The organism is Alkalihalobacterium alkalinitrilicum, from assembly GCF_002019605.1.
Lineage (GTDB): Bacteria > Bacillota > Bacilli > Bacillales > Bacillaceae_F > Alkalihalobacterium > Alkalihalobacterium alkalinitrilicum.
On record NZ_KV917368.1, the window covers coordinates 5,157,885 to 5,215,555 of the forward strand.

Annotated in this window: 56 protein-coding genes and 1 pseudogene; 43 read left to right on the forward strand and 14 right to left on the reverse strand. The window is 35.3% G+C overall.

Features of this window, described 5'->3' with window-relative positions:
• Nucleotides 1-680, reverse strand: a 680-nt coding sequence (locus tag BK574_RS24980) for an IS1380 family transposase (protein WP_142248106.1), incomplete at its 3' end; no start/stop codon positions are given.
• A gap of 464 nt (nt 681-1,144) precedes the next feature.
• Between BK574_RS24980 and BK574_RS24985 the strand changes: the two genes are divergently transcribed.
• From BK574_RS24985 to BK574_RS24995, 3 genes are all read left to right on the forward strand, one after another.
• Nucleotides 1,145-1,411 (forward strand): hypothetical protein, encoded by a 267-nt coding sequence (locus BK574_RS24985; RefSeq protein ID WP_078430538.1) that lies wholly within the window; start codon nt 1,145-1,147, stop codon nt 1,409-1,411.
• Between the two features lie 51 nt (nt 1,412-1,462).
• Complete coding sequence (locus tag BK574_RS24990) at nt 1,463-2,053, forward strand: GNAT family N-acetyltransferase (RefSeq protein WP_078430539.1); 591 nt, start codon at nt 1,463-1,465, stop codon at nt 2,051-2,053.
• A gap of 693 nt (nt 2,054-2,746) precedes the next feature.
• Nucleotides 2,747-3,718 (forward strand): NAD(P)H-dependent flavin oxidoreductase, encoded by a 972-nt coding sequence (locus BK574_RS24995; protein WP_078430540.1) that lies wholly within the window; start codon nt 2,747-2,749, stop codon nt 3,716-3,718.
• 335 nt (nt 3,719-4,053) lie between these two features.
• Here BK574_RS24995 and BK574_RS25000 read toward each other — a convergent pair whose 3' ends face one another.
• The 4 genes from BK574_RS25000 to BK574_RS25015 all read right to left on the reverse strand — a co-directional run bounded on the left by BK574_RS25000 (nt 4,054) and on the right by BK574_RS25015 (nt 7,016).
• Nucleotides 4,054-4,650, reverse strand: coding sequence for an NTP transferase domain-containing protein (locus BK574_RS25000; RefSeq protein WP_218970626.1), 597 nt, complete (start codon nt 4,648-4,650; stop codon nt 4,054-4,056).
• The gene (locus BK574_RS25005) at nt 4,613-5,680 is read right to left on the reverse strand and encodes an XdhC family protein (RefSeq protein WP_078430542.1); all 1,068 of its coding nucleotides are present in this window, start codon (nt 5,678-5,680) and stop codon (nt 4,613-4,615) included. Before BK574_RS25005 ends, BK574_RS25000 begins: the two co-directional genes overlap by 38 nt.
• A 209-nt stretch (nt 5,681-5,889) precedes the next feature.
• Nucleotides 5,890-6,093 carry a capping complex subunit for YIEGIA gene (locus BK574_RS25010; RefSeq protein WP_078430543.1) on the reverse strand — a complete coding sequence of 68 codons (204 nt, stop codon included), beginning with the start codon at nt 6,091-6,093 and terminating at the stop codon, nt 5,890-5,892.
• Nucleotides 6,093-7,016 carry a YIEGIA domain-containing protein gene (locus BK574_RS25015; RefSeq protein ID WP_078430544.1) on the reverse strand — a complete coding sequence of 308 codons (924 nt, stop codon included), beginning with the start codon at nt 7,014-7,016 and terminating at the stop codon, nt 6,093-6,095. The genes BK574_RS25010 and BK574_RS25015 overlap by 1 nt, the downstream gene beginning before the upstream one ends.
• Before the next feature lie 363 nt (nt 7,017-7,379).
• On the opposite strand from BK574_RS25015, the gene BK574_RS25020 reads away from it, so the two are divergent.
• The 5 genes and pseudogenes from BK574_RS25020 to BK574_RS29340 form a co-directional block, all read left to right on the forward strand.
• Nucleotides 7,380-9,704: a xanthine dehydrogenase family protein molybdopterin-binding subunit gene (locus tag BK574_RS25020; RefSeq protein WP_078430545.1), complete on the forward strand. Its 2,325-nt coding sequence runs from the start codon at nt 7,380-7,382 to the stop codon at nt 9,702-9,704.
• Complete coding sequence (locus BK574_RS25025; protein WP_078430546.1) at nt 9,701-10,543, forward strand: FAD binding domain-containing protein; 843 nt, start codon at nt 9,701-9,703, stop codon at nt 10,541-10,543. The genes BK574_RS25020 and BK574_RS25025 overlap by 4 nt, the downstream gene beginning before the upstream one ends.
• Nucleotides 10,536-11,003 carry a (2Fe-2S)-binding protein gene (locus BK574_RS25030; RefSeq protein WP_078430547.1) on the forward strand — a complete coding sequence of 156 codons (468 nt, stop codon included), beginning with the start codon at nt 10,536-10,538 and terminating at the stop codon, nt 11,001-11,003. Before BK574_RS25025 ends, BK574_RS25030 begins: the two co-directional genes overlap by 8 nt.
• 98 nt (nt 11,004-11,101) lie before the next feature.
• Nucleotides 11,102-11,368 (forward strand): hypothetical protein, encoded by a 267-nt coding sequence (locus tag BK574_RS28635; protein WP_075388273.1) that lies wholly within the window; start codon nt 11,102-11,104, stop codon nt 11,366-11,368.
• A gap of 64 nt (nt 11,369-11,432) precedes the next feature.
• Nucleotides 11,433-12,346 (forward strand): annotated as a pseudogene (locus tag BK574_RS29340) (catalase); the annotation flags it as partial.
• Nucleotides 12,347-12,515: 169 nt separating this feature from the next.
• Here the strand turns inward: BK574_RS29340 and BK574_RS25040 are convergent.
• Nucleotides 12,516-13,439 (reverse strand): ketopantoate reductase family protein, encoded by a 924-nt coding sequence (locus BK574_RS25040; RefSeq protein WP_078430548.1) that lies wholly within the window; start codon nt 13,437-13,439, stop codon nt 12,516-12,518.
• Nucleotides 13,440-13,653: 214 nt separating this feature from the next.
• Between BK574_RS25040 and BK574_RS25045 the strand changes: the two genes are divergently transcribed.
• Nucleotides 13,654-14,973: a uracil/xanthine transporter gene (locus tag BK574_RS25045; protein ID WP_238458088.1), complete on the forward strand. Its 1,320-nt coding sequence runs from the start codon at nt 13,654-13,656 to the stop codon at nt 14,971-14,973.
• A gap of 114 nt (nt 14,974-15,087) precedes the next feature.
• Here BK574_RS25045 and BK574_RS25050 read toward each other — a convergent pair whose 3' ends face one another.
• On the reverse strand, nt 15,088-15,843 hold the full coding sequence (locus BK574_RS25050; RefSeq protein ID WP_078430549.1) for a PadR family transcriptional regulator: 756 nt from the start codon (nt 15,841-15,843) through the stop codon (nt 15,088-15,090).
• A 266-nt stretch (nt 15,844-16,109) separates the two neighbouring features.
• Here BK574_RS25050 and BK574_RS25055 point away from each other — a divergent pair, with 266 nt between their 5' ends.
• From BK574_RS25055 to BK574_RS25080, 7 genes are all read left to right on the forward strand, one after another.
• Nucleotides 16,110-16,595: a CarD family transcriptional regulator gene (locus tag BK574_RS25055; protein ID WP_078430550.1), complete on the forward strand. Its 486-nt coding sequence runs from the start codon at nt 16,110-16,112 to the stop codon at nt 16,593-16,595.
• Between the two features lie 13 nt (nt 16,596-16,608).
• Entirely contained in the window at nt 16,609-16,788 is a 180-nt protein-coding gene (locus BK574_RS25060) for a hypothetical protein (protein WP_075388267.1), read from the forward strand.
• A 52-nt stretch (nt 16,789-16,840) separates the two neighbouring features.
• On the forward strand, nt 16,841-16,987 hold the full coding sequence (locus BK574_RS27800) for a hypothetical protein (protein ID WP_158211766.1): 147 nt from the start codon (nt 16,841-16,843) through the stop codon (nt 16,985-16,987).
• Nucleotides 16,988-17,035: 48 nt separating this feature from the next.
• Nucleotides 17,036-17,488 (forward strand): GreA/GreB family elongation factor, encoded by a 453-nt coding sequence (locus tag BK574_RS25065; protein ID WP_078430551.1) that lies wholly within the window; start codon nt 17,036-17,038, stop codon nt 17,486-17,488.
• Between the two features lie 211 nt (nt 17,489-17,699).
• Complete coding sequence (locus BK574_RS25070; RefSeq protein WP_078430552.1) at nt 17,700-18,143, forward strand: GreA/GreB family elongation factor; 444 nt, start codon at nt 17,700-17,702, stop codon at nt 18,141-18,143.
• Between the two features lie 96 nt (nt 18,144-18,239).
• Nucleotides 18,240-18,962 (forward strand): sporulation protein YunB, encoded by a 723-nt coding sequence (gene yunB, locus BK574_RS25075; protein WP_158211767.1) that lies wholly within the window; start codon nt 18,240-18,242, stop codon nt 18,960-18,962.
• Between the two features lie 180 nt (nt 18,963-19,142).
• Nucleotides 19,143-19,868: a YetF domain-containing protein gene (locus tag BK574_RS25080; RefSeq protein ID WP_078430983.1), complete on the forward strand. Its 726-nt coding sequence runs from the start codon at nt 19,143-19,145 to the stop codon at nt 19,866-19,868.
• A gap of 229 nt (nt 19,869-20,097) precedes the next feature.
• On the opposite strand, the gene BK574_RS27805 is transcribed toward BK574_RS25080, so the two are convergent.
• Nucleotides 20,098-20,262 (reverse strand): hypothetical protein, encoded by a 165-nt coding sequence (locus tag BK574_RS27805; RefSeq protein ID WP_158211768.1) that lies wholly within the window; start codon nt 20,260-20,262, stop codon nt 20,098-20,100.
• A gap of 584 nt (nt 20,263-20,846) precedes the next feature.
• On the opposite strand from BK574_RS27805, the gene BK574_RS25085 reads away from it, so the two are divergent.
• The 4 genes from BK574_RS25085 (at nt 20,847) to BK574_RS25100 (ending at nt 23,701) form a co-directional block, all read left to right on the forward strand.
• Nucleotides 20,847-22,250 (forward strand): SLC13 family permease, encoded by a 1,404-nt coding sequence (locus BK574_RS25085; RefSeq protein WP_078430554.1) that lies wholly within the window; start codon nt 20,847-20,849, stop codon nt 22,248-22,250.
• Between the two features lie 135 nt (nt 22,251-22,385).
• The gene (locus tag BK574_RS25090) at nt 22,386-22,655 is read left to right on the forward strand and encodes a hypothetical protein (RefSeq protein ID WP_078430555.1); all 270 of its coding nucleotides are present in this window, start codon (nt 22,386-22,388) and stop codon (nt 22,653-22,655) included.
• A 99-nt stretch (nt 22,656-22,754) separates the two neighbouring features.
• Nucleotides 22,755-22,940, forward strand: a complete 186-nt coding sequence (locus tag BK574_RS25095; RefSeq protein ID WP_078430556.1) for a hypothetical protein — start codon at nt 22,755-22,757, stop codon at nt 22,938-22,940.
• Nucleotides 22,941-23,089: 149 nt separating this feature from the next.
• On the forward strand, nt 23,090-23,701 hold the full coding sequence (locus BK574_RS25100; protein WP_078430557.1) for a YczE/YyaS/YitT family protein: 612 nt from the start codon (nt 23,090-23,092) through the stop codon (nt 23,699-23,701).
• 611 nt (nt 23,702-24,312) lie between these two features.
• Here BK574_RS25100 and BK574_RS25105 read toward each other — a convergent pair.
• From BK574_RS25105 to BK574_RS25115, 3 genes are all read right to left on the reverse strand, one after another.
• On the reverse strand, nt 24,313-24,612 hold the full coding sequence (locus tag BK574_RS25105; RefSeq protein WP_078430558.1) for a hypothetical protein: 300 nt from the start codon (nt 24,610-24,612) through the stop codon (nt 24,313-24,315).
• Nucleotides 24,613-25,052: 440 nt separating this feature from the next.
• On the reverse strand, nt 25,053-26,873 hold the full coding sequence (locus BK574_RS25110; RefSeq protein WP_238458089.1) for a coiled-coil domain-containing protein: 1,821 nt from the start codon (nt 26,871-26,873) through the stop codon (nt 25,053-25,055).
• 2 nt (nt 26,874-26,875) lie between these two features.
• Nucleotides 26,876-28,936, reverse strand: a complete 2,061-nt coding sequence (locus tag BK574_RS25115; RefSeq protein ID WP_078430560.1) for an efflux RND transporter permease subunit — start codon at nt 28,934-28,936, stop codon at nt 26,876-26,878.
• A gap of 256 nt (nt 28,937-29,192) precedes the next feature.
• Here BK574_RS25115 and BK574_RS25120 point away from each other — a divergent pair, with 256 nt between their 5' ends.
• Nucleotides 29,193-29,744 carry a TetR/AcrR family transcriptional regulator gene (locus BK574_RS25120; RefSeq protein ID WP_338020622.1) on the forward strand — a complete coding sequence of 184 codons (552 nt, stop codon included), beginning with the start codon at nt 29,193-29,195 and terminating at the stop codon, nt 29,742-29,744.
• A gap of 155 nt (nt 29,745-29,899) precedes the next feature.
• Nucleotides 29,900-30,826, forward strand: coding sequence for a cupin domain-containing protein (locus BK574_RS25125; RefSeq protein ID WP_338020623.1), 927 nt, complete (start codon nt 29,900-29,902; stop codon nt 30,824-30,826).
• A gap of 276 nt (nt 30,827-31,102) precedes the next feature.
• Here BK574_RS25125 and BK574_RS25130 read toward each other — a convergent pair whose 3' ends face one another.
• The gene (locus BK574_RS25130; RefSeq protein ID WP_078430563.1) at nt 31,103-32,101 is read right to left on the reverse strand and encodes a LacI family DNA-binding transcriptional regulator; all 999 of its coding nucleotides are present in this window, start codon (nt 32,099-32,101) and stop codon (nt 31,103-31,105) included.
• Between the two features lie 350 nt (nt 32,102-32,451).
• Between BK574_RS25130 and BK574_RS25135 the strand changes: the two genes are divergently transcribed.
• The 16 genes from BK574_RS25135 (at nt 32,452) to BK574_RS25210 (ending at nt 48,972) form a co-directional block, all read left to right on the forward strand.
• Nucleotides 32,452-33,450: a TRAP transporter substrate-binding protein gene (locus BK574_RS25135; RefSeq protein WP_078430564.1), complete on the forward strand. Its 999-nt coding sequence runs from the start codon at nt 32,452-32,454 to the stop codon at nt 33,448-33,450.
• Nucleotides 33,451-33,499: 49 nt separating this feature from the next.
• On the forward strand, nt 33,500-34,003 hold the full coding sequence (locus BK574_RS25140) for a TRAP transporter small permease (protein WP_075388237.1): 504 nt from the start codon (nt 33,500-33,502) through the stop codon (nt 34,001-34,003).
• A gap of 12 nt (nt 34,004-34,015) precedes the next feature.
• Nucleotides 34,016-35,284 (forward strand): TRAP transporter large permease, encoded by a 1,269-nt coding sequence (locus tag BK574_RS25145; protein ID WP_075388236.1) that lies wholly within the window; start codon nt 34,016-34,018, stop codon nt 35,282-35,284.
• A 455-nt stretch (nt 35,285-35,739) separates the two neighbouring features.
• Nucleotides 35,740-36,573, forward strand: a complete 834-nt coding sequence (locus BK574_RS25150) for a transketolase (protein ID WP_078430565.1) — start codon at nt 35,740-35,742, stop codon at nt 36,571-36,573.
• On the forward strand, nt 36,573-37,523 hold the full coding sequence (locus tag BK574_RS25155; protein ID WP_078430566.1) for a transketolase family protein: 951 nt from the start codon (nt 36,573-36,575) through the stop codon (nt 37,521-37,523). The genes BK574_RS25150 and BK574_RS25155 overlap by 1 nt, the downstream gene beginning before the upstream one ends.
• A gap of 36 nt (nt 37,524-37,559) precedes the next feature.
• Nucleotides 37,560-38,318, forward strand: a complete 759-nt coding sequence (locus BK574_RS25160; protein WP_078430567.1) for an SDR family NAD(P)-dependent oxidoreductase — start codon at nt 37,560-37,562, stop codon at nt 38,316-38,318.
• A gap of 375 nt (nt 38,319-38,693) precedes the next feature.
• Nucleotides 38,694-39,404, forward strand: a complete 711-nt coding sequence (locus BK574_RS25165; RefSeq protein WP_078430568.1) for a FadR/GntR family transcriptional regulator — start codon at nt 38,694-38,696, stop codon at nt 39,402-39,404.
• A 267-nt stretch (nt 39,405-39,671) separates the two neighbouring features.
• Complete coding sequence (locus tag BK574_RS25170; protein WP_078430569.1) at nt 39,672-40,382, forward strand: FadR/GntR family transcriptional regulator; 711 nt, start codon at nt 39,672-39,674, stop codon at nt 40,380-40,382.
• Between the two features lie 495 nt (nt 40,383-40,877).
• Nucleotides 40,878-41,894: a zinc-dependent alcohol dehydrogenase gene (locus BK574_RS25175; RefSeq protein ID WP_078430570.1), complete on the forward strand. Its 1,017-nt coding sequence runs from the start codon at nt 40,878-40,880 to the stop codon at nt 41,892-41,894.
• Between the two features lie 110 nt (nt 41,895-42,004).
• Entirely contained in the window at nt 42,005-43,033 is a 1,029-nt protein-coding gene (locus tag BK574_RS25180) for a TRAP transporter substrate-binding protein (RefSeq protein ID WP_142248040.1), read from the forward strand.
• A 76-nt stretch (nt 43,034-43,109) separates the two neighbouring features.
• Entirely contained in the window at nt 43,110-43,583 is a 474-nt protein-coding gene (locus BK574_RS25185) for a TRAP transporter small permease (protein WP_075388229.1), read from the forward strand.
• A gap of 8 nt (nt 43,584-43,591) precedes the next feature.
• Nucleotides 43,592-44,872, forward strand: a complete 1,281-nt coding sequence (locus BK574_RS25190) for a TRAP transporter large permease (RefSeq protein ID WP_078430571.1) — start codon at nt 43,592-43,594, stop codon at nt 44,870-44,872.
• A 292-nt stretch (nt 44,873-45,164) separates the two neighbouring features.
• Nucleotides 45,165-46,124: a 6-phosphofructokinase gene (gene pfkA, locus BK574_RS25195; RefSeq protein ID WP_078430572.1), complete on the forward strand. Its 960-nt coding sequence runs from the start codon at nt 45,165-45,167 to the stop codon at nt 46,122-46,124.
• Between the two features lie 55 nt (nt 46,125-46,179).
• On the forward strand, nt 46,180-47,037 hold the full coding sequence (locus tag BK574_RS25200) for a class II fructose-bisphosphate aldolase (protein WP_078430573.1): 858 nt from the start codon (nt 46,180-46,182) through the stop codon (nt 47,035-47,037).
• 5 nt (nt 47,038-47,042) lie between these two features.
• Nucleotides 47,043-47,837 carry a histidinol-phosphatase HisJ family protein gene (locus BK574_RS25205; RefSeq protein WP_078430574.1) on the forward strand — a complete coding sequence of 265 codons (795 nt, stop codon included), beginning with the start codon at nt 47,043-47,045 and terminating at the stop codon, nt 47,835-47,837.
• 298 nt (nt 47,838-48,135) lie between these two features.
• A complete protein-coding gene (locus BK574_RS25210; protein ID WP_238458090.1) occupies nt 48,136-48,972 on the forward strand; it encodes an ion transporter in 837 nt (278 codons plus the stop codon).
• Between the two features lie 124 nt (nt 48,973-49,096).
• Here BK574_RS25210 and BK574_RS27195 read toward each other — a convergent pair whose 3' ends face one another.
• Nucleotides 49,097-49,225, reverse strand: a complete 129-nt coding sequence (locus BK574_RS27195; protein WP_142248041.1) for an FbpB family small basic protein — start codon at nt 49,223-49,225, stop codon at nt 49,097-49,099.
• A gap of 323 nt (nt 49,226-49,548) precedes the next feature.
• Here BK574_RS27195 and BK574_RS25215 point away from each other — a divergent pair, with 323 nt between their 5' ends.
• From BK574_RS25215 to BK574_RS25235, 5 genes are all read left to right on the forward strand, one after another.
• Nucleotides 49,549-51,024: a protein adenylyltransferase SelO gene (locus BK574_RS25215; protein WP_078430576.1), complete on the forward strand. Its 1,476-nt coding sequence runs from the start codon at nt 49,549-49,551 to the stop codon at nt 51,022-51,024.
• Between the two features lie 217 nt (nt 51,025-51,241).
• Nucleotides 51,242-51,904, forward strand: a complete 663-nt coding sequence (locus BK574_RS25220; RefSeq protein ID WP_078430577.1) for a TVP38/TMEM64 family protein — start codon at nt 51,242-51,244, stop codon at nt 51,902-51,904.
• Between the two features lie 224 nt (nt 51,905-52,128).
• Nucleotides 52,129-52,335: a hypothetical protein gene (locus BK574_RS25225; protein WP_238458091.1), complete on the forward strand. Its 207-nt coding sequence runs from the start codon at nt 52,129-52,131 to the stop codon at nt 52,333-52,335.
• 462 nt (nt 52,336-52,797) lie between these two features.
• On the forward strand, nt 52,798-53,988 hold the full coding sequence (locus BK574_RS25230; protein ID WP_078430578.1) for an HD-GYP domain-containing protein: 1,191 nt from the start codon (nt 52,798-52,800) through the stop codon (nt 53,986-53,988).
• 129 nt (nt 53,989-54,117) lie between these two features.
• Entirely contained in the window at nt 54,118-55,299 is a 1,182-nt protein-coding gene (locus BK574_RS25235; protein WP_078430579.1) for a zinc metalloprotease, read from the forward strand.
• Between the two features lie 193 nt (nt 55,300-55,492).
• Here the strand turns inward: BK574_RS25235 and BK574_RS25240 are convergent, their stop codons facing one another.
• On the reverse strand, nt 55,493-57,328 hold the full coding sequence (locus tag BK574_RS25240; RefSeq protein WP_078430580.1) for a UbiD family decarboxylase: 1,836 nt from the start codon (nt 57,326-57,328) through the stop codon (nt 55,493-55,495).
• Nucleotides 57,329-57,671 lie beyond the last annotated feature (343 nt).

Here is a 57,671-nt window from a genome sequence, read left to right on the forward strand (position 1 = left end):
CTATCACCACGAAGAAAAGGTGTTGTCTCTGGGAACTTTTCGTTGTAATGATCAATGAGTGGTTGAATAAAATCGACGACACCATTTGAAGTATACACGTTTCCAGGTCGTAGCTTTGCTTTAAGGAAATCACCTGTTACTCCGTCAAAGGCAACTAATGGATGAAAACCAACGGTACCATAATGAGTATTGAAAGCCGCAGCTTCTTGGTCTCCGTAGGTATCGGAATGCGTAGAATCTAAATCAATAATAAGTACCTTTGACTCTCTAAATTGATGCACTTTGTCAATAAGCTCTTGGTTGGCTCGATTCAATTCTTCAATAGATTGGCTATCAAACCGTCTAAAGAAACGAGATAAGCTCGGCTGAGAAGCTAACGCATCTGTACCAATAATTTGAGTAAATACAGGGTCTTTCGTCAATTGATCAGCTGCATCATCGTCGGTATAACCAGCAATGATTTGATAAATCTTTTGACGAATTAAGTTTTCATTCGAATGAATATAGTAACGTCTATTGTCTTTCAGGTTTAAATGTTCAGCCAATGTTTTAGAGAAACCAATCTTTTCATCAAATTCCCTAAAGAGGAACTCACCAGTATCAGACGAGAGTTCTCCTCCGTCATTAGATAATTTAATTTTACGATTGAAATCAAGTGTTAATTGCGGTAAAGTAGCCATTATAAGAATCCTTTCTGATGGTTATTGGTTCGCACTTTTAACTTATCAGAAATGGGTTCTTTTTTCATTTATTTGATGCGTTAACGAGTAACAAAAAAGCTTATTAAATGGACATTAGTAGGCAAATATTATTTTTTTATGAATAAATCAGGTTATTAATTATCATAGGTGCTTCAGTTGTAAGCTACTAGATATTATTTAGGTGACTCAAAAGGTTTTGGTAGCTTAGTGAGTTACCTTTTTCTGTTTGGGGAAAATTTGCTGATTAACAAACATCTTCTCTGGTTGGTACCCATTTATTATCAACTACACTTGTTACACGGACTAGATAAAAGTCTACTAAAACTTTTTTATAAAATTAAATAAAAATAGGAACTTCACTATACCAATAGCTTTTCCAATACATACAGTAATTAATGAACGGGGAAATACCTTTAAATTAAAAGTAAGGGAGGTAATATAGCATGTCATATGAGTATTATTACGATTTATGTAGTAGAAACATCGGTGCAGATGTTGAGATAAGAGATCATCATGGTAAACTGTATGTTGGACAAATTGAACGAGTAGATCGTGAATGTGTTTATCTTCGACCGATAGGTCCTTCACATGGCCCAGGGCATGGAATGTACTTTTTTGCAGCGGCAGCATTAACTGCAATTGCAATAGCATCTATCGCAGCTTTCAGGTTCCGTCGCAGACGATTTCACCATGGCCCATTTTTCTATTAATAATAGACTACAGAATGAAGCTATTTAAAGGACAAGGGATGTGCTCTTGTTATGGAAAAGAAACAGTCGGTTTTAGAACCCATTGAGACAAGAAACTTAATCTTTAGAGATTTTTCCATCGATGATAAAAGCGACATTTATTATCTTTATTCTGATCCTGAAGTCATGAGGTTAGACCAAAGTGAACCTATTAAAGACCTAGTAGAAGCAAAAACATTAATCAAAAACTTTCAGCAATCTAATCAGAGTCATAATTCTATAAGCTGGGGAGTCGAATTAAAAGAAACTAAAAAGGTCATTGGAACGTGCGGCTTTAAGAATTGGAATAGATTATCACACCATGCAGAGATTGGCGGAAATATTTTAAGTAAAGAGTGGGGGAAAGGATACGGAAAAGAAACGTTAATGTTTTTAATAGAATATGGTTTCACAAAAATGTATTTAAACAAAATCTATGCTTATACAAATGTTAAAAATCGTATTGTTTTGACATTAATGAATAAATATGGTTTTCAACAAGAAGGAGTACTCCGTGAACATCAACTACTTGGGAGAGAATTCTACGATGTGCTAGTCTTTTCATTACTCAAAAAGGAATCCAAGTTTGATTCGGAAAATAACTTTTCAAACTTTATAGGATAATTTGTTTTTCTGGGGGTTTACGTCCAAGTTTATACAACCAAGAGTAAATTCTTTCTGTCACTAGTTGTGCTGTATCTATGTATTAGCACAACTTTTTTTATTTGAAAAGGACTATCAAGTTACATACTTAATAAGAAGACTTAACAGAAAAAGAAGCTCGAGCCAAATTTTAAAAGGAAATTGTCATATATAAAGTTGGCTTAGATGATGTTGACCAATTTATCGTTGAACGTAATAAACAATTATTCTATTAATCTCATCTTTTATTCATATTTCAAAGTTTAAATCCCCATACCGATAAAATCCTCTTTAAATAATGGATCTTTCTCTACTATGAATATAGATCCAGTTATGGTTTATATAGCTACATTCCTTCACTGAAATAATTCAGCATAACTGGCTAATTAAAAGTGGTAGAACTGCAAAATCCTCCACTTGAGATCACATATTTTGGTTATTATTTCTTCAACGGTTTATCTTTCTGAAACAACCTATTATCTTAAAAGAAGTTGTTATATATTTCCAACACTAGGTATTATGGCTTGACTATAACGCTATAAATATAGTATTACTAATAAATAAGGATTATTGTAAACGTTTTCCGATATTCATATAAAGACTACTTGGTCCTTATCGTATTCGGAATGGTTTATATTTTTCAGTAAATATGTTTTGAAATTGGGGGAAGTAAAAATGTCAAACATTCCATCTATCATGAAATCCTTAAGGATACCTGTAATCGGATCGCCTATGTTCATCATTGGTAATCCAAAGCTTGTAATTGAACAATGTAAGGCAGGAATTGTCGGCTCTATGCCTGCACTTAATGCTAGACCAGCCTCACAACTAGATGAATGGTTAGCTGAGATTACGGAAACGCTAGCAGATTACAATGCGAAAAATCCTGATCGACCAGCAGCACCATTTGCTATTAACCAAATCGTACACAAGTCAAATGATCGGCTTGAACATGATATGGAGCTATGTGCGAAGTACAAGGTACCTATTATTATCACTTCTCTAGGAGCTCGTGAAGAGGTTAATGTAGCTGCTCATAGCTATGGAGGAATCGTGTTACACGACGTCATTAATAATAAGTTTGCTCATAAGGCAATTGATAAGGGAGCAGATGGTTTAATTGCCGTTGCTTCAGGTGCAGGAGGACATGCTGGAAATAAAAGTCCATTTGCATTAGTTCAAGAAATACGTCAATGGTTTGATGGTCCATTAGCGTTAGCAGGTTCTATTGCAAACGGAAAGTCAATTTTAGCTGCTCAAGCTATGGGTGCTGATTTTGCTTATATCGGATCGCCATTTATCGCTACACATGAAGCACGAGCAGCAGAGGAATACAAGCAAGCGATCGTTGAATCAACGTCCGATGATATTGTGAATAGCAATTTATTTACGGGTGTTCACGGAAACTATCTTGCTCCATCCATTCGTGCTGCAGGCTTAGATCCTGAAAACCTTCCTGAAAGTGACCCGTCAAAAATGAATTTTGGGGATGGGGAAGCAAAGGCTTGGAAGGATATTTGGGGAAGCGGTCAAGGAATCGGTGTGATTAACGAGGTTACAAGTGCAGGAGAGTATGTTGATAAGCTTCATCAGGAATATATAGAAGCAAGAGACGGCTTAATGAAGGCAAGCCAAGTATTTGCTTAATGAGTTAAATTAATAGCGGTGCTTACTCCAAGTTTGATTTTATATAGGAGTAAGCACGTGTCCAAGAACAAGGAGGACTTGCAACGTATTTATTATTCGGCGGAGAATTAGCAAAGCATCATCATCATCCACTATTCGATTATGATGAACAAGTTTTAGCTATTGCAGTAAACACTTTAGCATCCATTGTTGTAAATGAACAAAAAACAGCAGTATAGGATCTAATTAGAAATAACATAGTGTGTAGAATAGGAATGTTTCCGAGGTACTCAGAATGTGAGTACCTCGTTTTCTGTTGTATGGAAATTACATTAACTTTACATAAGATATAGAACCTACACCTTTTTGCTTAAAAATTTTATCAGAGTTTGGTATTGAATAGGGGTATCAACATCAAGAAAGTGAATTTGTTCATTATCCTTAACTATTATCCCTTGATTACTATTTCTAATAATAGATCGAGCACCTATATCTCCTTGTAATTTCAACATATTTGGGAATAAGCTTGAATTAATAATTATTGGTGGTCTTTGTATTCCATTGAAAGAAGAAGCAACAAAGTCAGGCTTTGTTTTTATATAAATACTAATTAATTGGTTAAGAAGTTTTCCTGAAATAAAGGGTTGATCGGCAAGTAGGATCATCACAGCATTGGCTTGAAGTTTTTGAGCAGTTTTAATACCACATTTGATGGATTCGGCTTGACTGTTGGTTGAATTCATAGATCTTTTAAGAATACATGTACTGCTGAAGTGTGAATTAAAGAACTGTGAAGGTAACCATGAGAGGGGATCTTCTTTATTTACAACTACAATGACTTTATCTAATTTAGAGTTAAGAGCTGTTTTCAAACTAATACTTCCTAGTGGTTTTCCATTTATAGGTAGATTTAACTTAGGGCAGCCCATTCGTTTGCTTTGACCAGCCGCCAAATAAATACCACAAATCATGTTTATGAGCCTTCTTTCGATGAGTTTTAATGACATCAGCAAGTATACTTATTGCTATTTCATTCGGACCTTCTGCACCAATTGGTAAGCCAACTGGTGAACGGATCCATTTGGGGATTTGATCTTCTAATAGTTGTTGCGTTCTTTTCCTCGGTCCTAAGATTCCAAGATATTTTAATTTCTTTTGTATAAGCTCCTGTAAAATTTCTTGATCCTTATGAAAATGGTGCGTCATAATGATAATTGAATCTTCGGGATTAAACGTAAAGTTATTTACAAATGTACTAGGAAACTCAACATGGACCTCATTTGCATTAGGAAAATAAGAAGGAGAACAAAAATGTGAGCGCCAGTCTGTTACAATTGTATAAAACCCTGTACTAACTGCTAGTTCAACAAGTGGTCTTACATCAGGACCAGCACCAAAAATAATCATGCGTGGTTTCGGGAAAAAAGCTTGAACAAAATAACGGTTTAAGTTTCTTTCAAACAACCCCTGTTTTGGTTTAACGTTGACGATTGCTCTATAAATATCTAATAGGTTGTGATCATGCCATTCACCAAAGCGGTTTTGAGAGGGTGTAATAAATATATAATCTAAAACAGAGTTTAAATCGGATAATCTTTTAATATGAAATACGGGTATACCTTTTTTTAAATATTGTTCTACTTGTTTTAAGTGATTCTGGAGTTTTGCATCTACGTACTCTAATAAAATGGATATCTTTCCATTACATCCATTATTTAGACCCCAGGTAATATCGTCATCTGCCTTCATATCATAAACAACTGCACGAGATTGTTGTTCTTTAATGATTTCTTCAGCTCTTAAAGCTACATCATTTTCTAAACATCCACCACTTAGTAGGCCAATTTGTGTACTGTCTTCTAAATGGAGCATCATCGCTCCTTCTTTACGATAAGAAGAACCATCAACATCAATAATGGTAGCTAATACTTTTTTTTGATCAGTAGTTTGAATCAACTTCAAAATGTCAAATAAATCGTTCATTTATACCTCCTTTTTATGGGCCCACAATTAATTGAATATAAGCTATGTACTATGATTGAACTTTAATTATGTAAAGATTTGTATGAAAGAATTTTAACAATAGAACTTTTTAAAGGGAAAAAGTGAAGAGGTCCTGAAGTTAGACAAAGCATACAACAAAAGGCCACAACATTCATAGTGGCCTGGTTGGTCATTTTTATATATGGAGACTATTTTTTAATGATTAAGTGATCACCGCTTTTAAGTTCTAGAATATCTGCCAAAAATACTTCAGCGAGATTGTTGGAGATATCAATCAATTCCTCTTGATCCTTCGCTAATAACGAAAGAGGCGCCCCTCCTAAATAACGATTTTTGTCTGTTGTGACCATGGCTAGAATTCCTTTAATCTGTCCACCGTTATTTCCGCCCATTAGCTTTGCCCCCCTTTTTGGATATTTAATAGTTCAGGGTTCTTTTTAACTGTCTCTAATAAAGGAGTAAGTAAAATCGTTTCTTTCAAAAGTTCAAAGTTTTTTATGATAGGAACTAAAACAATGATAATGACTCCTGCACCAGGGTTTTCTACGCTGTATAATTTTTTCTGACCTATTCTTCTCGTGGCTTCAAATAAAATAGCTTGGCGTTGTCCGCCGTTAAAAAGGGGAATTTGAAAGTGGTCTTTGTTCGGTCGAATAACGGCAGCAATTCCGTCATCTAAAAACCATTCTTTGGCTTCCTCTCTACCCGCTAAATTATAAACAAACATATCATTTACGTATAAATCAGACCCTTTAATTTCAATTTTCCCCTCTTCAACAGTGGCAATATCTCTTACTTTTTGTCGCTCTGTAAATCTCTTTAGTAAGTAATATACAATAAGTCCGACGATGGAGCCACATACCACTTCGATCCAAGCAGCTACTTCCAGAAGCTCTTGGAATAGTTGTATCGTTAATGCAGTAGAAAAGGAAACAAGTAATGTGATATAGTTGCGCGCTTCAAAGATTTTGGCAATTCCATCAATATAAGCATCACCACGTCGTGAAAATTCATCCCCCTCAAGGTCTAAAAGACTTTCCCTTTCGATTTTGCGAACGTCACGAAAATGTTGTGCTGCTAAAGCAAGAAATGTTACCGCTGTAAAATTCTTTGTCATTAATGTAGGGATAATAAAGGCACCTATTGCGGCAGCAAGTGCACCTGTTACAAGGTGTATTAAGTAGCCGTTTGGATAATTAGGGTATTGTCTGTAATCCAATTTTATTGAAAGAAAGCGGACCAATGTTCCAATAAGGGTTGCGGTAATTATTAATACAAGCATTTCAGGTGAAATAATGTCGTCGTTATTGGGCATGTTAATGACTCCTCATAAAAAATTTACCATTTATAGATTTTGTTATATGAGAAATTTTATACAAAGAGTAAATATACAGGATTTTTCATTTGCGTTATGTGTAAAAATGGATAGCGAGTATTTATAAGAGAAAAAGCTCAAAAACTCTCTACCTTAACGTAAAAATTGATTTTCTCAATATGACGAATGAATGAGTATATGAAGACCAATAATAGGAAAATATACGTTTTTATTTAGTACCTTACATATTACTGTGATTTGGCAAATCTAATAAGAATTACGGCTTTTTTATATACTAGAATATCAATCAACATGAAGAGTAATTTGTATTCTGATCAATATAGTTAGAGGTGGCTTGGTTTCATGAGTTGGAGTATCGGGAAAAGTACCTATCGGAAGGAAGCTATTGAAAAGGTTACAGGGGCAGCTAAATATGTGGATGACTATTCAGCGAAAGAAATGTTACATATAAAATTAGTCGTTAGTACTCAAGCTCATGCGAAAATTAAAGCAATTGATACAACAAAAGCAAGGGAGATTGCTGGGGTTCGAGCTATTTTACTTGGACAACCTTTTCCACTCACAGGAGAAGAAATTAGTGATCGTCCGCCTATTGCTTATGATAAAGTACGGTATCACGGTGAACCCGTTGCAGCAGTAATAGCAGATGATCCTGTTCAAGCAAAAAAAGCAGCTGAATTGGTTGAAGTGACGTATGATGTTCTTCCCGTTGTGAATTCTGTAAAGGAAGCGCTCCTTCCTAATGCTCCGCTCGTACATGAAAACTTAGGAAGTTATGAACGAATTGAACATGTATATCCTGAACCGAATACAAACATAGCAGATCGGACCAAAATTCGTAAAGGAAGCATGGAACAAGGTTGGAACGAGAGTGATATTACAATTGAAGGAAACTTTTCATTTGGTCCATCCGACCATATTGCGATGGAAACGCGATGTGTTACTGCAGAAATCAGACCAGATAGTTCTGTTGTATTTTCTTCTGCGACGCAGTCTCCTTATATGATCAAAAAATTATTAAGCGATTACTTCGATTTGGAAGAAGGAAAGATTATCGTCAATACGCCGTTGGTCGGAGGAGGTTACGGTGGTAAAGTAGCGGTGCAATTAGAATTGATTGCTTATATGGCGACTCTTGCTGTTGGCGGGAGACCTGTGAAACTGCTAAATTCAAGAGAAGAAGATATGATCACTTCACCCGTCCATATCGGACTTGATGCAACAGTAAAGCTAGGAGCGACAAAAGATGGTCGTTTAACTGCAGCAGAAATATTGTACAAGTTTGATAGTGGGGCCTATTCAGACAAAGGGGCGACGATTAGTCGAGCCGCTGCAGTTACGTGTACAGGACCGTATCATATAGAAAATGTATGGTGTGATTCAATCTGTGTTTATACAAATCATCCGTATGCAACAGCTTATCGTGGTTTTAGTCATTCGGAGCTATTATTTGCTTTTGAACGTTCGATGGACATGCTTGCAAAAAAACTAAATATGGATCCATTCGATTTAAGAAACAAAAATGTATTTTTACCAGGACATACAACACCAACTCAAATCCGTCTTAATGAAAGTACGGTTGGTAATTTACCTCAATGCATAAATCAATTAAAACAATTGATGAATTGGAAAGAAGGACAAGTCATCCGAGTAAATGAGCGGAAAGTCAGAGCAAAAGGGATCAGCTGTATATGGAAGACATCAACCATTGATTCGGAAGCAAGCTCTGGAGTTCTATTAATTTTTAATGCTGACGGGAGCGTTAATATTCTTTCAGGTGTTGTTGAAATCGGGACTGGCACAAAAACTATTCTCGCTCAATTACTAGCTGAAAGACTTAAGATGGATATTAATAAAATTCACGTCAAAATGGAAATCGATACACAAACAACACCTGAACACTGGAAAACTGTGGCGAGTCGAGGAACATTAATGGCTGGAAGAGCTTTGCTAAAGGCAGCCGAAGATGCAATTTCTCAAATAAAAGATATAGCTTCTCGAGTTCTAATGTGTTCACCCGATGACTTAGAGGTCGGAAATGAAATGGTTTATGTACGTGATGAACCAGACACTTTTACCCATGTAAAAGATGTTTGTCTTGGCTACAAGTATCCAAATGGTTATTCAATAGGTGGACAGATTATAGGAAGAGGAAATTATACGTTACGACATTTAACGCATCTAGATCACGAAACAGGTGTCGGTAAACCAGGACCTGAATACTCAGTGGGTGCTCAAGGGGTCGAAGTAGAATTTGATATGAGAGATTTTACATATAAAATTTTGAAAGCTTATTCTGTCCTAGATGTTGGAATGGTACTAAATAACAAAGGAGCCCAAGGACAAGTAATGGGTGCGATGAGCATGGGTTTAAACTTTGGGAGTAGCGAGACATTTGCCTTTAGTGAGGATGGAAAGGTCCTTAACCCTAGATTGCGTACATACGTGCCGTTTCGTTATGGGGACCATCCTGAGTACATCGTTCATTTTATCGAAACACCACATATTGATGGGCCTTATGGAGCACGCGGAGTTGGTGAACATGGTTTGATTGGGATGCCTGCGGCTCTGGCAAATAGTTTATCGACTGCTGCAGGTGTCGACTTGAACCAACTGCCCATTACTCCCGAGTTCATTTGGAAGAAAAAGAAGGCGGTGGATGAATGATTTCCTTTGATTTTGAATATTACAAACCCACGTCTGTGACAGAAGCAACTAATCTGTTTCAATCGTTAACTAAGCAAGGAAAGGATCCTATCTATTTTTCGGGAGGAACAGAAGTCATTACTTTAGGAAGAATGAATCAGATACAAACGGATGCAGTAATTGATATCAAAGGTATCCCAGAATGTCTTGTTTTAAAAAAAGCTGAACATAAAGTAACGTTCGGATCGGCACAATCATTAACGAAAATTCACGAAATGCAAATCTTCCCTTTTTTAAACAAGGCGATTGTTGAAATCGCCGATCATACCGCCCGTAATAAAATTACATTGGGTGGAAACCTTTGTGCCAATATTATTTATCGAGAAACGGTTTTACCACTATTGCTAACCAATAGCGAAGTTGTTATAGCCGGCACTGGTGGCTTAAAGCAAGTTCCGCTTCAGGACGTTTTTGATCAAAAATTAAATTTAGAAAAAGGCGAATTTTTAGTTCAAGTAATTACCGAACAAAGTGAAATCGATTGTCCATTTCTTTGTGTAAAAAAGCGAAGGCAGTGGGATGTCGGCTATCCTTTAATAACAACCGCGGCATTAAAGAAGGATGGCTACATTAAAGTAGCATTCAGCGGTTTAGGTACGTTTCCATTTCGTGATAAAAACATCGAAGAAAGTTTAAATATTAAGCAATTAGCAATAGAAGAAAGAGTCGACCAGGCTCTTCAACAAATTTCCGTCTCCATTTTAGATGATGTCAATGGTTCAGCAGACTATCGATTGTTCGTATTGAAAAATACGTTGCTTGATGTACTGGATGCGTTGGAAGGAGGAGAGAATGTATAAGACAGAAATTACTTTACAGATCAATGGTGAGGATCGTTTTGTATATGTTCGGAATGCTGATACACTATTGTATGTTTTGCGTGAAAACTTAGGCTTAACTGGGGCAAAGCCTGGTTGTTTAAATGGAGATTGTGGTGCGTGTACCATAGATGTAGATGGGGATGCGATGAAATCATGCTTGATGCTTGCAGTAGAGGCAGTCGGAAAAAAAGTAATTACAGTTGAAGGGCTGAAAAATGCACCCATTCAAACAGAGTTTATCGAAAAATTTGCCTTTCAATGTGGTTATTGCACACCTGGATTTATTATGAACTGTAACTCCTTAATTCAAAAATATCCAAAAGCAGGTGTTTCTGTGATTAAAGATCATTTAGAATCGAATATATGTCGCTGTACAGGTTATCAAGAAATTGAACAAGCAATAAAATCAGGGTTATTTAACGCAACAAATGGATCGTAAAAATACATAAAGATAATTTTTAAAAATGTGTATGTTAGGGAGTTATCTAAGGCATCTTATACAAGTAACATCAATTACATTTTTAGGGGGAGTTTTCTATGCAACAAAACCAACAGTCTCAACAAGCAGCTCAACAAGCACAACAAGCCATTCAACAAGCAGAACAAGCGATTCAGCAAGCTACTCAACAAGCAAATCCTCAAGCGATTCAGCAAGCACAGCAACAATTACAACAAGCAACACAACAAGTGCAACAAGCGCAAAACAGTGCTCAGCCAGCACAACAGCAACAATTCCAACAAGTTCAACAACAGCTACAACAAGCAACACAACAGCTACAACAAGCGCAACAACAAAATCAGTAACATAATAATTTGTAATTATAGAAAAGAAGTAGTATTGAATTTTTGGCTTCATACTACTTCTTTTTTTCATCCTGGACATGTTGTGCCTGGAATTGACTTTAGTAATGATCCGTTGTTACAAGGACGTTTGTTTTCCTATACGGATACGCAACTTCTACGCCTGGGCGGGCCTAATTTCCATGAAATCCCGATTAATCGCCCAATTGCACCCGTAAATAATAATCAGCGAGATGGGTTTCATTGTATGACCATTGATAAAGGGTCAGTCAGTTATTCACCGAATTCGCTTCGGAGTAACTCTCCACAACCAGCCACGGACAAAGAGAATGGATATACTCATTATGCTGAAGAAGTAGAGGGGCAAAAAATCAAAAAGCGCAGTGAAAGCTTTAATGACCATTATCGTCAAGCAACGCTTTTCTGGAAGAGTATGTCACCTGCTGAAAAGAAGCATATTATCAAAGCATTTCATTTTGAGGTGGGTAAGGTCAAAACGGATTTAACTTTAATGATGTAACGCAGGTTATGACGGCACTGTCTGGTGAAGGGGTTCATGCGGACCTAATTAGCAAAAATTTAGGGATGATTACTAGTGCCGACAGTCAACAGTTGGAAGCAAATAAGAGCTATGCTACAAGCGGAGCAATTATGTATGATGCACTTTATATCCCAGGAGGTAAGGGGGCTGTTGATCTATTAATGACTCATAAAGAGGCGAAAGATTTTGTGGGCGATGCTTTTGTTCATGCAAAACCAATTGGAGCTGCGAACGAAGGAGTGGATTTATTAGAATCATCTGACGTTCAAAGAATTACGTTGGCAACACCAGAGTCTCAAGCTCAAGTTTTTACAGACATGGGGATTGTTACGATCCGTAACGCAGCAGACTTGAGTTCTTTTCACCAAGAATTCACCCATGCGATCGCGCAGCATCGGCATTGGATGAGGGAAAATCAAGATGGAAAGATGAGTGGGTAAGCGAAACGTTTCTATTAACCTTATACATTAATGGTTAACAAAGAGTCTGGATCCTACTGATTAGAACTTCTTCCTAGGATCATCATAAATATGAACTTTCCCCCTTGTATAGCGAGGGGGAAAGTTCATATTTTAATTGTAAGTTAAATATTGGCTCAGAACAAAAGATCTACTTTTTATTAAGGTTAATTTCGTATACCTTTAAATGTTGATAGATCACTCGAAGTAATGGCACTTCTAAGTTAAATCGATCAGCTAAAGTAAGTAAATAACCTTGTAGATGATCAACTTCTATTGAGATCCCTTTTTCAATATCTCGAAGCATAGATGCTTTCATATTATAATGTTGCATTTTCATTGTAGCCATTTGTTTGTCAACAATATCATCAGCTATTGGTGCGTCAGCCGCTTCCATAATAGAAGCCACTTCCTCGAATAATTGAAGGGTTAGTTTTTCTCCATCCTTTACTTCGAGTATAGGACCAACGGATGAACGCATTAGCGTCGTAATACCCGATAAAGTAGTGATAAATAAATATTTGTGCCACATGTCTTGAAGAATATTGTCACTCAGTTTAAATGATGCACTTGTTTCACTAAAAAGTGTTTGTATACTTTCGATACGTGAACTTCTTTCTCCATCAAGTTCTCCAAATGATATTTGATGACTTTTACTCGTCTGAACAACATGTCCTATGTCATTTAAAGTAGTTTCAATAAAGCAAAAACCACCTATTATCTTGTCCTTCCCAAATACTTCTTGCAACCGATAGATATGGCTAATTCCGTTTAACAATGGAATAATCGTAGTCGAAGGGCCAACATAAGGCTCTACTGCTTGAATAGCCCCTTCTAAATGTTGTGCCTTCGTAGCAAAAATGATTACATCGAACGTCCTAACTTCTTCCCCAGACACTAATGTTTTAGGTTCAAGTTGAATGTCTCCATGAATACTATTAATAAATAGTCCTTTTCCATTAATTTGCTGTTGGCGTTTTTTTCTAACTAAAAAAGTAACATCTACTCCACTTTCTATAAGACGTCCACCAAAATAACCACCTACTGCACCCGCACCTAACACAAGAACTTTCAATTGTCTTCCCCCTTACTTATACTAAAATTTCAGCTTCATGCTTTAACAAACTCCTATTTAAAATAGATTTAGTATGTATTTTATCATACCACAACTTAACCTTATATTAATGAATGGCCCTATTAAGCTATAAATATTACAAGTAAGTGTAGACTAGATTACGAATATTTGGTATTATGCTAGGATTAACTTCAAGGTGAAAGGATGTAAGGCAGTGGGGAAGTTACCGTTTAGTATTGCTTTATTAGGTGGGTTTCAATGGTTATTTTTCATGTTTGCTAATACCGTAGTCATACCCATATCCATTGGTGGGGCTTTTGGCTTAGAGCAAGCCGAAATTGTTTCTGCTATCCAGCGTTCTTTTATTTTTACAGGTATTGCTTGTGTATTACAAGGACTAATCGGGCATCGTTATGCTTTAATGGAGGGACAATCTGGGGTATGGTGGGGAGTTATTTTAAGTCTTGCAGCAACGGCTAGTACTTTAAATATGGAGTTGACAACAATAGGTGGCAGTATAGCTGTTGGAGCTATTATTTCGGGCCTGATCATATCTATTTTAGGAATGTTTGGCCTTGGTAATCTATTAAAGAAATGGTTCACACCGGTTGTTATGTTCGTTTTTTTATTACTGCTGGCCAATCAATTAATTTATATATTTTTAAAAGGAATGCTAGGTTTAAATCATAGTGAGTACATTGATGTTCGTGTTGCTTGTTTTTCGCTAGTTCTCGCTGCTATTACGATTTTCCTTAATGTAAAAGGAAAGGGTGTAATAAGTAACCTCTCTTTACTTATCGGAATGGTAGTCGGCTGGATAGGAGCAGTTCTCATGTTCCCGTATGAAACAGTCAGTATAGTAAAAACAACACCTTTGCTTACTTGGTTTCCATGGGGGGAGCCAAGTCTCGAATGGGGGATTGTGCTGACAGTTGTTATTACGGGATTATTAAATACAACAAATACGATCGCTACTTTAAAAGGGGCCGAGGATTTATATGAAAGGGAAACTGAACCGAAGCAATATCGTGCGTCCTTAATGCTATCTGGTGGATATTCTTCATTATCAGGGATTTTAGGACTTGTTCCATATGCACCTTATGCTTCTTCACTCGGCTTTTTACAATCGACAGGGATTAAAGGTCGCTTACCGTTTTTCATTGGTTCAGTACTTTTTATTATCATAGGTGCAATCCCAGCATTAAGTGCGTTCTTTTCTACTATACCTCATAGTGTAGGTAATACTATTTTGTTTGTAGCCTATTTGCAGTTATTTCGGTCTGCATTAAGAAATATTGAAGGCTTGCAATTTACTTCAAAAACGATTTACCGCATTGCTTTACCTGCCTTATTAGGAATGTCAATAATGAACTTGCCAAATGAAGCTTTTACGCAAATACCTGTACTCATTCAACCACTCGTTTCAAACGGTTTATTAATGGGGATTTTAGCTGCCTTATTAATTGAAGCGATTTATTATTATTCAGAATCAAGAAGAAAAATAGTAGAAAAAAACCAAAGTTTAGGTCAATAATAAATTGGTTTTTACTGTGAATAAATACGTAAACTCACGAAAAACGTAGCCTTCTTGTATAAGAAGGCTACGATTAGTATAGGGCATATTCTAATGCCAAACGCTCCCCAGGTTTTAAGGGGTATGATTAAATTTCTCGATCATAGACCTTAAAAACTGATGAACTTCAGTTAAATGGTTTTCAATTTCAATGCTTAAAGAAGTAAACTGACTCTTACCCAATTTAGTTACTGTATATTTTCGCTGTGATCGTGTTTCCTCATCTAACCATGTTCCGCTAATTAGTCCTTCATGATTCATTTCTCTAAGCACTTGATAAAAATATCCATGGTTATTCATCCACCCAAACCAAATATCCATATCCCTATAAAGGGCTCCGCCATGCAGTGTACCTTCATGGATAAGTCGTTGTAATGTATACCATTGTATCAACGCTTTTACATTAATAATTTTACTAATATATTGTTTTTCATAATTTGTTAGTGATGTATCTAAGGTGTGGTTTAGCTGATTTACGATTACTTTTTTCATGTGTTCAATTATTTTCATTAGTTTAATGAGTGTAGGATAGAGATTTTCTGCATAATGACGTAAGTACACAGCACCTTCTTCACTTAAGTGAAGAATTTTTTTTCGTCCTTGTTTTTGAAATACGATTAAATTTTTATTTTGAAGTTCGTCTAGAGTTTTATACACATATGTTCTAGAACGAGTTGGACTTAAATGATCGTTTCTAGAACTTTCTGAAACTAATCTATAAACTTCTGCAGCATGTGTAGGCGACTGATTAAGCAATTGTAAGATTAAAAGGTGTAGGACTTCTTTTTGTGTTAGGCCAAACTTGTTTACCGATATAGAAAGTTTTGTCATCGACTCACCATCCTAAGTATAGGGTACGTATATTGTAACATAAATTCAATGTACCTTTAGCAAGTATTATGTTATGATCTATATGTGTACATACAATATTTTACTGTAGTACTTTATTTCAGCTATATAAAGCAATAATTACCTTAATTTCATTTTAAGAGGGAAAAACATAAATGCAGAAAAATAATAAACTTGATCACGACAAGGGGGTGATTCTCTTGCCGAATTACAATTAATCTCCAATTAAATAGAAAGGAGAGGTTAAATTGTTTCAGGTAGGGGACGAAGTTGTATATCCACCTTATGGCGCGGGTTTTGTATCCGCTATAGAAGAGAAGTGTATTCAGGGGAAACAAGAAAAGTACTATGTTATTAATTTAATATTAGATGACCTTAGTGTTTCTCTACCCTTACACCGTTTGTCTCATAAAAATATTAGGTCTGTAATGAATTTCAAGGAATTAAGTTATGTTTTTTCTAGTTTAGTTCCAGTTCATACGAATATTAAAATGTATCCATTGCATCAAAAACAAAAATTTTATGAAAAAATTCTCTTGGAAGGTGATATTCAACTGATTGCAAAGATATTGCAAGCGCTAGTTCAAAAAAAAAGAGAGAGTGGTCTGAATCAAAGTGAACGTGAGATATACAGTAAATATTACAATATGATAGTTAGCGAGATTATGATTATAAAAAAACTCATTCTACAAGATGCTGAAAATTTGCTTTATGAATTGTGTGAAAATAAATAAGGGGTTGAAATAGTTGGCAACAACAACACGCGGAAAAGTATTACGTGAATTAGAAGGCCGGGGAAGAGGTACTTGCCCAATATGTAATAGAAGGCGGATAAAACTGTTATATGACCTAGTTAATGAAAATGGTAAGACGATGAAAGTTTGTAAGGTTTGCCGTCCCAAAAAGGCATTAACGAAGAAGGAATAACAAACAAAAAAGGTTTGTTAATCTAATTTATCATTGAAAGATGTGATTAGAAATGAGTAATCAAGAGTGGCTCGAATGGCAAAAGAGAATAGTATTCGAAGAATATATAAAGCCAGAATTAGAAAAAGACGAAAATGAGGAAAAGAAAAACGCTGAACAGAAACACTTTCAAAAAAATGAAGAAGTGATTACCTTATGAAAATTGAAACTGTGGATCTGACAATAATAATACTAGGGGGATTAACTAATGATCCTTAGAAAAGCGATTATGCATAACTGGATGAAAAAGCGTATGGTCGCACAAGTTAATTATCTGAAAATGAACAGACTGAAAATTCTTCAAAAGTTAATTTTTAATAAAAGTGAAGAAATTCATGTAGATCCTGAACAGTTAATTGATAATTATATTGATAGACTATCGATGTACAGTTTAAAGGTCTTTGATTTAGTAGAATTTCCATCCATTCCTTTTGTCATGATTGATAGTAGGGTAACCATTTATGAAGTGAAAAATAAATTGAGTAAAACAATAAATATCTGTTTTCCAATACAAGAAAATGAGGAGATTGAATATTTCTCATACCTTTCACCCATAGGGCAACAATTATTATTACGCCAAGTAGGTGATCGTTTTAACCTAAGTGAATGTTCGCAATTAAAAGAAGTTATTATTCAAAATATCGAATATAGTTCCATATAGTTAAAGAAAAAGAAAAGGTATTTTGCAGTATAAGTTGTAAGTTTCTTTAAGGTTTTTACCTTTTATTTTAAGTGACAAGGTAGCACAACTAAATAATTTTTAAATTTGTAAAGGTCCCAATCTTTTGGGGCCTTTTGTATAGAGCGATAATTTAACTAAACGTGGTGGTATAAAACCATTCCAGTCTACAAAAAGAGGAGACGGGTTTACTATGAACGATAATATAGCAATGATAGGCTCGCGATCTAAGCTAATAAATCAACTTGTCTATTTTGATGAGGAGCTGCACCGTTTTTTAGAAGTGTTTGTTCAAGAGAAAAGTAAAAAGAGTGAAGTTGAAAAGACAGTTCATAAGTATATGGAAGTAGTTGAAAGGATACTATCTAATTTTAATGAAGAGAGTATTAATTCAGTTGTTCTCATTGGCAGTACGGTGGAAGTGTATTATCTTGATGATCATATTAATGAAACCTTTACTATTGTGTTTCCTTATCAGGCAAATCCTGAAAAGGACTTAATATCTTTCCTATCTCCTGTCGGCTCTCAACTACTCCTAGCGAAGGCGAATCAAACGTATAAAATAAAATTACCTTTTGGAGATACTTCAGTAATAGTAAAAAAAATTACCTTTACTAATAGTGCTTTAATAGGGTAGATGCTAATTATTTTTCTAGTTTTGAAGGTTGCTTGATTTGTAAACTGTGCCATTTTGTCTTGATTTTCAAATGATGAGGATAAGGATGAAGTGCTCTTGATAAAATTAAATAAGAAAAAACCAATATCACTACGTAGCATTTTATTAGTATCCTTCGTACTATTCGTTCTTTTAACAATTCAGGCACTATATATTGTAGAAAGAGGAATAAGACCAACTATAATTAATGTTGCAGTTACTGAAACTCAAAGAATCGCAGCTCAATCTATAAATGATGCAATCGATAAAAAAATAGTCGAGCATTTGGATATGGATCAACTATTAAAGATTGATTATAAAAAAGATGGAGAAATCAGCTCAGTTAGGTTTAACCCGCAAATCTATAACCGAGTCACTGCAGAGGCCACTACTAGAGTTCAACGTAGCTTACAGTTTGTTAACACGGAAAGTTTTTCAGGTTTCTTTGATGATATCGAAAATGATCCAGGAATCATCCATCATATCCCTTTAGGAATTGCAACGAATAATTCCCTACTAGCTAATTTTGGACCGTTAATTCCAGTGAAATTTACAACGATTGGGGATGTACAATCCGAAGTAAGAGCTAAAGTTGTGAGTGCTGGAGTAAATAATACGCATGTTTCCGTTTATATTACGATCATCGCAAATGTTAAAGTTGTTATTCCATTTGCGACAGAAACTACCACTGTAGAAAATAACATTTTATTAAGTGATATATTTATTCCTGGTGAAATTCCAGAATGGTATGGTGGAGATACTAAATCAGGATTAATTCCAATCTCAAAATATCACCATTAGTAAAAAGAGCCAGCATAGATAACTGCTGGCTTATTATGATTCCGTCCTACTATTTGCTAGCTTACTATAAGGACTTAATACAAGGTTAATCAAACTTTTTCATTAGTGAATATAAAGTTAGAAAACGGTAATAGTGGTAACATCTTGTGTAACAAAACAGATGATGTAAAGGGGAGTTTAATTGTGGAATTTTGGAATGGAGCAGAAGATTTACCGATATATGGATATCTCATACGAGCAGGTATTGTGTATCTTTATATTTTTATGATCATAAAAATTCTTGGCCAACGGTCGATGGTATCCTTTCACCCCATTGATTTTATTTTTGCTATCATCATTGGAGATATTGTCGGCGAACCTTTATCGACTGGTGAATTACCTCTCGGTGGCCCCCTAGCAGCTGCTTCTTTAATTGTCGGATTACATCTTACCTTAACGTTTCTTGCTCTCAAAAATGCAAAGGTCAGACGGTTTGTTGAAGCTGAACCGATTATTATTATTAATAAAGGACAAATCTTAGTCGATCAAATGCGAAAAGCAAAACTAACCGTTGAAGCACTATTTATGGATTTAAGGCTTAACCAAGCGAGTGACTTAACCGAAATTGATTACGCCATTCTAGAACCCAATGGACAAATTAGTGTTATAAAGAAGTCTAAATATGACGCTTTAACGCCTAGTGATTTAGACAAAACTCCTTCAGAAAAAGGTTATCCTTCCGTGTTAATTTTAGAAGGAGAAGTGAATAAAGCAAACTTAGAGAAGTTAGGTTATAGCATGGCTTGGTTAGATGAACAAGTTCACCAAAATGGCTATGAAAATATTAAAGATATTTTCTTATTAACAGCTGATGAGAGGAATGATAAGGTTTATATTAGTGGTCGTTCGGTAAAGGATGTTGTTTAGAAAAGAAAATTTACAAAGAGTTCGAAATCAATAATTTGAAACAGTAAAACTACTTATTTGTTACACTATTTAACGAAGTGTTTCCATTTTTATCCTGTATCAACTGGCAGTAACAACTAAATGAACACAGACGTTGCCATGTCCTGTGACAACGTCTGTGTGACCCACATCGTGTGGGCCTCAGCTAACCATTATTGGGGGATGAAGGACCCCTCGACTTAATGAAGGTTTACACGAACATTACAGTTATTTGTAAGATACCCTGTTGAAATATTCGCTTAACGATAGGATTGTTAACCCCACCAGTAGGGGCTGGCTTATTTATAGCATCTTCAATGAAATGTAAAAATTGAAGCGCTAACTCGAGCAATTTTTCCTTTCTTAATTGTGTCATTTATCGTTTTATTTATTATTACGGTTTGGCCAGATCTCGTATTATGGATTCCAAATCTAGCGAGGTAATTAACGCTTTTTGTTTAAACTTAATCAAAATTAATGAATACGGCTTCTCCCTACAAAAATATAACTTTGTGGGGAGTGCTTTTTTAAGGATCAAAAAAAGTAACCATTTGATATACTCTGGTTCCGAAAAATGATCTTACAATCGTTATTAAATAGAGTAACAATTTAAAGTGTATTGAAGGCCAATATGTTTAGCAGTTGAACTGCAAACATATTAGTCTTTTTTAGTTTTCCATTCAAAATCTTGTATTCTGTAAATTTTTTTGTTATTTATTACTATAAGATAGAAACATACACTATCTACACTTACATTACTATATGTTACAATATTCTAAATATTTACTGTGGTTTATGTATTATATGCTTTTTGTTTTTAGTGAAATCATACCTGTTTATACTAAACAATAAAACTCTGCTATAAATTTTCAATTACAATTACGATGTAACTAATCTTCAAAAATATAACTTTACTTCCAATTAGAAAGGGTACTAATTGCAAAGAAGGGAAGAGAAAATATGGTGAATAAGAACATTATTGGAGCAATATTGTTTGCAATAATAGGGCTCGTTACCGGATTAGTTCAGCCTTTTACCAACCTAGAACCACTAGGTCATTACATAATAGGTACGGTTATCGTCACAATGGGTTTATGGATATTTAAGCCTGGAGGCGTTCCTTTTATGGCTGGGAGTACAGTTTTAGTGGCTGGAGGACTTATATTTGGTTTGAATTATGATGTCGTGGTATCTGGATTTATTAGTTCATCTGTCTGGATATTAATTCCTGCGTTGTACTTCGGTTTTGCGTTACAAAAGACGGGATTGGGAAATAGAATAGCCTATCTTGTATTGAAAAGCTTTAAACCTAGCTGGATGAGTATGTCCATGAGCTGGCTTATTATTGGGGTTGCGTTATCCGCTCTTACCCCCTCAATTACTGTTAGGATTGCAATTATGATGCCTATTGCATTAGGTGTAATTAAAGCTTGTAAACTAGAATACCGTTCGAAAGGTTCTGCATTTATTGCCCTTATTTGCTGGGCCATGTGTTTGTTTCCTGGAACTGGCTGGCTTACTGGCTCTCTTTCAGGGCCAATTCTTCTAGGATTTCTCCCAGTCGAATTGCAACATATGGTTACATTTGAAACGTATTTTCAAATATTAGCTCTTCCTTGGATGATCATTACATTACTATTTGTACTTCTCGTTTATTTATTTATGAAACCTAATGTACCGTTAGGGATTTCTAAAGATACTTTTGTAAATGAATATAAAGCATTAGGGCCAGTAAGTCGGCAAGAAATGATAACAGCAATTATCCTATTAGGGACATTGGCCATGTTCACAACAGAAAATCTGCATCTCATCCCAACTACAGCTATTGCATTATTAGCTTTATTTTTATTACTTGTATTTAAGGTCGTTGAACCAAAAGAGATTGGCACAGGAGCAAACTGGGATGTAATCGTGTTCTACGGTGTTACGATAAGTCTGTCTACGATATTTATGGCAGCCAATATTGATGAGTGGGTTGCCCCTATGTTATATCCAGCCTTGCTTAGTATTGCAGCTGATCCTCTAGTTTTCCTATTAGTAGCGACGTTAGGATTTTTCATTATTCGTTTTATTGATGTCCCATGGGGATTTTCTACTATAGCTTTAACGGTAGGAGTTTTATTACCACTATTTAACCAATTTGGATTTCATCCTTTAGTATCGTCTTTTGTTTATTTAGCAGGGATCAACTTCTTTTTGCTTTCCTATCAACAGCCGTGGCTTGCAATGGCGGAAAGTGTGATTGAGAACAAAGGCTGGTTAGCCAAACATATTTTTATCGCTGGACTATGTTATATCGTCGCCGTTGTTGTTGCCATTTTTGTGACCGTACCTTATTGGCGTATGATCGGTGTTTTACAATAGCAATTTCTTTATCCTTAGGTCTTAGGGTATCTGATAGAATTGTTCGCGGTTGCTTGAAAAAGTTATTATCTTCTTTTCTTGAAGATAGTGAAAAAGAAGAGCTTTATATAATTGCAAAAGCAAGGAGTGGTTTTCTTGTTGATAGAAATTATAACGAATATCGGAATGACAATGGTAGCTTTTCTTCGTGGAATGCCAAACGAAGAACGAACGAATAGAAATATAGAGATGTTAAAATCGACAGAATGGTTTCGATCGATCTATCAAACAAATGATAAGTTTTTAAATAAGGATGAAGATATCCGACACATTATAGGATGGGCAAATGTTGAGAAGACATTAAAAAGTGAAAAAAGAATGAATAGGTTGAGGAAAAAAATAGAAGATGCGCTTCAAGACAAGTAGATCAAACTAATTGGTAAGAGAAAGATAAAATGTTTAAGAATTCTCATTATTCAATCAAACTCATGTTAAAATATATAATATTCTTTAAAGGAGTCTGTAATGAAATATGTATTTGTATTTGCAGTGACGTTTCTATTAGGGTTACTGATTTTTTTCGGTTATGAGAACATCGAGATTTTAAAGTTTAACGGTATTTTTACTTTGTTTTATGTTTTTGATTTGGTTACAAGGTACATTCTACCTTGGCTAATCCTTGATTATTTAATAAAAATAGCTAGAAAATGAATTTAGTAAACTAGAACATAAATGTTATAAATATATTAAAAAGTCAAAATGGATGTAATTTATGCTAGTACTTACAACGATTTGTTCTATAAAAAAAAGCTTATATAGTGCAACAGATGTTGAAATCTATCTTAGAATAAGGTGTCATAATGGGAAGAAGAATAGGAATTTATTTAGTTGGTTTAGCTATTACTGCTTTAGGGATCGCTCTTATTATTTTATCTTTCATTGGTGCAGGACCATGGGATACAGTTGCAGTCGGTATGAACAATTATTTTGGATTAACGATCGGGACGTGGGCTATATTTTCACAGGTTATCTTTTTAGTAATTACTCGGATACTTGAAAAAACGAGGCTAAGAATTGAGTCGATTATACCAATAGTTATAAGAAGCTGTTTTTTGGATATTTGGGTTTATCTTGTGTTGCGAAATGTTGATTTTTCTTTTTCATGGGAAGTCCAATGGATTACCTTTATCACTGGCCTAATTCTTACAGGAGTGGGAATGGGTATTTATATGGAAGCACAGTTTCCGAAAACACCGATAGATGGACTAATGGTTGCAATCAGTAATCGATTTGGTTGGAGCTTTAATGTTTCTAGAACTTGTATTGAAGTAAGTGGTGTCATACTTGGATTTTTACTAGGTGGACCAGTAGGACTTGGAACATTGCTTACAGCTCTATTTTTGGGGAAAATCATTCAAGTGTCTAATCATAGAATAAAGAAGGTTTTACATGTTCAAACTACATCACTTTAAACTCATTAATTTCGTGAATTATTATAAGAGAAATTAGGAATTGGAGGAGTACTTAACTTAATAAAGCTAAAACAGTAGTGTTTATATTCTTTAATTTATATTCATCGTACTATTCACAATAGGTAGGTAAGAAAAGGACTATTATTAAGAAAGTCCTTTTCTTTTTTATAATGATGGTTATTGCTGATTAGACTGTCCTTGCATCTGTTGTTGTTGTTGTTTTGTCTTTTCCATTTCTTCTGTATAATTAGTGAGCTGTAATAAAGCAATTAACTAATGATGTTTTTGACAGTTTGGAATATGTAGAACATTGGTACAACATATAAGGAGGCGTTAGCAGAATAAAGCTGGCGCTTCTTCAACTACTGGAGCAGAAGAGCTGAACAAATGAATTCTTCTTCATAAAGCCAATGAAGGACAAAACAAGGCTGAACTGCAAGGGAAATGTCAGTTTTGTTTTTGAACAAATTCAATTTTATTGGGTAAAGGAATATAAGGAGGTCTGATGAATATGCCTTTGGATAACATTTCTTCCTTAGCTTTTCTAGAAAGCGCTATTGATGCTGTTAAACAGGTTTCGAATAAGTATCAAGTTTAATGGTAGTACTTAGTTATATATAAAAATTTATTTTTGACTCGGAGTGGATGATCATTTGTCCTTCCTTTTCTATAAGTTCGGCTCTAAAGGTGTTTGGATTACCTGGAATCGTTATGTCTACAAATGGGGGGATATCTGAGTTATCATCATGTTGAATTTTGTATTGAACATACGAATGCGTCCCAAAGTTAAACCGACGAAGTTTTTTCTGATCTTTTTCTTCGCAATACAAAGCTTCATGTAGGTTTTTACTCGTTAGCTCTTGACCGATTAATGAGTTTAACCTTTTCAATACATCCGCTTTTTTAATCATTTTCATCTTTCCCTTCGTAAATCTATATCCATTTTTAGCGAGGTACCTTTATTCTTACTACCTTTATTTTAATAAAAGAAATCTCGGACGCAAATAGTATATTATAAAATGTAATTTAACTCGCAACTACTGGCAGTAAAACCCGCACTTCAAGACTTCGAGTAATCAAAGAAAAATAAGTGGGGGTAGTCTGCCAGTAACAACTAAATGAATACAAACAAATGCACCACGTCCTGGCAACGTCTGTGTGACCCACATCGTGTGGACCAACCATCAGTGGGGGAAGAGGAAACCCTAATTGATGGAAGTTTCACTTTAAAAGTAAGGTTATTTATTAGAAGTATCATTCAATATTAATTTGAAAGGGAACTTCAGTATATCCGAAATTCCCTTCATAATTATTCTTTACCAAATAATAATTCTTTTTGTAAACATTATCCTTAGAAGAACAAATCCCATAGCCGCGCCAAAAATCCTTTTTCTTCTTCAACGGGCTCTGTTGATGTTTCTTGTTCTTCCTTATTAATACTCGCTGTTTTGATAACAAATTGTACAGAGTTGACATTCTCGATTTTAGAGGAGACAAAGGATACAGATTCGAAATCGGATTTATCAAAATCTGCAATCATTCGATCGATTTCTTCTTGAATTTGCGTAGGTAAATCGCTAGTTGATTCATACAATTTCTTTGTACCGTTTTGAAGCTCATCAACACCATCTTCTAATTCTCCCGTACCTCTAGACAACTCCACGATTCCAGAATGTAATTCATTGTATGAGTTTGCTAATTGGCCCACACCATTTGTATAGTTTACTAACCCAGCGTGAAACTCGCCATAATTGGATGACAATGTTGCTAATCCTTCATACAGTTGAGCTATAGAATTTGTAATGTCTATGCCTTCTAGAGAGGACGAGAGCTCATTTGCTATGGAAGTCAGTGTGTTTCCCATTTCTTTTATAGGTTCACTCATTTCTTGTAACGTCGTATCCACTGCGGCAAAGCTTTTTTTTACGGCGGAATAAGTCCCCTTTGCAATATGTGCAGCCGAATATGTCTCGATCAATTGATCCAAAATATTATGATCTGCTCCGCTCATATACAAAATGTGTATTTCTTCTTCCGAAATGGCATATTCAGGTATGGCCTCCATTGCATGATCTAATGTACTGTAAGCAACAGAGTAGTTCTCTCTTAAGATTGTTAATCCATCTGCCATTTCATCAAGTCCAGTGGCCATTTGCATTAGTCCTTCTGGTAAATTATTGAGTTCACTTAGATCTATTTCACCAGAATCGTCACTGAGACTTGTGCTGATCGTAGCGAGGGCTTTCTCAATGGAGCGAGAAGCCTCAATAAGGTCAGTGGAGGCTCCATCGATTTCAGCCATTCCATTTTTGTATTGTTCAGAACCATTCCGAAGACTTATGACACCATCATTTAATTCGGAAACGCCGTTCTTTAATTTTCCGACACCGTCATTTAGCTCTGCGATTGCATCTGATAATGTCCTCATATCTTTCGTCATTTCATCGATATCAGGCTCATCGATGGACATAGATGATGGAACAGCTGCGATTTCAATGCCCTGTAGCTCGAAATCGATCACATCGGCTTCAATGCTAAGTTCTCCCTGTTGTTCAGGCATAACGGTAAACGTTACTTGCTTGTTTTTCCCAGCGTTTGCGACCATCCCACCCTTGATCTCAATATTGCTATAGATATCGGGATCAAGGGTGAGAGAAATTTGTAATAAATAATTTTCAAAAAATACCGGATTTACATTTTCATTGGCCGACGTGAAAATGCTGATTTGTACATGACCCTCTTTTCCAGCAAGTTCTTCTGGGTTAACTTTTTTACCTTCAAGTAAATAAGAAATCGTAATATCCCATGGTAATTCACCATGGTCTTTCATGTTCCCTTGATAATAAAATTTACCTTTAGGAGCATCGATACGAACTATATCAACTATTTGTTCGATTTTTGATAAATCGGTTAAATTTTTTAAACTACTGTAATTTCCATAATCTATAATCGTTCCTGCATTAGTTACGTCTAAAATGTTAACGACATAAATTTCATTCAGTTGTCCATTTGAATTTAAATTTGCGTACACCACTTCATCCTTAGATGCTAACTCTCCATCTAAGTAAGTTTCTATTTTTTCGGTTGAATTGCCAAGTGCAGTATCAACAAGAAATGAAGGCATGATCAGTATTATAGTCAAAACAACAAGCAGTAATCGTTTATTTTGCATCATCATTTCTCCTTATAAAAGTTTGCTTTAAACGTTGATTTTCCAATAACGTTATCAAATACTAAAAGCATCGCAGGTAGGAAACAGACGACCATTACAAAGGCGAGTAAGGCACCTCTTCCTAGTAGTAATCCAATCGAAGAAACAATCGGGTTGGAAGAAGTAAACCATAATATAAAGCCTACACTTGATAGTATCGCAGCAGATATAGAAATAGAGAATGTTTTTTCATCTAATGTTTTCTTAGCTGCTTTCAAAGCAGGCATTTCCTTACGATTCTCCTTATAAGTTTCCGTAAATAAAATGGCATAATCGACTGTTGCTGCAAGCTGCACAGTACTAATAATAAGATATCCTGTAAAAACTAAAGAAGTATCTGTGAAATAAGGCACCGATAGATTGATCCATACAGCAGATTGTATTGTAATAAGCAGAACTAAAGGGATCGAAATCGATCTAAAGGTGACCAATAGAACGATGGCGATTGTAACGACAGTCATTACATTAACAATGATGTTATCTCTATTTACCGTGTTTTTAATATCATACAATGTGACACTTTCGCCGAGACTTACAGCTTCATCATCATAATAATAAACTGCGGTCTCTTGAACCGCTTCTACGATAGAAAAGGGGACATCTCCTTCTTTACCCATCTTAGTATTAATAATAATTCTGCTGTAATTTTTAGAAAAGAATTCATCTGTTATCGTTGCATCTAAATATTCAGGCGGAATGACGGTACCTATTGCATTTACATAAGAGATGACACTTGTAACGTGGTTTAGCTTCTCTAACTCTTGTATAAGCGCTGACTCTTTTGCTAAATTGCCCTTAGGTACTAATAATACAATTGGCGTCGACTCCCCAAAGGCCTCTTCAATCACTATTAGATCACTACCAGCACGGCTAGTCTCTGGTTGCTCACCAAGACCGTATGTGAATGTGGTGTTACTTTGTGCTAAAAAGCTTGGAATCAGAAGGGCAAAAACAATGATTAAACTAGGGACTCGAATTTTAACAACACGACGCCCTAATCCATTAAAGCTTGGAACAAAGCTTTTATGCTGTGTTTTATCCATCCACTTATAGAAACATAGCGTTAAAGCTGGTAAAAATACCACCACACTAATAAAACTAAAGAAAATCCCTTTTACTAAGTTGAACCCAAGATCTGATCCTATTTCAAAATTCATGAGCGTAAGGGCAGTAAAGCCAAAAAACGTTGTGGCTGCACTTGCTGTAATCGCTGGAAACGACTTTTTCATTGCCAGCTGCATTGCTTCTTCTGGGTTACTAGTTTTCTTCCGATAGTCTGAAAAACTGTGAAGAAGAAAAATTGCATAATCTAGCGAGACCGCCAACTGTAAAATTGGGGCTACAGATTGGGTTACGAAAGAAACTTCCCCGATGAAAATATTTGTTCCTAAGTTGATCAATACTGAAACACCGATCGCAGTTAGGAAAAATACTGGTTCTATCCAAGAAGTAGTGGATAATACAAGGATCAGTATAATAATAGGAACTAACAATGCTGCTGCATGGAGGGATTCTGTACCCGCCATTTTTTGTGAAGTAGCTGTATCTATCGCTTCTCCAGCGATTGCACCATCTTCTCCAATTAGTTCATAAATGGTATCAGTTATTACAACTTCATCACCATTTCGAACATCTAATGAAAACAACGCCTTGTTATCTTTGTAATACGCTTCAACCGTCTTTTGATCTGCCATTTCTAACGGTGTCTTCAAATCAATTGCATCATCTAGCCATATGACTTCTGAGACACCATCAATTGCAGCAAGCTTTTCTTTGTATCTAAGTGCTTCCTGTACCGTTACATTGTTGATCATAACTCTTGTGTTAGGAACAGCGCCTGCAAATTCTTCATTCATGATTTCAAGTGCTCTTGTAGATTGAGCATCATCTGGCAAGTAATCTACCATATTATAATTGACAGACACAAAAAATTGCGCCAGCGATGAGATTACCGCAATGAGTATAAAAGCGAATACTACTAATTTTTTATGTTTTATAATACGTGCAGTTAAGTCAATAATCATTCATCCTCTCTTGCGCTAGCATCATTTTCACTTTACCATTATAATGACACCGTGTTGTTTATTCAACAAACAGTTAAGCTACATACGTTGAGTTCGCAACATAACAGTAATTTATGTTGGATTACAATTAGAAAAAGAAAATTTATCGCTAAAAAGGGCCTAACTCGATGTTTTCTTTGATACATTTTATCCCTCTAAAAAGTATTAAACTCAACCTATAATAAAGAAAAAAGGATGGTTCATATTGACTTCTAAATTGGATAGACGTAAGAAATATACTCGGATGATTTTGAAAGATAGTCTAATGAAAATCTTAAAAGAAAAGCCCATTTCTACTATTACTGTAAAAGAAATATGTGAACTAGCTGACATCAATCGTTCAACTTTCTATTCTCATTTTTCGGACCAGTTTGACCTACTTTATAAGATAGAAGAAGAACTCATAGAGGATATGAACGAAACACTGAGTCAATACAATTACACGAAGGAAGAAGAAGCAATACAGATGACAGAAAAAATGTTAGATTATGTAGCGGCAAACAGTGATAAATGTCAAACACTCTTTAGTGAACACGGTGATGCTACCTTTCAAAAAAGAGTGATGATGATCGCTCATCAATTTACTGTAAAAAACTGGATGACTGTCAACAATGTTGATAAGGAAATTTCTGAATATATAAGTATGTTTGTCGTGAGTGGGAGTATTCACGTTATAATAAATTGGTTGGATAATGGAATGGATAAATCGCCAAAGGAAATGGCTGATATTATGATTAAACTTACGAATAAAGGACTCGCTTCATTTTAAAATGCAGAAGAATAAATATTGATCAATGATTTTACTTATTAAATATGTAATAAGAGCGAATTGTTGTTTAGACAATACGTTCTTTTTTTACGTGAAAAATACAAAAGTACATTTTATTGCGTTAGGCATATGATAATTTTATAAAATTGAAGGGAATGAGTAAAATGTATTATGCTCCTAGAGGGTATTCCTATCCTTATTACGCTAATTCTAATCAACCGATGTATTACTCAGAATATATGCCAAGACATTATGAAGAAAATGAAAAATCAGTGGCTACAGCTATACTTGAAGGAATAAAAAAAGAAGCTTCAGCCGTTGATTTGTACAGCCGATTAGTAACTATAGCGCCAAATCAAACCCATAAAAATGACATTCAAAACACTTTAGAAGGAAAAAAAGCTCATTTAACACAATTCACTCAACTTTTTATTGCTATTACTGGAAATCAACCAGTGTACCAAATCAATAAAGTATCATTCCAAAATTATAAAGAGGGCTTACAAAAGGCTTATGAATTAGAAGTCGAGGGTTATAATCAATATCAAAGAAGTTCTTTGCTTACTCAAAACCCACAAATTCAAAATGTATTTTTGTGGGCGTTAAATGGCGAAAAAGATAATGCTCTTAGACTTCAGTCTATGCATGATGAATTGTTACAGCGGGTGACGGATTATGGACCAAACTCATTTGTTGTAGATATTGAGGAAGCGACGAAGCAAAACAACACTTTTCGTACGGCTTTATGGACAGGAAACCACCTACAATTGACGTTGATGAGTATCAATGTTGGAGAAGATATCGGATTAGAAATTCACCCTGACCTTGATCAATTCTTACGTATAGAAGAAGGCCAAGGGATTATTAAAATGGGAGATAACAAAGATAATCTAACCTTTGAAGAAGAAGTATTTGATGACTTTGCAATCATAATACCTGCTGGAAAATGGCACAATTTAATCAATACGGGGAATAAACCTATAAAACTATACTCAATCTATGCGCCGCCCCAACATCCATATGGAACGGTTCATCAAACAAAAGCCATTGCCATGGCTGCTGAAGAGGAACATCATCATTAAGAAATCGAAAGTAAAGTAGAGGAGGAAAAGCCTACTCTATTGACATCCTAAAGCGAACTCGTTCCAGCAAGCTGGAACATCGGGGAAGCAGATGGACTCCACCTGATTAGAACTTACCACGTACGCTAAGAAGTGGGGGTCTTTACCTTAAGAACTTAACCAGGATAAAGAAGTACATTTAATAAGTAGAATGAGAAAGGATAAATGAATGAAGCCACGGACGGAAAAGAAGACTTATCCGTCCGTAGTTTTATAGATATTAGATAAATATGCTTTTTAACAGCCACAAGATTTGCGTATAATTAATGAAGGCGGTAATTCAATATGTTTCATATATTCATGGTTATTTATTCGGCCTAATAGTACATCGAAGGAAGTTCTTCCAATAGTCGTTGGAGGTAAGACAATATTTGTAATCGGGGGATCGATAATTTCGGATGAAGCAAAGTCACCAAACCCAATGATTGCAATATCTTTTGGTATACTTAATGCAAGTTCTTTTATTTTTTGAATAGCTCCAATCGTCATCAGGTCGTTTTGAATAAACAGAGCAGTAATATCTTTTTCTCTTCCTAATAGCGAATGAACTGCGTTAGCCCCACCGTTAACAGTCCCATAACCAATTTCCAAATAACTAGTATTGAAAGGTACATTCAGTTTTTTTAAAGCATCTTGATAACCATGAATTCTATCATTTGTCGTGGATACATTTGGCACAGTATAAATAAAGCCAATTTTCTTATGACCATGTTTTAATAGGTGCATAGTTGCATCATAACCAGTTTGATAGTTGTCACCAGTTACGCGAGGGGTGTTCGACATTTTTGGATCATAACGATTAATGAGTACAATCGGAAAGTTGTTATCAATGAATTGATTTAAATAGTCTATACTTTTCGCAGTGGGTGATAAAATAATGCCATCTACCATTTTCGAATGAAGTAGATTAATGGTTTTTTCCTCTCGATCCCTGTCTTCATTCGTATTAATTAAGAGTATACTATAACCCATCTCCCGAGCTCGTTCCTCTATTCCATAAACCATTTCTGTAACGAAGGTATCAGGAAAACTAGATACTACGACTCCAGCTGTCTTTGTTGTTTGTTGTCTAAGATTTTTAGCTGTTATATTGGGAATATAGTTATACTTCTTAATAATTTCCATAATTTTATTATGTTTTTCTTCCGTTATGTTTTTTGTCCCGTTTATAACATGAGAAACAGTCGCTATAGAAACGCGGGCTTCTTTTGCAATGTCCTTCATTGTGATCTTCAAACATATCATCCCCTGGTTAAACCTTTTACTAAAACAACCATCCAATGACATTTTAACTTACTTGTTTTTTTCTTGCAAGGGTTTTCAAAACACATAGTGAATACATAAAAATTGAAAAAAAAAGATAAAAAATTTATTTTGAAAATTTAGATTATCAAAAAATTCATTGACTATAAATCGCTTACATATTATGATTTCTTAAATAATCGGTAAAACGATTAACTAAATAAATAACTTATTTTTTCTTTTAAAGGAATTATAAGTATAAACTCAAATAAGTAAACGCTTTAGTTTGTGAAAGAGATGTTGAATTTTACTTTTTGGAAGTTGGCTATCAGGAGGAGAAGTACATGAAAATAATGCGTAATTTTATAACAATTGTCATTGCAGGACTCGCACTAAGTATTCTAATAGTTTTTATCACTACTAGTGATGTCACTGGGTCAGATGACGTAACGCTAATAAGGTTTGGACATGGGGCTGCCGAAGCTAATGAAAGACATTTAGCAGTTATCAAATTTAAAGAGCTTGTAGAAGAAAGATCACAAGGTACATTAAAAGTTGAGGTTTACCCGAATGAACAACTTGGATCTGAAGCAGAAATGATAGAAAGTGTTACCTTCAATGACCTGCAAATGGTTGCTTCGAGTGCGTTTAGTCAATACGATCAAAGAATCAGTGTACTGGAATTACCATATTTGTTTGAATCTTATGAAGAAGCTTGGAACGTTCTAGACGGTGAGATTGGACAAGCCGTAGCAGAACCTTTCTTAGATTATAACTTAAGAATTATTGCGTATTTTGAGAATGGGTTTCGCCATGTTACTGCAAATGTTCAAGTCGAAAAGCCTGGTGATTTAAGGGGATTAAAAATTAGAACTCCAGAATTTCCGTTATCTGTAAGTACCTTTAGGGCATTTGGTGCGAATCCGACTCCGATGGCATTCGGTGAACTGTATATGGCTTTACAACAGGGGACAGTGGATGCACAAGAAAATCCAGTAGCTAATATTTATGCAAGTAGATTTAATGAAGTCCAAGATTATTTGAACTTGACTTCTCATCAATATTTCTCTTTACCTGTAGCGATTAGTGAAGAATTTTGGCAATCACTTACAGCTGAAGAAAAGAAAATTATCGAAAATAGTGCTAAAGAAGCTGCTCAATTCCACAGAGATTTATTAAGAGAAAATGAAGAGAATATGATTAGCGAATTAAAAGCTTCTGGTATGAAAATTGTTGAAGTGGATATGGAAGCATTTAGAGAAAAAGCAATTACTGTATATGATTCATACAAAAATAGATTTGGTGAAGAGATTATTAATCATATCTTGAAAGCGGTTGAATAAGACGCGTAAGTTAATAGAAGATCATTAAAGCTCTTAAAGGGGGAGGAAAATGAAGTTGATCAAATGGTTAGATGAATACGTCGAAGAATATATATTAGTTGTGCTTAGTATTTTAACGGTTATCATTGTTTTTACTCAAGTATTTATGCGTTATGTACTGGGTGCTTCTCTCACATGGTCTGAAGAAATTGCAAGATACTTATTTATATGGATGATTTATGTAGGAGTGAGTTACGGAGTTAAGAAAGGAAAGCACCTTGGTGTGGATGCCTTTCCGATGATGTTTGAGAAAAAAGGGAAACTTATTATTGATATGATTGTAAGTGTTGCGTTCTTTATATTTGCTGTTGTTATTGCTATCTATGGGATGGATATCGTATTAAAAGTGACAAGAGAATCGGCAGCATTAGAAATACCGATGGGGTGGGTATACGCTGCACCAGTAGTTGGAATGACGTTAACGGCATTCCGATTAATTCAAAAATTCGTCTGGCAGGTTAAAGAGTTGAAAAATGTAAATCAACAAAAACCTGAAGAACAGACAAGGATATAGGAGAAAAATGGTATGACAAGTTTTATTTTGTTCGGCAGTTTCTTTTTGTTTATGGCCCTATCCATCCCAATTGCAATTTCATTAGGTTTAGCTGGACTTATTACGGCGATTTATTCACCGAATATATCAATAACCTTCTTAACACAAGGATTAGTAACGTCTACCGATAACTTTGCGTTGATGGCCATCCCGTTCTTTATCCTTGCAGGTGAAATCATGGGACGAGGCGGAATTTCAACTCGTTTATTTAACTTAGCGAACGTATTTGTTGGACGTTATACTGGAGGTTTTGCAATAGCAGCTGTTATTACTTGTATGTTTTTTGCCGCAATCTCTGGCTCAGGTCCAGCCACAGTAGCTGCTGTTGGTGGTATTATGATCCCAGCGATGGTAGCGCAAGGATATGATCGGAAATTTGCTACATCTGTTATTGTTACTGCAGGTTCAATGGGGATCATCATCCCGCCAAGCATCCCAATGGTTTTATATGGAATTTCTAGTAATCAATCTATTGGCGACTTATTTATGGGTGGGATTATCCCTGGGCTCCTAATCGGGATTTGTTTAATTGCTTGGTGCTATTTCTATTCGAAAAAGAAAGGGTATTCTGGTACGAATGAGAAATTTACGTTTAAAAAGTTAGTGACCGCATTAAATGATGCGAAATGGTCACTGTTAGTACCAGTTATTATTTTAGGGGGAATTTATGGGGGGATTTTTACTCCGACAGAAGCCGCGGTTTTCGGTGTTGTCTATGCTGCGTTTGTAAGTTTCTTCCTTCATAAAGAAATTAAAATGAACCAAGTTCGTAAAATAATTGCAGATGCAGCGATGAGTTCTGTAGCCATTTTAATCATTATCGGTACAGCCAATACATTCGGTACGATTTTGACAATGGAGAAAATTCCGCAAGCACTAGCGAATGCTTTCTTATCATTATCGGAAAATTCAATTGTTATTATATTACTCATTATTGTGATGCTCTTAATGATTGGCTGTTTTATTGATACATCAGCAGCTGTTATTATCTTTACTCCTATTCTCTTTCCAGTAGCGATGCAAATAGGTTTAGATCCTATTCATTTCGGGATTATTATGATTGTTACTTTGTCGATCGGCTTTATTACTCCACCACTCGGAGTGAACTTGTTTGTCGGAGCAGGTATATCGGGACTAAGTATGCCTACTTTAGTAAGAGGAGTTGTTCCATTCTTTTTTGTCATGCTAGTTAGTTTAGCGATAATAGCGATTATTCCACAATTAACACTATTATTATTGTAAGGAAAGTGGAAAAAACACGAAAAGTATTAAACTTAGTGAGGAATTTGTGAAGCAAAAAATGAGGTACTCGAACGAACAAATAGGGTACCTCATTTTTCTTTCAGTGCCAATTCGGATCCATAGCCTCCATAATTTTCGACTTCCTTAATAGCTTTAAGTGACTTCACCAAACGGATTTTCCTCTCATAATAAAAGATTCAGTGTGTCATCGAGTGTGACCCCAACTGGAATTTCCCTGTATTCTAAAAAAATCAATACGTATACAAATTTCAAAAAAACTCCCACTTTTGCCCTGAAATAAAAATAACCTCTAAAAAAACCATCATCTTTTTTGTATACTTAGTAGACAAGTAAAAGAAACGAGTGTATACTACGATTATAGAACTACTTAGTATACAAGTACACAACATAACAAGTGATGTACTTCTTTATAACTCTAATTTGAGGTGAAAAATATGAATAATATAAGTATTCAAGAATTGAAAGAAAAGGCTATTGAGTTAAGAAAGACAGCGGTTACAATGATCCATAAAGCACAATCAGGTCATCCAGGAGGTTCACTATCTGCTGCAGACCTTATGGCAGCGCTTTATTTTAAAGAAATGAACGTTGATCCTCAAAATCCAAACTGGGAAGATCGTGATAGATTTGTACTTTCAAAAGGGCATGTTGCGCCAATTCAATATTCAGCCCTAGCATTAAGAGGGTTTGTTCCTTATGACACGATTTATATGTTAAGAGAGTATGGATCTCCATTCCAAGGACATCCAGATATGAAAAAGTGTCCAGGAATTGATATTTCTACAGGATCTCTAGGTCAAGGGCTTTCTTGTGCAGTAGGAATGGCGATTGCAGGACAAAGAGATGAAAAAGATTATCGTGTGTTCGCATTACTTGGAGATGGTGAGTGTCAAGAAGGACAAATTTGGGAAGCTGCACAAACGGCAGTGAAGTACGAATTAGATAATTTAATCGTATTTGTTGATTATAACAAACTCCAAATTGATGGAACGACGGATGAGATTATGCCACTTCAAGATATTGAAAAGAAATTTGAAGTGTTTGGTTTTGAAACAAGACGCATTGATGGGCATTCGATGGAAGAGATCGTTGAAACAATAGATGAAGTTAAAGTATTGAAAAACGGAAAACCGAAGTGTGTTGTACTAAACACTATAAAAGGTAAAGGCGTTTCTTATATGGAAGATGTTGCAGATTGGCACGGAGTAGCTCCTAATGATGAAGAATTCAAGCAAGCGATTGCAGAGATTGAAGGAGGCTTAAAATAATGAGCATTTTGGAAAAAGAACTAACAATGAAAAAAGCGACACGAGAAGGTTTCGGAGATGAAATTGTAAAACAAGGTAAAGAAAATAAAAACATTTATGTTGTAGATGTTGATATTGCGAAATCTTGTAAAACGACCAATTTTATAAAAGAATTGCCTAAACAACATATTAATGTTGGGATTGCTGAACAAAATGCTGCAGGTTTAGCGGCTGGATTAGCAACAACAGGTAAAATTCCATTTGTAAGCACTTACGCTGTATTTGGTTCTCTAAGAATGGCGGAGCAAATCAGACAAGAAGTTTGTTATCCGAACTTAAATGTTAAGATTGCTTGTTCGCATGGTGGTTTAACACCAGCAAACGATGGTGGAAGTCACCAAGCAATTGAAGATATGGGAGTTTTAAGAAGCTTTCCTAATATGACAGTGATCATGCCTGCAGACTATCATGCTACGAGAAAATTAGTAGAACAAGCTGCAATAACACATGGTCCGATGTATCTTCGTTTTACAAGAGATAAAGTTCCGATGATTTATGACGAAAATGAAGAGTTTGAAATTGGTAAAGCGAAGAAATTGAAAGAAGGAAACGACATCGCAATTATTGCTAATGGAGACACTGTTCACCTTGCATTAGAAGCTACGAAGGAACTAGAAAAAGAAGGTATCTCTGTCAAACTATTAGATATGCATACTATTAAACCTTTAGACCGTGATGCGGTTGTAGAATGTGTTGAACTTGAAAAGATCATTACAGTTGAAGATCATAACATCTTAAATGGATTAGGTAGTGCAGTATGTGAAGTAGTTGCAGAAGAAGGAAAAGGGAAAGTAACGAGAATCGGTGTTCAAGACCAATTCGGACAATCTGCTCCATACGAAAAGTTAATGGAACTCAATGGAATTACTACTGAAAACATTATTAAGACAGCAAAAGAAATGCTTCGTTAAAAATTAAATAAACAGTTGATTATAGGAGTGAAAACAATGTTTGAATTACATGATAGAGTAGCAATCGTTACAGGAAGTGGATCACCAAAAGGAATTGGACGTACTATTGCATTAACGCTTGCCGAGCAAGGAGCTGCAGTTGTTATCGCTGATATGAATTTAGCAGGAATAGAAAGTACTGTAAAAGCGGTTGAAGAAGCTGGTGGAAAAGCTTTAGGTGTTGAGTTAAATGTGACTGATAAAGCTTCTGTTGATGCAATGGTCGAAAAAGTTTTAGCGACTTATGGAAGAATTGATATACTTGTAAATAATGCAGGAATTTCGCAAAAAGTAACGGTTGCAGATATGACTGTTGAAGATATGACAAAAGTCTTTAATGTTAATATGTTTGGGCTATTCTTATGTACTCAAGGAGTATTAGATACAATGAAGAAACAAAAGTTTGGTAGAATTATTAACCTATCATCCGTTTCAGCTAAAAGAGGTGGAGGAGTATTCGGTGGTGCCCACTATTCAGCTTCAAAAGCAGCTGTATTAGGTTTCTCAAAAAACCTTGCTCGTGAAGTAGCTGTGGATGGAATTACTGTTAACTCTGTAGCACCAGGACTTGTTAATACTGAAATTTGGAAGTCTCTACCTGAAGAAGACGCGAAAAAAGTAATTGATGGTATTCCGATGGGAAGACCTGGTGAAACAGAAGAAATTGCATCAACAATTGCATTTTTAGCTTCAAAAGAAGCATCATATATTACAGGTGAAGAAATTGATATTAACGGTGGATCGCACATGGATTAATATCCATCATCTCTTTTCGATACAGGCATGCCGTTTAGGTTTGCCTGTATCTCTCTGTAAAGAGTAGTTTAATAAAAGTGTTTGGTACTAACTAAATCCATTTATCCCGTTTAACTAGCGCTAAGACTCCCACTTCAAGGCTTTGAGGCAACAATAAAGACTAAGTAAATGCTTAAATGAACACAGACTAATAACGTCACGTCCTGTGACAACGTCTGTGTGCCCCACCTCGTGTGGGCCCCAACTAGCATTCAGTGGGTGAGGAAGAAAACCCCTACTGAATGAAGTTTCACTTTATTACTCAAATAAAGGAAACATTAGAACCGTCTCTTCTGGCTTGTTTGTATAAAAAAAATTAAATAATGAGTGAAAGAAGTGGTTAATATTAATTTTAATCCTGTGTCTAGTCATAAGTTATATATCCAAATTTATTACCAAATTCTTTCAGAAATACAATCTGGTGCATTTGAAATAGGCGATAAACTTCCTTCCGAAAGAGAACTGTGCGAACAGTTCGGTGTAAGCCGTGCTCCTATTAGGCAGGCTCTTAGTGCATTGGAGTTGAATGGATTTATATATTCCCGCCAAGGTGAGGGCGTTTATGTAAAAAGTAATCAATCTTTAGCTGAAAGTCAAAGTTCAGCTTTTATATTAGAAGCCGTTTCTCCAGAAGATATTGTAGAAGCAAGAATGAATATAGAGCCTCTTATCGTAAAATCCGCGGCTTTAAGAGCTACAGATGAAGATATTGAAGAATTTCAGATGACCATTAAACAGATGGAACAAGAAACAAAGGCTGGGATATATGCACCTGAAACAGATGAGAAGTTACACAATCAGATCGCTAAAGCTTCTCATAATGATTTATATATTAATTTTATGGCGGGTATAAGCAATGCAATGAAACAACAAGAAATGTGGCAATTTATACGAGATCGAACAGTCACACGACCAGACTATCGTGATGTTAATTTTAGAGAACACCAATTATTAATTACAGCCATTTCAAACCATAATGAAAAAGAAGCAGTTGAATTTATGACTACACATATGCAAAATTTGTATAATCGATATTGGAAAGATTAAATCCATAAAGAAAAACAACTGCCAATCGAGTAAATAAAGTTACTGCATATGAAACTGATAATATATAAGCGAATTATTTAGCTACTCCTATCCCTGATGATTTCAGGTGAGAAGTAGCTTCTTCTTTGCTCCTAAATGTTTTACTAATTCCAAGATCGGCAAATATAATCCTACAAATTTGATGTTTTATATAAGAGTATTGCTGTACCATAAAGAAAAGTTTATAATAAAGGTGTTTTAGTAAGATTGATCTTTCTATAGAGAGAAGTGATTAATATTAGCTTTAATCGTGTATCCAGTAAAAAGTTATATATCCAAATTTATAATCAAATCCTTTCAGAAATCGAGTCAGGTTCTTTTAATATAGGTGATAAATTGCCTGCAGAAAGAGAGTTGTGCGAACAGTTTGGTGTTAGTCGTGCACCTGTAAGACAAGCTCTAAGTGCTCTTGAACTGAATGGCGTTATTTTTTCTCGTCAAGGAGAAGGGATTTTTGTAAAAAATACACATGTAACGAATGGAATTTCTGAATCAGCCATTATTCTAGAATCGATTTCTGTAGAAGATATTGTAGAAGCGAGAATGAATATAGAGCCTATTATTACGAAGTATGCGGCTTTAAGAGCTACTAAAGAAGATATTGAAGACCTTCGTGCCACTATTCAAAAGATGGAAGAGGAAACGAAAGCTGGTCAATATGTTCCTGAAACAGATGAAGCACTGCATACTGGAATAGCGAAGGCATCTCATAATGATTTGTTTATTAAAATGATGGCTGCTATTAGTAACGCGATGAAACAACAGGAAATGTGGAAATTTATTCGTGATCGAACGGTAACTCGGCCAGATTATCGAGATGTTAATTTTGCGGAACATAAGATGCTAATCCAAGCTATTGAAGAACATGATGAAAAAACAGCCGTAAAATTAATGACAGACCATATGCAAAACCTCTATGATAGGTATTGGAAAGATTAATAATATAACAATTTGCGGAGTGTATCTTTTAGGTGAAGGCTCCCTACTATAAATGTGTTCATTTCTGAACTATTTATAGTAGGGAGCCTTCACTTTTTTGTTGATTTCATATACTTTTAATCCTATATTTTCCTAATTGAATGATTGTGGTATTTTGATTATTTGTGTTGACATTTTTGTATGTCAAAAGTATACTATGATTATAAGTTACTTAGTAGACAAGTGATCAAGGACACAATCATTGGTCCTCACTATCTATTTATTTCACAGATAAGATGGGAATAAATTTGTTAGTTTTGAAAATGTAAACGTCATCAATCTTAGAAAAAAAGGTGTAAGTATTAATTGGACAAGCTTTCGTACTAAAAAACTAGAGGATATAATTTCGTTTACTAGGCAACTAAAGCTATAAAAAACAATTTTATAGTATATTGAAAACGGTTTCTACTAATATATCTTTCTCATTTTTAAATAAGTTGAGTAGGGGGGAAATCATTGAAAGTAGCGTTATTTGATCGAATTCAACATATGACAATAATGGAAAAAGAGATGCCTGAAGTAAAAGATAATGAAGTGTTAATTAAGGTTAGTAAAGCAGGTATATGCGGTTCTGACGTCCATGCGTATATAGGAAAACATCCGTTTCGTAATCCTCCAAGCATATTAGGTCACGAAATCATTGGAACTGTTGAAAGAATAGGTGAGCAAGTCACTACCGTCAAAGTAGGGGATATGGTGACAGTTGAACCTCATATAGGCTGTGGCGAATGTCTGCCCTGTGTAAGTGGTAATTACAATATTTGTGAAGCTAAAATGGTCCTTGGAACTCCAAGGTGGGATGGTGGATTTGCAGAATATATGGCGGCTCCAGCAGAAACCGTCTACAAAATCCCAGATTTTGTCTCTCCTGACTTGGCAGTTTTAACCGAACCTTTAGCAGTAGGGGTTCATGCGGTGAATGTTGCCGACGTGAAAAAAGGAGATAAAGTTGCTATTCTAGGATCTGGACCGATAGGACTTGTTACTGCAGTTGCTGCTCATTATAAGGGTGCAGAAACCATTTGCTTAACAGATGCAGTTGAAAGAAATCTTGAAATAGGAAAAGAATTGTGTGCTACTGATGTAGTCAATGTGAGAGAAGCATCATTAAAAGGCTATGCTTCTAGTGAAATCGGAAAGTTTGACCATGTATTTTTAACAGTAGGACATGGCTCAGTCGTTGATGAAGCTTTCTCGGTAATGAGGAGAAAGGGAAAAGTAATTTCAATCGCTTTATTTGAAGAACAGGTCGCTATGGACTTAAATCAGTTTATGATTGCTGAAGCACAAATGTTTGGTTCATCCATGTATGTAAAAGAAGACTTCCAAACAGCGATTGACATTATCGCCAGTCAACAATATAACTTAGAAGCGCTCATCACACACAAATATAATTTCGAACAAATCAGTGAAGCAATGGATGTTGCTTTAACAAGAAATGGATCTCCAATCAAAATTGTAATTGATTTTTAAGAAAGTCTAGAAGAAATATTGCGAATTAGTAAAATTGAAAAAATAGATATATACAAAAATATTGTATCTATTATATAAATAATTATTCAAAAAAATCAGGGGGAATTACAGTGAAGAAATTTACAAAAACAATTTTATTTTCAACGTTGTTATCTGTAACAACATTAATGGCAGCGTGTGGATCAAGTGATACAACAGAAACTACAGGTGACTCTGGAGCTACCAATGCTGGTGCAGAAGAACTAAACATTCGCTTTGCACATAGTGCCGTTGAGTCGAATTCAAGACATGAAGCAGCTCTAAAGTTTAAATCTTTAGTAGAAGAAAAGTCTGACAATAAAATTACGGTTGAAGTTTTCCCGAACGAAGTATTAGGTAGCGAACCGCAAATGGTTGAGGGTGTAGCTTTTGGTGATATTGAGATGGTTGCAGCGAGTACATTTGCACAATACGAGCCGAAAGTTGATGTCTTTGGATTACCATTCCTATTTGAAACCAATCAACAAGCTTGGGAAACTTTAGATGGGCCAATTGGTCAAGAAGTGTATGGTGAATTACTTGATGATAACCTACGCGTTTTAGGACATTTAGAAAATGGCTTTAGACATGTGACAAATAGTAAAAAACCAATTGAAACAGTGGAAGATTTAAAAGGTCAAAAAATTAGAACACCAGAGATGCCAATTTTGTTAAGTATTTTCAACGCTTTAGGTGCAAACCCAACACCAATGGCTTTTGGTGAGTTATACATGGCTTTACAACAAGGAACTGTTGATGGACAAGAAAACCCAGTATCTAATATTCATGCAAGTAAGTTTAATGAAGTTCAAAAATATTTAAGTTTAACAGGACATTCTTATAGTGCAGTTACTGTAGCAATTAGTGATAAGTTCTGGCAAACTCTAACACCTGAACAACAAGAGATCATTCAATCTAGTATTACTGAAGTTTCAGAATTTCATAGAAATCTAGTTATGGAAAACGAAGCGCAATTACTAGCTGAATTAGAAGAGGCTGGAATGGAAGTTAACGAGGTTGATATCGCTCCATTCAGAGAAGCGTCACAGTCAGTATATGAAGAATATGAAGATATTTATGGTAAAGACCTTATCGATAGTATTCTAGATGCTCAACAATAGTTAATTGAAAAAGCAGAATCTATCCTAAATGGACCTTAGGTAGGTTCTGCTTTTTTCCATCTGAGGAGGGAACTCAATGAAAGTATTAAAATGGTTAGATGAGAATATCGAGTCATTTATATTAATTGTTTTAAGTATTCTCACTGTTGTCGTTGTTTTTATCCAAGTCTTTATGCGCTATGTATTAGGGTCATCTCTCGTTTGGTCGGAAGAATTAGCAAGATATGCTTTTATCTGGATGATATATATTGGAGTAAGTTATGGCGTTAAAAGACAAGCCCATATTAAAGTAGATGCTTTTGCGCTAATTTTTAAGAGAACGGGTAAATTAGTATTAGCATTATGTGCAAATGTTGCTTTTCTACTATTTGCGATCTTATTGACGTACTATAGTTTTGAAGTGGTGTCCCAAGTCACGAGGACTTCACCTGCGATGAGTATACCAATGCAGTGGGTTTATGCGGCTCCGATGGTTGGGTTATTTTTAACTTCGATTCGAATTATTCAACAAATGATAAAACAAATAACTGCATTTAAATCTGGAGAGTAGGTGATTATATGACAGCACTAATATTATTTGGTAGTTTCGTATTCTTTTTACTTCTAACAGTGCCGATTGGGATATCACTTGGATTGGCATCACTTGTCACGATAATATTTGCAGAGGTTGTATCAATTCAATACCTTGCTCAAAGCTTAGTTCAATCTACAGATTCCTTTCCACTAATGGCTGTTCCGTTTTTTATTTTGGCCGGAGAAATCATGGGGAAAGGTGGTATCTCAGAACGTCTCTTTAAATTAGCGAATGTTTTTGTCGGTAATTTAACTGGCGGATTTGCGATAGCGGCAGTTTTAACTTGTATGTTTTTTGCAGCTATTTCTGGTTCTGGACCCGCTACTGTTGCAGCGGTAGGAGGAATTATGATACCTGCGATGGTAAGCTATGGATATGATAAAAAATTTGCAACAGCAGTAGTTGTTGCTGCTGGTTCTTTAGGTATTATTATTCCACCGAGTATTCCAATGGTTATCTATGGTGTATCAGGAAGTGTTTCAATTGGAGACATGTTTATTGCAGGAATTTTACCAGGTATTTTAATTGCTGTGGTTATGATGATTTGGAGTTACATTTATTCGAAGAAGAAAGGTTACAAAGGAACTGGAGAAAAATTTACAATTAAAAGAGCACTCCATGCAATTAATGACGCTAAGTGGGCTATCTTTATTCCTGTGCTTATTTTAGGTGGGATATATGGTGGGATTTTCACACCAACAGAAGCAGCAGTTGTTGCCGTTGTTTACGCGGCAATAATTAGTACATTTGTTTATAAGGAAATTACGATTAAAAATTTCCCTACGGTTATTAAAGATGCGGCTCTTACTTCGGCGACTATTTTAATTATTATTGGAACGGCTAATGCATTTGGTAGAATATTAACTTTAGAACAAATTCCAAAAATGGTAGCTGATATGTTATTAGGAATTTCCTCTAATCCATTAGTGATCATGCTATTCCTAATTATCTTATTATTATTTGTTGGCATGGTTATGGATACAGTCGCAGCAATCATTATCTTAGTTCCGATCTTATTACCAATTGCTATTAGTATTGGAGTAGATCCAATTCATTTTGGAATCATTATGATTGTTAACTTAGCAATTGGTTTCATTACCCCGCCAGTTGGTGTCAACTTATTTGTCGGATCAGGGATATCAGGTATCAGGATGGAAACGTTAGCACGAGCAACACTTCCGTTCTTTATTGCTATGATCTTAAGTTTAGCCATAATTACAATCATCCCTGGAATATCACTATATTTAATTGAGGTATTTAGATAAAATATGAAATAATGCATTATATAAGAAAATGAAGAAGGTTGTTTGAAACAATATAATGTATACGTATTAATTATATTAAGAAACCTAATGGCATTGGAATTTATCTTCTAATGCCATTTTTTATAAGTTTTGGCTAATCACTAATTGACAATTATGTATTCTAAAAGTACACTTTATACATATAAACTTAGTAGACAAGTATACAAGATAACAAATATAGCTTTTTCTTTTTGCGTTAGACAGAAATAGCGACTTCTAGTTGATGAGACTTTAAGAGATTGGAGACCATGGTATGAAAAAAATAGCGGTATTGACGAGTGGTGGAGATGCACCTGGAATGAATGCAGCCATTCGCGCAGTTGTCAGACATGGAATTTATAATGGGTTAGAAGTATATGGAGTAAGACATGGATACACAGGTTTAATGGACGGTGATATTTATCAAATGGAACTTGGAAGCGTCGGTGATATTATACACCGTGGCGGAACAATCTTACGAAGTGCTCGGAGTGAGACTTTTAAAACAATAGAAGGCCAAAAAAAAGCAATAGAGGTACTACAAGCTGTAGGTATTGAGGGATTGGTCGTTATTGGTGGTGATGGATCATTTCAGGGTGCAAGTAAATTAACAAATTTAGGTTTTCCTACAATTGGTATACCGGGAACGATTGATAATGATATTTCAGGTACGGATTATTCGATAGGGTTTGACACTGCGATTAATACGGTGATGGAATCCATTGATAAGATTAGGGATACAGCGTATTCCCATGAACGTATTTGTATCATTGAAGTGATGGGGCGCCATGCTGGAGAAATTGCACTTTGGACTGGATTAAGTTCAGGTGCAGAATCGATTATTATCCCAGAAGTTTCTTATAAAATAGAAGATGTTCTTACGAGAATTAAAAGAGGACAAGAACGTGGTAAGATGCACAGTATCATCGTTTTAGCAGAAGGGGTATGTAGCGGTGAAGAACTACAAAAGTCACTTAATGAGGAATTACAACTTGAATCAAGAGTAGTAGTATTAGGGCTTTTGCAGCGTGGAGGATCTCCTACTGCTTATGATCGTATGATGGCTAGTAGAATGGGAGCAAAAGCAGTCGATTTATTAATAGACGGTAAAAAAGGTGTAATGGTTGGGTGGAAAAATTGCCAACTTACGTATACCTCATTTGAAAAAGCTGCAGAAGAAAAACACTCTGTAAGTATGTCTGATTATAATTTAGCAAGAAGTTTATCTATATAACATTTTAGTTATATATAAACTATCATATAAATTATCATTTTTAGGAGGAATTATTTTGGCTCTAGTATCTATGAAAGAAATGCTAAATAAAGCATTAAAGGAAGGTTATGCTGTTGGTCAGTTTAATATCAATAACTTAGAATGGACTCAAGCCATTTTAGACGCTGCAGAACAAGAGAAATCACCAGTTATCCTAGGGGTGTCTGAAGGAGCGGCGCGTTATATGGGAGGATTTAAGGTAGTTACAGCAATAGTTAAAGCTCTCATAGAAGAGTCGAATATTACAGTTCCTGTAGCGATTCATTTAGATCATGGCTCTAGCTTTGAAAAATGTAAAGCTGCAATTGATGCTGGATTTACGTCTGTTATGATTGATGCTTCGCATTCTCCATTTGAAGAGAATGTAAAAGTAACAAGACAAGTAGTAGAGTACGCCCATGAGCGGGGAGTATCAGTAGAAGCTGAATTAGGCACAGTTGGTGGACAAGAGGATGATGTAGTTGCTGAAGGGGTAATTTATGCAGATCCAAGGGAATGTCAAGAACTTGTTAAACGAACAGAGATTGATTGTCTTGCACCAGCATTAGGTTCTGTTCATGGGCCATACAAAGGAGAACCTAACCTAGGATTTAAAGAAATGGATGAAATCTGTAAAACGATTGATTTACCGTTAGTATTACATGGTGGTACTGGAATTCCGACAGAACAAATTCAAAAGTCAATTTCGTTAGGAACTGCAAAGATTAATGTAAACACAGAAAATCAAATTGCCTTTACACAAGTGGCACGTGAAGTATTAAATAATGATGCTGATGTCTACGACCCACGTAAATTTATCGGGCCTGGACGTGAAGCGATTAAAGAAACAGTAATTGGAAAAATGCGAACGTTTGGTTCTTCAGGTAAAGCATAAGGTCGATGGATATTATCGATTTTCATATTCATTCAAACCATTCATTTGATTCAAATGCAGGGATGGAAGATGTATGTGAAGCAGCAATTCTCAAGGGGGTTAAAGAAATTTGTTTTACTGAACATTTTTCTTTAAATCCCGTTGTGCCGACATATGGACACATGAATTTTGAAAGCTACTTTAAGGAAATTGAAAATTGCAGAAAGAAATATGAAAGCCAGTTAATGATTAAAGCTGGAATCGAAATTTGTGAGCCTCATCAACGAATTGAAGAATACAAAGAACAACTTAAGTCATTTGAATTCGATTTTATTTTAGGGTCTGTCCATAATATCGATCAGAAAAAGCTGCGAATATTTTTAGAAAATAAGAAGAGTACTTCAGCTTATGGTGAATTTTTTGCAGAAGTGTATCAAATGATTTGCTTGGCAGACATTGATATCATTGCTCATTTAGATTTACTAAAACGGTATGCGTTTAATTCGATCGGTAATTTAAATTTTAAAGAGTGTAAGGAACAGTTAGTTGCTATATTAGAAAAAGCGATAGCTAGAAATATAGGGATTGAAATAAACACATCAGGTCTTAGAGGGAAAATAAATGAGTCTCTTCCATCCTATGAGATACTAAAGCTTTATAAAGACTTAGGTGGAGAAATCTTAACAATTGGTTCTGATGCCCATACACCAGAAACTGTAGGTTCCCATTTTGAAGAGGCTCTACAAATGGCGAAGGAATGTGGATTTAACTATATTTATAGTTTTAAACAAAGAACGCCAATAGCTATATCGGCTTACTAATAAAAAGCATTCTTGCTATTTTTTAACAAAGTTAGCTCAGAATTAATCTGAGCTTTTTTGTTTTCTCAAATGTGGTGTAAATAACAAGAATGCTCTATTTGAGAAAAGGTGTATAGTTAATAAATCGTATAGTTGAAACCTTAATTTATTCCATTATTTACAAATAAGGTAATACATGATATTAAGATGTTTTTTATTTTACTAATATAACATGTTGTTTCCTGTATTAAAATATATTTATCTCTTCATTTAACTGGTATAATAATAGAGCAGAAAAGCAAAATGATAGAAAGGAAAAGTGTTAAAACAAATGGAATTAAAAACAAATGAAGAATTAAATAGCAAAGATAGTTCCTTAAGAACTACCATGAAGCAGATGGTAGAGCATAAATATTTTCAGCGGATTGTTATAGGTATCATCCTATTAAATGGACTTATTATCGTTACTGAGACGTATTTAACTGGTAATAGTCTATTACTAGTTTTAGATAAAATTATTGTTTGGATCTTTGTAATAGAACTATTCGTGAAAATCATTGGTCTCGGTTTCAGAGGATATTTTTCGGATAGATGGAATCTATTTGATTTTATTATTGTCATAGGGAGTTTAGTTTTTTATTCTACTCCTTTCGTAAGTGTACTAAGGTTAATAAGAGTATTGCGTTTAATAAGAATGATTCCAGCCATTCCTGCGTTACGAAAGATCATCGATTCATTAATGAAATCGATACCAGCGTTAACAGGGATATTAGGGTTGTCAATCTTGCTTTTTTCCATTTATGCAATTATTGGAACAACCTTTTTTAGCGAAGTTCTTCCCTATGAGTTTTTTGGAAGTTTTCATACAGCACTCTTCACTTTGATGCAAGTTGTAACGTTTGAGTCGTGGGCCAGTCAGGTAGCAAGACCAATTATTAATGAAATTCCGTGGGCCTGGGTCTACTTTGTAACTTTTATCATAATTGGAGCTTTAGTTATTTTGAACCTTGTTGTTGCTGTTATCTTAAGCTATTTAGGTCAGGATGACGATGCGAAGCGAGAAGAACAGATGGAACGCTTATACCTGGAGAATCAGGATCTTAAGAAGGATATACAAGAAATTAAACAATTACTTCTTGATAAAAAGAATAATTGAACTTAAAAAATAGAGCCCCACACTTTTAATAAAAGTATGGGGCTTTATATTACCTTTTCTAGTGTAGATTTTGTTCATCGCAAGAAGCAAACAATAGCTATGAATAGTTCATAGCTATTGTTATTTATTTAGAGGCATTTACGATTTTGGTTAAGACTTTTTCTTCAATCTTATCCTGTAAACTTATATCTTTTTTAATAGATTCACGGTTTTTAATTAATAATTGTTGATAGGAAAGCTTTTTTCTTCTCATAGGGGATCACTCCTTCTTAAGTTGTTTAACTTTCATGTACTATCTCAAATATAATTAATTTTATGATTTTTGTAAATATTCAAAAAACTTTGATTTGTGAAGTACACATAATGAATTCTCATCACTCCTTCTTTTTTCGACAAAATTCATCGTTTTGCTTGATTGGAATAGTAGGAAGACAATTGATTTATTCTTTATGCGGAATAATAAAATGCCAGAAGTAGAAACTAAAGGCTGCGTAGTGGAAAAAAGCTCATAGAATGTATATGATTTCTCTATAAAGGAAAATTTGATTAAAATAAAAATGAAGAAAAGGAGATCCGATGTCAAAGAGAAAAGAAGTAATAGAAACAGGATGGAACTTAGATAACAGTTATACCCGTCTACCGAATTCATTTTTTGCCCAGATTAACCCAACCCCTGTTCGTTCACCGAAGTTAATCGTTTTCAATAATAGGTTGGCAAGATCCTTAGGTTTGAACGACATGGCAATGCAAAGTGAGGATGGAGTAGCAGTATTTGCTGGCAATCAAATTCCTGAAGAGGCTTTGCCGCTGGCTCAAGCTTACGCAGGACATCAATTCGGACATTTTACGATGTTAGGGGACGGCAGGGCAATCTTGCTTGGTGAGCAAATCGATCCTCAAGGTGTTCGAGTTGATATTCAGCTTAAGGGTTCAGGTAGAACACCATATTCCCGCGGGGGTGATGGTCGAGCAGCACTTGGGCCGATGCTGCGCGAATATATTATTAGTGAGGCCATGCATGCGCTTGGGATTCCTACCACTCGTAGTTTAGCAGTGGTGACAACTGGTGAGACTGTTATTCGCGAAACAAACTTACCAGGTGCAATTTTGACTCGTGTTTCTGCGAGCCATCTGCGAGTCGGTACTTTTCAATATGCAGCGAAATGGGGTACAGTTGAGGACATCCGAGCATTGGCTGATTATGCATTGCAACGCCATTTTCCTAATGTTGATGATAGTGCAAACCGATATCTTTCTCTACTTAATGAAGTGATCAAACGTCAAGCGGCGTTAATTGCAAAATGGCAACTGGTGGGCTTTATTCATGGGGTGATGAACACCGACAACATGACGGTAAGTGGAGAAACAATTGATTATGGCCCATGTGCTTTCATGGATGCCTATGATCCAGCTACAGTATTTAGCTCGATTGACGCTCAAGGCCGTTATGCCTATAGCAATCAACCGTATATTGGCGGTTGGAATCTTGCTCGTTTTGCTGAAACACTTCTGCCATTGCTGCACGAGGATCAAGAGGAAGCTGTCAACCTAGCCCAAAATGCAATTTCAGGTTATACAGAGTTGTTTCACTCTAATTGGTTAACAGGAATGAGAGCTAAATTGGGATTATATAACGAAGAGGAGCAGGATGAATCCCTCATTGAAGGTCTTCTTAGCATGATGCAGAAGTCTGATATGGACTATACGAATACCTTCATTGCATTGACTTTTGATCGACACGAAGATACCGCCCTTTTTGGGACACCAGAATTTACTCAGTGGTATGAACTATGGCAAATGAGACTAGGTAGACAACCAGAATCGAAATCCGATTCATCTCAGTTGATGCGGAACTCTAATCCTGCGGTAATACCAAGAAACCACAGGGTAGAAGAGGCGCTAGAAGCTGCTGTGAATCAAGGAGATTATAACGTAATGCATAAACTACTTGATGTTCTTTCTAGCCCATACTCGCATTCTTCTGAGCAGACAGAATACGCCCAACTACCAGTGTCATCAACTAAACCATATCGAACTTTTTGCGGTACATGATATAAAAGCATAGTAGGGTTATGTTTTAACATGATATACAGGTAGATCAAAAGATAATGCCACCTATTAGTATCGAAAGTAGGTAGTATTATCTTTTCTTTTTTATATGGCTGAAACTGTTGTATAATCGCATTAAGACACTAACAGCAGTAGTGGACTTGTATATATGAAATAGGTGATAACGATAAACATTTGGATAAAGGTACTTTCATTTATAGTGGTTTTATCAGTAGTTGTGTTTATTGCTTATAGTACCAATGTTGTTTCGCTAGTCAGAAATGGAGATGTAGAATCCATTCGTTCAACAATGGATGGAAGTATAATTTATAAACTCCTATTTAGTCTAATTGCTATGGTCATTCAGAATACGTTCACAATCATTCCCCTTATTTTATTAATTTCAATAAATGTCGCGCTTTTTGGTTTTTTCTATGGATTTATTTGGAGTTGGCTTTCGAGTATCATAGCGGCCATTATCGTTTTTATTACTGTTCGATATTTCTTCCAAGGTTGGCTTATTCATAAAGTCAGTCCGAAACTGCTAGCTAAAGCCAAGAAAAAAGGATTTTTGTACGTCTTCGAAGCAAGAATTTTTCCGTTTGTTCCAACGAGTCTTGTGAATATTGTTTCTGGATTAAGTCCAATTCAGTTAAAATTTTTCATTTTTGGAACACTAATCGGAAACTTCATTTATTTTTTTGCCTTATCATTAATTCCTTTAGGTTTATTGTCATTGAATATTGACAAACACGTTATTGGAATCATAATCGTACTTTCTGTTCTATCCTTTTTTGTATATAAGGTGATACATCATAGGAAAAATAGAGTGGAAGCCAGTTATGATAACTTAAAGAAAAAAGAAATGGAAGAAAAGGTCTAATAATAGCAAACACATATGATTATAGAAGAATCCTAAACTGTAGAAAAATCAATGAGACTATTAAAAGAAGTGTTATCAAGTGTAAGTCATTGACCTAGGTTAGCACACTGTAGATATCTTATTTAAAAGATTTTTAGAAATGGATGATGAACAAGTGCAACAACTTGGTATTGTTGATTTTGATAGTTCTGTTGCAGGTTTAGGCGGATGTCCATATGCTCCTAATGCAAGGGAACATTGCAACCGAAGATATTATTCATGGATTTGAGGAAATGGGGATTTCAACAAGAGTTGATCTTAATCGAGTCATTGACATAGCTAAACTCTTCGAACAAAGGTTTCCAAAACATTCGGATAGCTTCATTTTAAAGGCGGGTAAGTGTTCAGATTTACACATTGCTCCAAAAGAACAAGAGAAAATAGGCGGTTAGAAAAAATTTAAAAAGAACACGAGCGAACTCGTTATCAGCAAGTTGGAACCACGGGGAATCAGATGGAGTCTCGAACCCACCTGATTAAATCATCCCATCAACGCGACACTGAGAGGTGGAAGTCTTTTCCCAAAAAAACTAAATTAGAATAAAGTTTAAATCAAGAAAATAGAAGGGGTAGCCAAGTCATAAGAATGACACGGCTGCTCCTTCTTTTGGTTTTATTGAAGGTATTTTAAATTATTTGGTAGATTTACTAAAAGTGAAAAAATCACATTACTCATTACCAAAAGCGATAAAAAAATTCAAATTGGTAAAAGTATTATAGTGTAGTCTCCAGCGCCTTATGTTAATCTGATATATATGTCATTATTTTTGTTTTTATGCTAGATTTAATGGAATAAATTGCTTTTTTGTATCTCAATAATTACTAGTCCGTATTCTAGATGTTAGGAGTTAAAGATGCAGAACACACCAAAATTGAGTGAAGAGCAACAGACGCTAAAATGGTTTTTGGGGTTATTTTATATTATATTTCTTGGATATGATATTTTCTATTTTTACATTTGGAGTACAGAGCCAGGCTTATCGAATATAGGCATAGGCTATTGGCTTCATATTATAATGCTTTCCCTTTTACCAATCTCTATTTATTTAATAAAAAAGGGGAAATCCGAATCCATAAAATATATGTATTTTATAACTTTTTCATTACTAACAGTTATAAATGACATTATATACTATTGGGGTAGTTCAGTTAGTTATAGTAGTGGTAATATAGTGGAAATATTCTTTGTTTTATTTTCACCTATATTTGTAAATAAAAATTTCTTTTTACTAGTATCTTTTGGGATGCTTTTAAAGTTTGCTCTTTTAGGATTAGTCCTACAAGACCCAGCCGTTATGTTTCCTATCCTTATCGTAGTTGTTTTGGCAATGGTCGCCTATATTCTATTAAATCGTTTTTTAAGTTATATTATGGCTGTAAAGACCTCGTATGATAAACAGCTAGAGGGAATTGTAAAAGGTATTATCGCAACATTAGAATTAAAAGATCCTTATACACGTGGTCATAGTGAACGCGTAGCAGATTATGCTGTTATACTTGCAAAAGAGCTAGGAAAGTTCAAAAAAGATGAGCTTAAATCTTTTTATCATGTGTGTTTGTTGCATGATATCGGAAAAATTCACATACCAGATTCAATTTTAACGAAACCTTCTAGATTGACTGATGAAGAATATGAAATTATAAAAACACATCCTGCAGTTGGTGCAGAAGCAATTAAACATGTAGCAGGGATAGCGGATCATATTGATATCGTACGTTACCATCATGAGCGCTGGGACGGAAAGGGATACCCTGAGCAATTAAAGGGTGAAAATATACCTTTGCTTTCAAGAGTGACTGCGATTGCAGATGCATTTGATGCTATGACATCTTCAAGGTCATATCGTTCCGCATTATCTGTTGAAGAAGCTTATCAGCGGATTGTGGATGGTAAAGGAACGCAATTTGATCCTAATTTAGTAGAGTTATTTAAAATAATATATCCATCTTGGTGTGACTATCATAAAAAATATCCTTGGCAAGAAAAAAGCCTCGGTAAAGCTGTAGTGTCTAAAACAGGAGGTGAAACAATTGAAAATTCGTAAGCTAAAAAAAATCAAATTAACTTGCTGGTGGTGCACGTTTACTGGTCGTTAAGCGGCGAATCTTTAGATTTACAGGATGCTAAGATAAACTAGCATCCTTATTTAATTTACTTGAAGGGATCGTTTAATGTGAAACTATCATTACAATCTCAAATTAAACTATTTCCACTGAATATAAGAAAAGATCAAAAGCATTATATCGTCGAAGAAATCAATTCAGGTGACTTTTTTGAGATGCCTAAAATGGGTGTTGATGCCATCCGTTTAATCGAGAAGGGTGAATCATTAGAGAAAATAGACCTAGAATTAAAGATAAAATACCCCGATTCCCCAGTTGATTTAGTAGATTTTGCTCAACAACTTTTGGAGTTGGAGTTGATTCAAGAAGTTGACGGGGAAACGGTTCACATAAAAACGAAAGATAAAGTAGAGAGAGAATATAAATGGATTAAGCCTCTAGTCGGACGCTTCTTTTTTAATCGATTAACAAACAAAATATATATGGTATTAGTTGTAGCTAATATTCTTTTTCTGATTATGAATCCGCAATTATTCCCAACTTACCGAGATTTATTTTTATTCGATGCAATAATGGCTAATATTCTAATTTGGATGGGGATTTCCTTAATATTAGTTTTATTTCATGAGCTTGGCCATATATTAGCCGTCCGTTCATATGATTTACCTGCAAAACTAGGGATCGGAAATCGTCTTTTTTTGGTCGTTTTCGAAACTGATTTGTCAAACGCATGGAAACTTCCATCTAAGCAAAGAAATGTATTGTTTTTTGCGGGGATTTGTTTTGATCAACTGATGCTGTTCATTGTATTTTGTTTACAATTCTTTTTCCAGTTTAGTCATCCGCTTATTCTAGGTATTTTAGGTCTCATTGTACTTGATATCTTCATTAGAACAATTTATCAATGTTGTTTCTATATGAAAACAGATTTATATTATTATTTTGAAAATATCACTGGGTGTTACAACCTTATGGAAAATAGTATGCAATATTTAAGTAAATGGGTACCATTTATAAAAAAAGATTCAAGCACTGAGGCTTTCGATGGAGAAGAGAAATTTGTTAAAATTTATAGTTTGTTTTGTGTCGTTGGCATCACTTTAACTTTTAGTGTATTTATATTTTATTTTATGCCTCAAGCTTTTTATGCGTACAGCAAAGCATTGCCGGAATTATTCCAACCGAATAACAATCCATATTTTTGGGATGCCTTAGTTTTTATTGGCCAGTCCTTATTAATAGCTGGATTATTACTGTACTCTTTGATTAAAAAGCGCAAGATAGGAGAATGAAGAATCCATACAAGATTCATCTGATTTTATAACAAGTAGCATTTGAATTAGGAATGGATGGCTTTTGCTCATGTCAAAGGCTATGTTTATTCTCAAGTGGATTCTTTGATGAAAACCTACTAACAAAACAAAGCTTGCAGGTGGGATTAAGCGTCCTTCTGCAAGCTTTTTATCGGTTTAACATATGAAAGTGCTAGTCAGTTATTACTCCTTCTAAACTTGCGCCTTTCAAAAAGAAACGTTGAATGTTTCGTTCAACTGCTGGATCAGGTATTAATGGTGGTGCGTGATGTGGTTTAGACCTGGCATCAATGATCAGGTTGTCACATCCCCAATGTTTGTAGTCATAAAAGCTATTAACGCCATACATATCATGAGAAGGGTTACTACGTGTAAACGTGACCCAAAGAAAATTACTGATTGTTTCGCTTAAAAATTCACTGTCATCACTTACAATGATGAGTGGGCAAGATGGTAGTGGTCCATTTGTTTTAATAGCGGCACTAAGTTTTTTCATTTCCTCTTCGGCCTTTTCATAACTCGTGAATTTAGTTGTATTAAAGGCGACAATTCCAGGCATGACCAAATGCGGATGGCTAAACTCACTTAAAGCCTTCAATGCTTCAGGAACCTCTGTACAAAGGTCTCTTTTTTTGTCACCACAAGCAGCCAGAATAACCTTACTTCCTGTGTTTAATCCTGTACCTGTATAATCAAGTGTATCAATCGTTGTGTTTGTTTGAAAATGAATGTCTCTCTTGAGATCAATTCGTTCTAGGATATACGTTAAAAAATCGACTTCTTTGTGAGTATCTAGAGGCTTATCTTCCTCAGCTGCTATAAATAAATATTTAGCAAGACTAAGTTGCCCTGTACCTAAAATTCGATTTGCGATCGTTAGGAGCTCAGCTGGCTGTTTGACTTTTTGGTAAGGCGTGTAGCGTTCACTACCGATTGCAAATAGTAATGGGTGTACTCCCGCTGCATCAACAGCATGGACTTCTTTTGAACCAGGAATTTCTTGTTGGATAGCATCACCCGTTAATTCATGGATAAGATCACCGAATGCGGTGTCTTCTTGAGGCGGTCGACCAACAACCGTAAACGGCCAAATCGCATTTGGTTTCGCGTAAACTTTATGTACTCTCATTAATGGAAACTCATGGGTTAAGCTATAATACCCGAGGTGATCACCAAAAGGTCCTTCTGGTTTCGTTTCGCTAGGGTGTATTTCTCCTGTTATAACAAAGTCAGCGTCATTACTTATACAATAGCCATCTATATAACTATAGCGGAAGCGATGACCAGAAAGCATACCTGCTACCGTCATTTCTGTTAATCCTTCTGGTAGAGGCATAACAGCAGCTAACGTATGGGCTGGAGGACCACCAATAAAAATACTGACTTTTAATGGTGTACCTAATTTATTAGCTTTATGTTGGTGAACTCCAATTCCACGATGAATTTGATAGTGTAAACCAATTTCTTTATTCAATCCATATTCATTTCCGCTAAGTTGGACTCGGTACATTCCTAGATTTGCGTTCATAATCCCTGGTTTGTCAGGATCCTCTGAATACACTTGGGGCAATGTAACGAAAGCCCCACCATCATCTGGCCAATGTTTAATTAGTGGTAAGTCAGAAATATTAATTTCCTGTGAAGTAACAGGGAGGCTATTGGACTTTTTGGCAGGTAATGCTTTCATGCCAGTTAGTCCACTGTTAATATGTTTAAAAGGGCTTTTTATAGCTTTGATCGGATCATTTCTTAAGCCGATCACGTTTTGAGTGGCATCCCAAGTGTTTCGAAAAATAAATTTACTCCGTTCTACAGTCCCGAATAAATTAGAAACCGCTCTAAATTTTGATCCTTTTACGTTTTCAAATAACAAAGCAGGTCCGCCTGCTTCAAAAACCTTCATATGTATAGCAGCCATTTCTAAATGTGGATCCACTTCTTCTTTTATACGTATCAAATGGCCACTCTTTTCTAGATCAAGAATACATTCTTCTAAATTACGGTACATGGTTCAAGCTCCTATTTCTACAGTATAGTAATTGTGTTTGAGTAACCAAATAAAAAGGTTAGCTCTTTGTTGATTTTACCCTCAAACAGTACACTAAATCAATTTGTATCTATTATTTTGTTTCTCTTTTAATTAATGTTTAAATAATTTTCGATCACTTTAGAAAAATTGTCTTCAAAAGTCTGTTGGTTTGCGTTACACTTTTATGCCGTTTAACTGAGACTAAAATCTCTTCCTTCTAGGATTTGATGAAACAAGAAAGGCCCACCCAGAGACTTTATTTTCAAAAAAATACTCATTTTTAAGGTGTCGACGGACACCGAGTACCTTATTTGTTCAAAGT

Coding starts and splice junctions, on each gene's coding strand:
- BK574_RS24985 (WP_078430538.1), top strand. CDS start 1,145: ATGTCATATGAGTATTATTACGATTTATGTAGTAGAAACATCGGTGCA.
- BK574_RS24990 (WP_078430539.1), top strand. CDS start 1,463: ATGGAAAAGAAACAGTCGGTTTTAGAACCCATTGAGACAAGAAACTTA.
- BK574_RS24995 (WP_078430540.1), top strand. CDS start 2,747: ATGTCAAACATTCCATCTATCATGAAATCCTTAAGGATACCTGTAATC.
- BK574_RS25005 (WP_078430542.1), bottom strand. CDS start 5,680: ATGAACGATTTATTTGACATTTTGAAGTTGATTCAAACTACTGATCAA.
- BK574_RS25010 (WP_078430543.1), bottom strand. CDS start 6,093: ATGGGCGGAAATAACGGTGGACAGATTAAAGGAATTCTAGCCATGGTC.
- BK574_RS25015 (WP_078430544.1), bottom strand. CDS start 7,016: ATGCCCAATAACGACGACATTATTTCACCTGAAATGCTTGTATTAATA.
- BK574_RS25020 (WP_078430545.1), top strand. CDS start 7,380: ATGAGTTGGAGTATCGGGAAAAGTACCTATCGGAAGGAAGCTATTGAA.
- BK574_RS25025 (WP_078430546.1), top strand. CDS start 9,701: ATGATTTCCTTTGATTTTGAATATTACAAACCCACGTCTGTGACAGAA.
- BK574_RS25030 (WP_078430547.1), top strand. CDS start 10,536: ATGTATAAGACAGAAATTACTTTACAGATCAATGGTGAGGATCGTTTT.
- BK574_RS28635 (WP_075388273.1), top strand. CDS start 11,102: ATGCAACAAAACCAACAGTCTCAACAAGCAGCTCAACAAGCACAACAA.
- BK574_RS25050 (WP_078430549.1), bottom strand. CDS start 15,843: ATGACAAAACTTTCTATATCGGTAAACAAGTTTGGCCTAACACAAAAA.
- BK574_RS27800 (WP_158211766.1), top strand. CDS start 16,841: ATGAGTAATCAAGAGTGGCTCGAATGGCAAAAGAGAATAGTATTCGAA.
- BK574_RS25065 (WP_078430551.1), top strand. CDS start 17,036: ATGATCCTTAGAAAAGCGATTATGCATAACTGGATGAAAAAGCGTATG.
- BK574_RS25070 (WP_078430552.1), top strand. CDS start 17,700: ATGAACGATAATATAGCAATGATAGGCTCGCGATCTAAGCTAATAAAT.
- BK574_RS27805 (WP_158211768.1), bottom strand. CDS start 20,262: ATGACACAATTAAGAAAGGAAAAATTGCTCGAGTTAGCGCTTCAATTT.
- BK574_RS25085 (WP_078430554.1), top strand. CDS start 20,847: ATGGTGAATAAGAACATTATTGGAGCAATATTGTTTGCAATAATAGGG.
- BK574_RS25095 (WP_078430556.1), top strand. CDS start 22,755: ATGAAATATGTATTTGTATTTGCAGTGACGTTTCTATTAGGGTTACTG.
- BK574_RS25100 (WP_078430557.1), top strand. CDS start 23,090: ATGGGAAGAAGAATAGGAATTTATTTAGTTGGTTTAGCTATTACTGCT.
- BK574_RS25105 (WP_078430558.1), bottom strand. CDS start 24,612: ATGATTAAAAAAGCGGATGTATTGAAAAGGTTAAACTCATTAATCGGT.
- BK574_RS25110 (WP_238458089.1), bottom strand. CDS start 26,873: ATGCAAAATAAACGATTACTGCTTGTTGTTTTGACTATAATACTGATC.
- BK574_RS25115 (WP_078430560.1), bottom strand. CDS start 28,936: ATGATTATTGACTTAACTGCACGTATTATAAAACATAAAAAATTAGTA.
- BK574_RS25125 (WP_338020623.1), top strand. CDS start 29,900: ATGAGTAAAATGTATTATGCTCCTAGAGGGTATTCCTATCCTTATTAC.
- BK574_RS25135 (WP_078430564.1), top strand. CDS start 32,452: ATGAAAATAATGCGTAATTTTATAACAATTGTCATTGCAGGACTCGCA.
- BK574_RS25140 (WP_075388237.1), top strand. CDS start 33,500: ATGAAGTTGATCAAATGGTTAGATGAATACGTCGAAGAATATATATTA.
- BK574_RS25145 (WP_075388236.1), top strand. CDS start 34,016: ATGACAAGTTTTATTTTGTTCGGCAGTTTCTTTTTGTTTATGGCCCTA.
- BK574_RS25150 (WP_078430565.1), top strand. CDS start 35,740: ATGAATAATATAAGTATTCAAGAATTGAAAGAAAAGGCTATTGAGTTA.
- BK574_RS25155 (WP_078430566.1), top strand. CDS start 36,573: ATGAGCATTTTGGAAAAAGAACTAACAATGAAAAAAGCGACACGAGAA.
- BK574_RS25160 (WP_078430567.1), top strand. CDS start 37,560: ATGTTTGAATTACATGATAGAGTAGCAATCGTTACAGGAAGTGGATCA.
- BK574_RS25185 (WP_075388229.1), top strand. CDS start 43,110: ATGAAAGTATTAAAATGGTTAGATGAGAATATCGAGTCATTTATATTA.
- BK574_RS25190 (WP_078430571.1), top strand. CDS start 43,592: ATGACAGCACTAATATTATTTGGTAGTTTCGTATTCTTTTTACTTCTA.
- pfkA (WP_078430572.1), top strand. CDS start 45,165: ATGAAAAAAATAGCGGTATTGACGAGTGGTGGAGATGCACCTGGAATG.
- BK574_RS25205 (WP_078430574.1), top strand. CDS start 47,043: ATGGATATTATCGATTTTCATATTCATTCAAACCATTCATTTGATTCA.
- BK574_RS27195 (WP_142248041.1), bottom strand. CDS start 49,225: ATGAGAAGAAAAAAGCTTTCCTATCAACAATTATTAATTAAAAACCGT.
- BK574_RS25215 (WP_078430576.1), top strand. CDS start 49,549: ATGTCAAAGAGAAAAGAAGTAATAGAAACAGGATGGAACTTAGATAAC.
- BK574_RS25225 (WP_238458091.1), top strand. CDS start 52,129: ATGCAAGGGAACATTGCAACCGAAGATATTATTCATGGATTTGAGGAA.
- BK574_RS25230 (WP_078430578.1), top strand. CDS start 52,798: ATGCAGAACACACCAAAATTGAGTGAAGAGCAACAGACGCTAAAATGG.
- BK574_RS25240 (WP_078430580.1), bottom strand. CDS start 57,328: ATGTACCGTAATTTAGAAGAATGTATTCTTGATCTAGAAAAGAGTGGC.